46 protein-coding genes are annotated in these 52,511 nt (G+C 37.4%); 21 read left to right on the forward strand and 25 right to left on the reverse strand.

Features of this window, described 5'->3' with window-relative positions; translation table 11 throughout:
• Positions 1-363 precede the first annotated feature (363 nt).
• On the reverse strand, positions 364-999 hold the full coding sequence (locus ACOH2D_RS14225) for a Crp/Fnr family transcriptional regulator (RefSeq protein WP_348035444.1): 636 nt from the start codon (positions 997-999) through the stop codon (positions 364-366).
• A gap of 144 nt (positions 1,000-1,143) precedes the next feature.
• On the opposite strand from ACOH2D_RS14225, the gene ACOH2D_RS14230 reads away from it, so the two are divergent.
• From ACOH2D_RS14230 to ACOH2D_RS14285, 12 genes are all read left to right on the forward strand, one after another.
• On the forward strand, positions 1,144-3,519 hold the full coding sequence (locus ACOH2D_RS14230) for a heavy metal translocating P-type ATPase (RefSeq protein ID WP_449535619.1): 2,376 nt from the start codon (positions 1,144-1,146) through the stop codon (positions 3,517-3,519).
• A gap of 128 nt (positions 3,520-3,647) precedes the next feature.
• The gene (ccoS, locus tag ACOH2D_RS14235) at positions 3,648-3,842 is read left to right on the forward strand and encodes a cbb3-type cytochrome oxidase assembly protein CcoS (RefSeq protein WP_348035446.1); all 195 of its coding nucleotides are present in this window, start codon (positions 3,648-3,650) and stop codon (positions 3,840-3,842) included.
• Positions 3,843-3,852: 10 nt separating this feature from the next.
• Entirely contained in the window at positions 3,853-6,036 is a 2,184-nt protein-coding gene (gene ccoN, locus ACOH2D_RS14240) for a cytochrome-c oxidase, cbb3-type subunit I (RefSeq protein ID WP_449535620.1), read from the forward strand.
• A gap of 5 nt (positions 6,037-6,041) precedes the next feature.
• Complete coding sequence (locus ACOH2D_RS14245; RefSeq protein ID WP_348035448.1) at positions 6,042-6,227, forward strand: CcoQ/FixQ family Cbb3-type cytochrome c oxidase assembly chaperone; 186 nt, start codon at positions 6,042-6,044, stop codon at positions 6,225-6,227.
• Positions 6,224-7,114, forward strand: a complete 891-nt coding sequence (locus tag ACOH2D_RS14250) for a cbb3-type cytochrome c oxidase N-terminal domain-containing protein (protein ID WP_449535621.1) — start codon at positions 6,224-6,226, stop codon at positions 7,112-7,114. The genes ACOH2D_RS14245 and ACOH2D_RS14250 overlap by 4 nt, the downstream gene beginning before the upstream one ends.
• A gap of 131 nt (positions 7,115-7,245) precedes the next feature.
• Entirely contained in the window at positions 7,246-8,670 is a 1,425-nt protein-coding gene (ccoG, locus tag ACOH2D_RS14255; RefSeq protein WP_449535622.1) for a cytochrome c oxidase accessory protein CcoG, read from the forward strand.
• A gap of 341 nt (positions 8,671-9,011) precedes the next feature.
• Positions 9,012-9,458, forward strand: coding sequence for a FixH family protein (locus tag ACOH2D_RS14260; RefSeq protein ID WP_449535623.1), 447 nt, complete (start codon positions 9,012-9,014; stop codon positions 9,456-9,458).
• A complete protein-coding gene (locus ACOH2D_RS14265; protein WP_449535624.1) occupies positions 9,459-10,160 on the forward strand; it encodes a sulfite exporter TauE/SafE family protein in 702 nt (233 codons plus the stop codon).
• A gap of 98 nt (positions 10,161-10,258) precedes the next feature.
• Complete coding sequence (locus ACOH2D_RS14270) at positions 10,259-10,693, forward strand: RrF2 family transcriptional regulator (RefSeq protein WP_449535625.1); 435 nt, start codon at positions 10,259-10,261, stop codon at positions 10,691-10,693.
• A 100-nt stretch (positions 10,694-10,793) separates the two neighbouring features.
• Positions 10,794-11,531, forward strand: a complete 738-nt coding sequence (gene ric, locus ACOH2D_RS14275; RefSeq protein ID WP_449535626.1) for an iron-sulfur cluster repair di-iron protein — start codon at positions 10,794-10,796, stop codon at positions 11,529-11,531.
• A 295-nt stretch (positions 11,532-11,826) separates the two neighbouring features.
• Complete coding sequence (locus ACOH2D_RS14280; protein WP_449535627.1) at positions 11,827-13,053, forward strand: hypothetical protein; 1,227 nt, start codon at positions 11,827-11,829, stop codon at positions 13,051-13,053.
• A complete protein-coding gene (locus ACOH2D_RS14285) occupies positions 13,025-13,486 on the forward strand; it encodes a hemerythrin domain-containing protein (RefSeq protein WP_348037238.1) in 462 nt (153 codons plus the stop codon). Before ACOH2D_RS14280 ends, ACOH2D_RS14285 begins: the two co-directional genes overlap by 29 nt.
• Before the next feature lie 327 nt (positions 13,487-13,813).
• Here the strand turns inward: ACOH2D_RS14285 and ACOH2D_RS14290 are convergent, their stop codons facing one another.
• The 17 genes from ACOH2D_RS14290 to hemN all read right to left on the reverse strand — a co-directional run bounded on the left by ACOH2D_RS14290 (position 13,814) and on the right by hemN (position 32,624).
• Positions 13,814-15,814 carry a TonB-dependent receptor plug domain-containing protein gene (locus ACOH2D_RS14290; protein ID WP_449535628.1) on the reverse strand — a complete coding sequence of 667 codons (2,001 nt, stop codon included), beginning with the start codon at positions 15,812-15,814 and terminating at the stop codon, positions 13,814-13,816.
• A gap of 149 nt (positions 15,815-15,963) precedes the next feature.
• Entirely contained in the window at positions 15,964-16,809 is an 846-nt protein-coding gene (locus ACOH2D_RS14295; protein WP_449535629.1) for a hypothetical protein, read from the reverse strand.
• A 105-nt stretch (positions 16,810-16,914) separates the two neighbouring features.
• Entirely contained in the window at positions 16,915-17,310 is a 396-nt protein-coding gene (locus tag ACOH2D_RS14300) for a hypothetical protein (protein ID WP_449535630.1), read from the reverse strand.
• A gap of 313 nt (positions 17,311-17,623) precedes the next feature.
• Positions 17,624-18,406: an ABC transporter permease gene (locus ACOH2D_RS14305; RefSeq protein WP_449535631.1), complete on the reverse strand. Its 783-nt coding sequence runs from the start codon at positions 18,404-18,406 to the stop codon at positions 17,624-17,626.
• A complete protein-coding gene (locus ACOH2D_RS14310; protein WP_348038365.1) occupies positions 18,399-19,106 on the reverse strand; it encodes an ABC transporter ATP-binding protein in 708 nt (235 codons plus the stop codon). Before ACOH2D_RS14310 ends, ACOH2D_RS14305 begins: the two co-directional genes overlap by 8 nt.
• Positions 19,103-20,308 (reverse strand): nitrous oxide reductase family maturation protein NosD, encoded by a 1,206-nt coding sequence (locus ACOH2D_RS14315; protein ID WP_449535649.1) that lies wholly within the window; start codon positions 20,306-20,308, stop codon positions 19,103-19,105. The genes ACOH2D_RS14310 and ACOH2D_RS14315 overlap by 4 nt, the downstream gene beginning before the upstream one ends.
• Positions 20,309-20,561: 253 nt before the next feature.
• Entirely contained in the window at positions 20,562-20,996 is a 435-nt protein-coding gene (locus ACOH2D_RS14320) for a nitrous oxide reductase accessory protein NosL (protein ID WP_348038367.1), read from the reverse strand.
• Positions 20,997-21,174: 178 nt separating this feature from the next.
• The gene (locus ACOH2D_RS14325; RefSeq protein ID WP_348038369.1) at positions 21,175-21,789 is read right to left on the reverse strand and encodes a hypothetical protein; all 615 of its coding nucleotides are present in this window, start codon (positions 21,787-21,789) and stop codon (positions 21,175-21,177) included.
• 266 nt (positions 21,790-22,055) lie between these two features.
• Positions 22,056-24,026, reverse strand: coding sequence for a Sec-dependent nitrous-oxide reductase (gene nosZ / locus ACOH2D_RS14330; RefSeq protein ID WP_348038371.1), 1,971 nt, complete (start codon positions 24,024-24,026; stop codon positions 22,056-22,058).
• 31 nt (positions 24,027-24,057) lie between these two features.
• Positions 24,058-24,630: a fasciclin domain-containing protein gene (locus ACOH2D_RS14335; RefSeq protein ID WP_348038373.1), complete on the reverse strand. Its 573-nt coding sequence runs from the start codon at positions 24,628-24,630 to the stop codon at positions 24,058-24,060.
• A 45-nt stretch (positions 24,631-24,675) separates the two neighbouring features.
• The gene (locus tag ACOH2D_RS14340; protein ID WP_348038375.1) at positions 24,676-25,164 is read right to left on the reverse strand and encodes a c-type cytochrome; all 489 of its coding nucleotides are present in this window, start codon (positions 25,162-25,164) and stop codon (positions 24,676-24,678) included.
• 440 nt (positions 25,165-25,604) lie between these two features.
• Positions 25,605-26,864, reverse strand: a complete 1,260-nt coding sequence (locus tag ACOH2D_RS14345) for an alginate export family protein (RefSeq protein ID WP_348035517.1) — start codon at positions 26,862-26,864, stop codon at positions 25,605-25,607.
• Between the two features lie 78 nt (positions 26,865-26,942).
• Positions 26,943-27,659 (reverse strand): SCO family protein, encoded by a 717-nt coding sequence (locus ACOH2D_RS14350; RefSeq protein WP_449535632.1) that lies wholly within the window; start codon positions 27,657-27,659, stop codon positions 26,943-26,945.
• A gap of 118 nt (positions 27,660-27,777) precedes the next feature.
• Positions 27,778-28,554, reverse strand: coding sequence for a formylglycine-generating enzyme family protein (locus tag ACOH2D_RS14355; RefSeq protein ID WP_348035514.1), 777 nt, complete (start codon positions 28,552-28,554; stop codon positions 27,778-27,780).
• A 161-nt stretch (positions 28,555-28,715) separates the two neighbouring features.
• Positions 28,716-30,161: a copper-containing nitrite reductase gene (gene nirK, locus ACOH2D_RS14360; RefSeq protein WP_449535633.1), complete on the reverse strand. Its 1,446-nt coding sequence runs from the start codon at positions 30,159-30,161 to the stop codon at positions 28,716-28,718.
• 183 nt (positions 30,162-30,344) lie between these two features.
• Positions 30,345-31,175 carry a universal stress protein gene (locus tag ACOH2D_RS14365; RefSeq protein WP_449535634.1) on the reverse strand — a complete coding sequence of 277 codons (831 nt, stop codon included), beginning with the start codon at positions 31,173-31,175 and terminating at the stop codon, positions 30,345-30,347.
• 84 nt (positions 31,176-31,259) lie between these two features.
• Positions 31,260-32,624: an oxygen-independent coproporphyrinogen III oxidase gene (gene hemN, locus ACOH2D_RS14370; RefSeq protein ID WP_449535635.1), complete on the reverse strand. Its 1,365-nt coding sequence runs from the start codon at positions 32,622-32,624 to the stop codon at positions 31,260-31,262.
• Positions 32,625-32,831: 207 nt separating this feature from the next.
• Between hemN and ACOH2D_RS14375 the strand changes: the two genes are divergently transcribed.
• On the forward strand, positions 32,832-33,416 hold the full coding sequence (locus tag ACOH2D_RS14375; protein WP_449535636.1) for a superoxide dismutase family protein: 585 nt from the start codon (positions 32,832-32,834) through the stop codon (positions 33,414-33,416).
• 637 nt (positions 33,417-34,053) lie between these two features.
• Here the strand turns inward: ACOH2D_RS14375 and ACOH2D_RS14380 are convergent.
• From ACOH2D_RS14380 to ACOH2D_RS14395, 4 genes are all read right to left on the reverse strand, one after another.
• Positions 34,054-35,610: a serine hydrolase gene (locus ACOH2D_RS14380; RefSeq protein WP_449535637.1), complete on the reverse strand. Its 1,557-nt coding sequence runs from the start codon at positions 35,608-35,610 to the stop codon at positions 34,054-34,056.
• Between the two features lie 300 nt (positions 35,611-35,910).
• A complete protein-coding gene (locus ACOH2D_RS14385) occupies positions 35,911-37,173 on the reverse strand; it encodes a DUF4374 domain-containing protein (RefSeq protein WP_449535638.1) in 1,263 nt (420 codons plus the stop codon).
• Between the two features lie 70 nt (positions 37,174-37,243).
• A complete protein-coding gene (locus ACOH2D_RS14390) occupies positions 37,244-39,634 on the reverse strand; it encodes a TonB-dependent receptor (protein ID WP_449535639.1) in 2,391 nt (796 codons plus the stop codon).
• 148 nt (positions 39,635-39,782) lie between these two features.
• A complete protein-coding gene (locus tag ACOH2D_RS14395; protein ID WP_348035504.1) occupies positions 39,783-40,325 on the reverse strand; it encodes a hypothetical protein in 543 nt (180 codons plus the stop codon).
• Positions 40,326-40,665: 340 nt separating this feature from the next.
• Between ACOH2D_RS14395 and ACOH2D_RS14400 the strand changes: the two genes are divergently transcribed.
• The 8 genes from ACOH2D_RS14400 (at position 40,666) to ACOH2D_RS14435 (ending at position 50,700) form a co-directional block, all read left to right on the forward strand.
• Positions 40,666-42,144, forward strand: a complete 1,479-nt coding sequence (locus ACOH2D_RS14400) for a catalase (protein ID WP_449535640.1) — start codon at positions 40,666-40,668, stop codon at positions 42,142-42,144.
• A gap of 60 nt (positions 42,145-42,204) precedes the next feature.
• On the forward strand, positions 42,205-43,824 hold the full coding sequence (locus ACOH2D_RS14405; protein WP_449535641.1) for an FAD-binding protein: 1,620 nt from the start codon (positions 42,205-42,207) through the stop codon (positions 43,822-43,824).
• Positions 43,825-44,010: 186 nt separating this feature from the next.
• A complete protein-coding gene (locus tag ACOH2D_RS14410; RefSeq protein ID WP_449535642.1) occupies positions 44,011-45,738 on the forward strand; it encodes a thiamine pyrophosphate-binding protein in 1,728 nt (575 codons plus the stop codon).
• A 246-nt stretch (positions 45,739-45,984) separates the two neighbouring features.
• Complete coding sequence (locus ACOH2D_RS14415) at positions 45,985-46,239, forward strand: hexameric tyrosine-coordinated heme protein (protein ID WP_348035498.1); 255 nt, start codon at positions 45,985-45,987, stop codon at positions 46,237-46,239.
• Positions 46,240-46,685: 446 nt separating this feature from the next.
• On the forward strand, positions 46,686-48,164 hold the full coding sequence (locus ACOH2D_RS14420) for a potassium/proton antiporter (RefSeq protein WP_449535643.1): 1,479 nt from the start codon (positions 46,686-46,688) through the stop codon (positions 48,162-48,164).
• A 204-nt stretch (positions 48,165-48,368) separates the two neighbouring features.
• A complete protein-coding gene (locus ACOH2D_RS14425) occupies positions 48,369-48,785 on the forward strand; it encodes a hypothetical protein (protein ID WP_449535644.1) in 417 nt (138 codons plus the stop codon).
• Positions 48,786-48,848: 63 nt separating this feature from the next.
• Positions 48,849-49,220 (forward strand): bleomycin resistance protein, encoded by a 372-nt coding sequence (locus tag ACOH2D_RS14430; RefSeq protein ID WP_449535645.1) that lies wholly within the window; start codon positions 48,849-48,851, stop codon positions 49,218-49,220.
• A gap of 307 nt (positions 49,221-49,527) precedes the next feature.
• On the forward strand, positions 49,528-50,700 hold the full coding sequence (locus ACOH2D_RS14435) for an LETM1-related biofilm-associated protein (protein WP_449535646.1): 1,173 nt from the start codon (positions 49,528-49,530) through the stop codon (positions 50,698-50,700).
• Here ACOH2D_RS14435 and ACOH2D_RS14440 read toward each other — a convergent pair whose 3' ends face one another.
• From ACOH2D_RS14440 to ACOH2D_RS14450, 3 genes are all read right to left on the reverse strand, one after another.
• Positions 50,701-51,456 (reverse strand): LytR/AlgR family response regulator transcription factor, encoded by a 756-nt coding sequence (locus ACOH2D_RS14440; RefSeq protein ID WP_348034882.1) that lies wholly within the window; start codon positions 51,454-51,456, stop codon positions 50,701-50,703.
• A gap of 37 nt (positions 51,457-51,493) precedes the next feature.
• On the reverse strand, positions 51,494-51,808 hold the full coding sequence (locus ACOH2D_RS14445; protein WP_449535647.1) for a 2TM domain-containing protein: 315 nt from the start codon (positions 51,806-51,808) through the stop codon (positions 51,494-51,496).
• On the reverse strand, positions 51,808-52,511 hold a 704-nt coding region (locus ACOH2D_RS14450), incomplete at its 5' end, for a 2TM domain-containing protein (RefSeq protein WP_449535648.1). The genes ACOH2D_RS14450 and ACOH2D_RS14445, both read right to left, overlap by 1 nt.

Consider the following 52,511-nt stretch of genomic DNA (forward strand, 5'->3'; position numbering starts at 1 on the left):
GTTCAAAAAATACAGCCATTAAGGAATTGAGCACATTAAGGACTTAGTTAATAACGACACAACTTAATCTTCTTAATACCTTAATGATCTTAATGGTTCAAAAAATACAGCCATTAAGGAATTGAGCACATTAAGGACTTAGTTAATAACAACACAATTAATCTTCTTAATACCTTAATGATCTTAATGGTTCAAAAAACTACAGCCATTAAGGAATTGAGGACATTAAGTACTTAGTTAACAACAACACAACTTAATCTTCTTAATACCTTAATGATTCAAAAAAAACTGAATAAAAACTAAAAAACCCTAAGTTATTAAATAGCTTAAGGGTTTTATAGTTTTACAATTTGATACGTTCTTTCACTCGACGCGCTCCAAATCGATTTTATTTTCAATTTTTATCTTTTTGCCTTTAGTAGAAATTAAACCTTCTTTTTTAAACTGAGATAAAATCCTAATCGCCGATTCCGTTGCCGTACCAACAATACTCGCGTAATCTTCACGGGATAGACTGACGCTTAAATAGCCGTCTTCATTTTCTCCAAAAGTATTACCCACATAAATTAAGGTTTCAGCGACGCGTTGCCTTACGGTCTTTTGCGCCATATTGATCAACCCGTCTTCAGCTTCTCGTAAATCCTGGGCCAAATTCTGCAACACATTAAATGAAAACTCTTGATTGGATTTGATATTGCTCAAAATTTGTTCTTTAGGTACAAAGCACATTTCTATGTCATTTAATGCAATCGCACTCAAATGTGTACGTTCGCCACTAATAATTGAGCGCTGGCCAATCAATTGGCCTTTACCCATTAATTTGACCGTATGATCTTTTCCGTTGGAACTCAGTTTCGTCATTTTACAAATTCCTTCTCGGATACAATACACTCCGTTAAGCAATTCATTCTCATTAAAAATAATATCTCCTTTCTTATAGAATCGGTTTGTCTTGCATGCCGTAACTTGTTTAAGTTCCTCTTTAGTTAAAGTTTTCATTGAATTTAACTGACGTGCAATACATTGTTCGCATCTACTCATACCTTATATATTGAGCCGCAAAAGTACGGAAAACATGACAATTATCATAGTTTAACGCGCAATCATTGAGTACGTTTGCGCCAGGTATAAAAGAGCATAATTATGAGATCATCAACTTGTTTCCACTGCGGAGATCCATCTGGTTCATCCGCAATATTTTATGATGACAAATCATTTTGTTGTCAAGGCTGTCAGACGGTTTATGAAATTTTTTCAGAAAACGATCTGACCTGTTACTATGATCTCCAATCTGCCCCAGGAATTACGCCAAAAGACATTCAAGGCAAGTACGACTTCCTCTCGCAACAGAAAATTATTGATAAATTAGTAGAGTTTGATGACGGCAAATCACAAATAGCCACACTTTACATTCCGCAAATACATTGCAGTTCATGCATCTGGCTCCTTGAGAACTTGAATAAGCTCAATAGCCACATTTCGGCATCACAAGTCAATTTTGGCAAGAAAACCGTCCGGATTCAATTCAATTCTCAAAAATACAGCTTAAAGGAAGCGGTTATTCTCCTCAGCTCCATCGGCTATGAACCTTATATTAGTTTAGAAGATTTTTCCACAGGAAAAAATCATGTTAACCGTTCCTTAATCTATAAACTTGCCATTGCTGGATTTGCTTTTGGAAACGTCATGTTTCTCTCCTTTCCGGAATATTTTGAAGTTGGAGAATTTTGGTTGGAACAGTACAAACATTTTTTCAGATGGCTGATGTTCGCCTTTTCGCTGCCGGTAGTTTTTTATTCCTCTCAGGACTATTTCACCTCTGCCTACAAAGGATTACGTGCCAAAACATTGAATATTGACGTGCCCATCGCTTTGGGAATCATCGTCTTGTTTTTACGAAGCACCGTGGATATCATGTTTGATTACGGCTCAGGATTTTTTGACAGTTTAACCGGATTGTTGTTTTTCCTATTGTTGGGGAAATTTTTTCAGCAAAAAACCTATTCCTTTTTATCTTTCGAACGTGACTATAAATCCTATTTCCCTATTGCCATTACCAAAATATCGAAAGATGGCTGCGAGGAACCGATTCAGGTTTATGATATTAAAAAGGGCGACCGATTACTCATCAGAAATGAGGAATTAATTCCCGTAGATGGTATCCTCATTAAAGGAAAAGCCAGAATTGACTATAGCTTTGTCACTGGAGAATCGGACGCGGTCAGCAAAAAATCTGGAGACAAACTTTTTGCAGGCGGCAAACAATCTTCCGGCAGTATTGAAATGGAAGCCTTAAAAAGTGTGGAACAAAGCTATTTGACGCAATTGTGGAGTAACGATGTCTTCAATAAAGTTAAAGAAGATGGCTTTACCACATTGACCAACTTGATCAGTAAACGGTTTACCATTATTGTGTTGAGCATTGCATTTATATCAACCACGTTTTGGTTGTTTGCTGATTCCAGTAAAGCCTTAAACGTCTTTACCTCAGTCTTGATTATTGCCTGTCCATGTGCTATCGCATTAGCAGCGCCATTCACACTTGGCAATATCCTTCGCATTTTTGGCAGACAGAAATTTTACCTGAAAAACGCCACAGTTATTGAACAATTGGCTGCCATCGACACCATCATCTTTGATAAAACCGGAACGATCACTTCCAACAAAGAAAGCACCGCCACTTACGAAGGCAACGCGCTGTCGTCGGCCGAAGAGGTTTTATTGAAAAACACCTTAAGAGGCTCCAATCATCCGCTGAGCCGAACGCTTTATGCACTCTTGGATGAAAATGATATCATTACGCTCGACGAATTTGAAGAGCATTTGGGACAAGGCATTGAGGGCGTGCACCAACAAGATAGCATTAAAATTGGCTCTGCAAACTTTGTAGGAAAGACTAAAACCACAGCGGTTTTGAACACTTCTGTCCATATTAGTACCAACAATGCCTACAAAGGAAAATTCACCTTTTATAATACCTACCGAACCGGATTGTCTCAGTTGTTCAATAAACTGAAAAAAAATTATGCCCTCGCCATTCTTTCTGGAGATAATGAAGGCGAAATGGAGAATCTGAAAAAACTACTTCCTGCGCGAACAAAATTGCTTTTTAATCAAAAGCCTGATGATAAATTGGAGTATATCAAACACCATCAAACGGAAGGCGCAAAAGTATTGATGATTGGCGACGGATTAAATGATGCTGGTGCGTTGGCACAAAGTAATGTGGGAATTGCACTATCAGAGAATGTAAATGTATTTTCCCCAGCTTGTGATGCGATTTTAGATGCAGAAAAACTAAACAACTTAAGTGATTTCATGAGTTTATCCAAATCGGCCATTAAAATCGTAAAATGGAGTTTTGTGTTATCCTTTATGTATAATGTGGTGGGTGTTTCTTTTGCAGTTACCGGACGACTAGAACCTGTTGTTGCGGCCATATTAATGCCATTGAGCTCCATTAGCATCGTTGTTTTTACAACAATTGCCACAAATTGGACCGCGCGAAAATTGAAATAAAAATAATAACATGGATTTTCATCTGTTTAGAACCGTTTTAGATAGCAGGGAAAAACATGAAAACATGATAAATGTCATAAAATAATAAATGTACCAAATGTACTTTTGGGCCATAACTTCTAATAGGTATGAGTGTTATATATTTACTACTGAGTCTCAGCATTTTAGTTGCTGTCGTATTTTTTGTTGCCTTCATTATGGCGGTAAGAAACGGACAATATGATGACAGCTATACACCTTCTGTTCGTATGCTTTTTGAAGACGAATTAATATCAGAAAAACCAAAAAAAGAAAAATCATCAAAACTAACTAATCAAGAATAATTTTTTTACTATGGAAATGCAACAATTTTATTACGATAACAAGATCGTCAAAAAATTCGTTTACGCCACCTTGTTTTGGGGCGTAATAGGCATGGTTGTAGGGCTGTTACTAGCCTTTCTGTTTCTTTTCCCTAACCTTACCGATGGCATTTCATGGTTGAGTTTTGGACGATTGAGACCTTTACACACCAATGCCGTTATTTTTGCTTTTGTGGGTAACGCCATCTTTGCGGGTGTTTATTACTCCACACAGCGTTTATTAAAAGCCAGGATGTCCAGTGATATTTTGAGTAACATCAACTTCTGGGGATGGCAATTAATTATTGTTGCAGCGGCAATTACGCTTCCTTTAGGGTTTACATCATCCAAGGAATATGCTGAATTAGAGTGGCCAATTGATATCGCAATTGCGGTTGTTTGGGTTGTTTTTGGTTGGAACCTTATTGCTACCATATTAAAAAGAAGACAGCGTCATTTATATGTAGCCATCTGGTTTTACATTGCCACTTTTGTTACGGTAGCCGTCCTTCATATTTTCAATAGTTTAGCACTTCCTGTCAGCGCTTTTAAAAGCTACTCGGTTTATGCAGGGGTTCAGGATGCCTTGGTGCAATGGTGGTATGGCCATAACGCCGTAGCGTTTTTCTTGACCACACCGTTCTTAGGTTTGATGTATTACTTTGTACCTAAAGCAGCGAACCGACCTGTTTATTCTTACAGACTTTCTATTGTTCACTTTTGGTCCCTGATCTTTATTTATATCTGGGCAGGACCACACCACTTATTATATACCGCATTACCAGAATGGGCACAAAATTTAGGGGTCGCCTTCTCCATCATGTTATTGATGCCTTCTTGGGGAGGGATGATCAACGGATTGTTAACACTTCGTGGTGCTTGGGATAAAGTAAGAACTGACCCTGTTTTAAAATTCATGGTTGTTGCGATTACAGGTTATGGTATGGCAACGTTTGAAGGTCCAATGTTATCGTTGAAAAACGTAAATGCTATTGCACACTTTACCGACTGGATTATTGCACACGTACACGTTGCAGCGTTGGCCTGGAACGGGTTCTTAGCCTTTGGTATGATCTATTGGTTAATCCCGCGATTGACCAAATCAAAACTTTATTCTGTAGGTTTGGCCAATCTTCATTTTTGGATCGGAACCTTAGGAATCATTATGTATGCATTGCCATTGTACGTTGCTGGTTTTACCCAGGCGAGTATGTGGAAACAATTCAATCCTGACGGCACCTTGGTATATGGTAACTTTTTAGAAACCGTTACCGAAATTATGCCAATGTATTGGATGAGAGCTATTGGTGGTACTTTATTCATCACAGGTACGCTGGTCATGGTTTATAACATTATCCAAACCGTAAGAAAAGGTAGCGAAGTTACTGACGAACTAGCAGAAGCTCCTGCATTAGAACGTGTTTCTAAAAGACGTGTTGCTGGAGAGCACTGGCACAGCTGGTTGGAGCGTAGACCTGTACAATTAACTATTGGGGCAACTATTGCTATCCTTATTGGTGGTATCGTTCAAATTATACCTACCATCATGGTAAAATCAAACATCCCAACCATTACAAGCGTAAAACCCTATACGCCTTTGGAACTTGAAGGTAGAGATTTATATATTCGTGAAGGTTGCGTCGGCTGTCACTCTCAAATGGTAAGACCATTTAGAGATGAAGTAGAGCGTTACGGTGAATTTTCAAAAGCTGGAGAATTTGTTTACGACCACCCATTCCTTTGGGGAAGTAAACGTACGGGACCAGACTTGCATAGAATTGGTGGAAAATATTCGGACAGCTGGCACTTTAACCACATGTATGATCCTCAAAGTACGTCATCTGGATCCATTATGCCTGCTTACAAATGGCTAATTACGGATGAATTGGACAAATCCAATACGGAAACCAAATTAAGAACAATGGTCACGTTGGGTGTTCCTTATACTGAGGAAGACATTGCCAATGCACAACAAAGCATGGCCGAACAAGGTGCTAAAATTGAACAGAATCTTTATTCTGATCCAGACTTTGTAAGATCTTACGAAGCCGATAAACAAAGCGGTGGCGCTAACTTCGTAGAAATGCGAAATCGTGAAATCGTAGCAATTATCGCCTATTTACAGCGTCTTGGAACGGATATTAAAGTTAAAGATTTAGAAACCACACAAAACTAACCATCATGCTGAAATTTGTAAAAAACCATATGGAAAGTATCGCGGGTATAGAAATATACCCGATAATTTCCTTGCTTATATTTTTCCTCTTTTTCGCAGGCCTTTTTTACTGGGTATTAACTGCAAAAAAAGAATATATAGATAGAATGAGTGATATTCCTTTAGATAACGAAAACGAAACATTATTATGAGAAATTTAATTCCTTCATACGTAAGGGTACCATTGATATTCTTCATCATCTGGGGTCTTATTGAGCTATTTGTGGGCAAGCCTCATGAACCAGCGTTTATGAACCATCCCATGATCATAGTGTTTTTGGTCTTGGTATTGCTCTTGATCGTCGCTATTGAAGCGATTGTTGTGGCCTTGGAAAATGTGATGTTCCAAAGTTTGGACGAAACTGCCAAAGCCAAATACCTCGCTCAAAAAACAGCGACGCCAAAAATTGTGGAATGGGTTAAGAAAACCTATATAAAAATGTTAGGTGCCAAGCCTATTGAAAAAGAAGGCGAAATTATTTTGGACCATGAATATGATGGCATTAGAGAATTGGACAATGATCTTCCACCATGGTGGCGCTATGGCTTTTACGCCTCTATTGTTTTCGCTGCGGTTTATTTGATACGTTTTCATGTATTTAATGGCGAAAATCAATATGAAGAACTACAGTCTACTTTAGAACTCGCTAAAGTGGAATTGGAAGAATATAAAAAGACGGCCAAAGATTTAGTTGACTTTGACTCGGTAACGCTTTTAACCGATCCTGCTGATTTAGCAACCGGAAAAGCTATTTATGACGCCAACTGTGTGGCCTGTCATATGCCCGATGGTGGCGGTGGTATTGGTCCTAACCTAACCGATGATCATTGGATTTTGGGTGGTGGTATCAAAAACGTCTTCCATACCGTTAGTGAAGGTGGCCGTAGTGGTAAGGGTATGATTGCTTGGAAAACAATGTTAAAACCAGTTGAAATAGCTCAGGTATCAAGCTATCTATTGACTTTTCAAGGCACAACACCAGCAAACCCAAAGGAAGCTGAAGGTGATGTTTGGGTAGATAAAGATGCAGCACAATAACAGCTGTAACAGCAATCATTGAAAGCCAAAAAACTTCAATGATTGCTGTTAAAAATAACAGCTTGCAAAATTTAAATTTCTCTTTTTTTTAAAGAGCTTATCCGCAGGATAAAACATTAAAATTAAACATCGTGGAAACACCAGATAACGAAAGCTTTAGAGATTCCATAGGAACACTTACCGAAGACGGTGCGCGCAAATGGGTATTTCCAAAGAAACCTAGTGGAAAATATTGGGATTACCGTAAGTTAGTGAGCTATGTGCTTTTGGCTTTTTTACTGTTGGCGCCTTTTGTAAAAATAAACGGCAACCAGTTTTTAATGTTCAACATTTTAGAACGTCGTTTTAATATTTTTGGCTTTCCTTTTTGGCCTCAGGATTTTTACCTTTTTGTGCTTTCAATGTTGATTGGCGTTATTTTTATCGCCCTATTTACGGTTGCCTTCGGTCGTATTTTCTGCGGATGGATTTGTCCTCAGACTATTTTTATGGAGATGGTTTTCAGACGTGTTGAATTTTGGATAGATGGCGATAGAGGCGCTCAAATGCGTTTGGACCGACAGGAATGGAATGCTGAAAAAATCAGGAAACGCGTCACGAAATGGTTTATATTTTTAGTCATTTCATTCATAATTGCCAATGTGTTTTTGGCTTATTTGATTGGTTCGGACAAAGTGATTCAGTACATCATGGAAGGTCCTTTTGAGCACATAAGTACTTTGATTTCCTTATTGATTTTTACGGCAGTATTTTACTTTGTATTTGCTTGGTTTAGAGAGCAAGTATGTATTATTGCTTGTCCTTATGGCCGACTTCAAGGCGTATTGCTCGACAATAAATCGATCGTAGTCGCTTATGACCATAAACGTGGAGAAGGCGAAAATGGCCGTAAAAAATTCCGCAAGAACGAAGATCGCGAAGCCCTCGGCTTTGGAGATTGTATTGATTGCTTCCAATGTGTCAATGTATGCCCTACAGGTATCGACATCAGAAACGGTACACAATTGGAATGTGTCAATTGTACGGCTTGTATTGATGAATGCGACCATATCATGGAAAGCATCAATTTACCGAAAGGTTTGATTCGCTATGCCAGTGAGGAAAACATTGAATTGAAGAAGAAATTTGAGTTCACACCACGACTTAAAGGCTATAGTGCCGTATTATTGATTCTTGTTGGCGTTCTAATAGGAATGCTATTATTGAGAAACGATGTGGAAGCGCGCGTTTTAAGATTGCCAGGTCAGTTATATGAGCACAAGGATAACAACATTATTAGTAATGTGTTTACTTATAAACTGATCAATAAAACGACAAAGGATATTGAAAATGTGAGTTTCAAGCTCCGAAAGAAAGTGGGCGAGATAAAAATGGTGTCCTCTGAAAAAACCTTTGTTGTTCCAGCTCAAGGCATGGCAGAAGGGACATTGTTTATTGAATTGCCGCAAAGCGAATTGAGTGGCGACAAGAATAGTTTAATGATTGAGGTGTATAGTGGAGAGAATTTGATTGAAACAACGTCGGTCAACTTTTTAGGACCGCGGAGTTATAAATAGGTTGAAAATCAAGTTGAAGTTCAAGTTGAAATTCAAGTTGAATCAGAATGTTACTGAAAAAATTTGAAAAACAATAAGTATTGACTGAAAAACATATTCCTGCCTTCGCAGGAATCTGAGCGACTAACCTGCAAGGTTTTCAAAACCTGGCTGGTTTGAAAAGAATTTCTCATTAAAAAAAGACTTTCTTCAAAGTTGTCTACCCGTCCGTAGCTTTAGTGAAGGCGGGAAATTGAAGTTGAGGTTTAGAGAAAAGAAGTATTACTGAAAATAGAGATTCCTGCCTTTGCAGGAATGAATAAGATTTCCTCCTTCGAGGGAATGACAAAATAAATTTTGCAATGAAAATCAATTGGGGAACAGGAATCGTATTGGCATTTATCGGCTTTATAAGCTTTATAATGTATTTCGTCATAGCCATGAGCACCAATAAAAAGATTGAATCTGACTTGGTCACAGAAAACTACTATGGTCAGGAATTGGAGTTTGAAAACGATCTTACCAAACAAAAAAACGCTCAAAAATTAAAAGAAAATATTACATGGCAACATGCTCAGGACGGATTGATTCTAACCTTTCCAACGGACATGAATCCATCAGAAATAACAGGAAAAGTGTTCCTATATAGACCATCTAATAAACAATTAGACTTTGAAAGTTCCATTTCATTGTCTGAACATAATTTGCTCATACCTGACAAACGTTTGTTAGATGGTCGTTGGAACATTAAAGTAGATTGGCAATATAAAGGAAATTCCTATGTCTACAAAAAAGAAATCGTGTATTAGATGCTTTGGTCAGCGGTCATATTTGGAATATTAGGAAGTTTTCATTGCGTGGGCATGTGCGGACCGATTGCATTTATGTTACCTGTTGACCGCACCAATTCCACCAAAAAGGTATTCCAAATTTTCACCTATCACTTCGGAAGGATTTTAGCTTACAGTATCATCGGTCTTGTTTTTGGCTTGGTCGGGAAAAGTCTTTATATTTTCGGTTTACAACAACAACTCTCCATTGGTATTGGGATTTTGATGATTGTGGTGGTGCTGACTCCTACCAAAATATTCAACAAATACAATTTTTCAAAACCTATTTACAAGCTCATTTCTAAAGTAAAATCAGCTTTGGGACAAGCGTTTAAGAAAAAAACGGCTGACACTTTTTTAACCATCGGCTTTCTTAACGGATTCTTGCCGTGTGGTCTGGTATATATGGCCGTTTTTGCATCTTTAGCTATGGAAGGCGCGCTCAAAGGTAGTTTATACATGGCTTTGTTTGGGATAGGCACCATTCCATTAATGACCTCAGCCATCTATCTCGGCAAATTTTTGAACGCCACCATAAAACAACGCATTCAAAAAGCCATTCCGATATTTGTAGTGATCATCGGCCTATTATTTATTGTCAGAGGCTTAGGCCTTGGCATTCCTTACCTCTCTCCTGCTCCAGTTACGGATATGGTCAATGGCGTCATCGATTGTGACTAAATCCTCAATTTTAACAAAATCATAAGAAATTTTAATACGGATAACTTTGTCCTAATTGAAAGTTATACTTATATTTGTCCAAACCAAATAACCCTCTTATGTTTTCAAAAGCTTGCGAATACGGTATCAAAGCATCTATTTATGTAGCCCTAAACTCATATGATGGACAACGCGTAAGTCTTAAAGAGATTGCCAAGGAAATTAATTCGCCAGAAGCATTTACGGCCAAGATTCTTCAGGATTTAGTGCGCAACAAAATCATAAACTCCGTAAAAGGCGCTTATGGTGGCTTTGAAATCGAGAAAGAAAATATCAGCTCTATCAAACTCGCTCAAATTGTAAATGCCATTGATGGCGATAGTATTTACCATGGCTGTGGATTAGGTTTGGACGTGTGCGATGCTAACCATCCGTGCCCTGTGCATGATCAATTTATTGCGATTCGCAACGAACTAAAACATATGTTAGAAACCACTAATCTTGAGCAATTGGCAATAGACATCAAGTCTGGCGCCTCATTCTTAAAAATATAAAAAAATTTGAATTTAAATAGGACAAAAGTGTCCGCAATAATAATTGTCTAATTAATTAAAGACCCGAAAAAACCCTCTTTTTAGAGGATGGGATAAATTTATGGAAACATTACATAAAGATTCACAAAAACACATCGGTCAATTTGTGGCTGAAGATTTTAGAACCGCTGCTGTATTCTCTAGCTATGGCATTGACTTTTGTTGTAAAGGCGAAAGATCAGTGGAAGAAGTTTGCAAAAAAAATAATATTGAAGTCGATGAATTATTGGATAAACTTCATGCTGTTGTATCCTCTACTAGTCAACAATCCATTGACTATAAATCATGGCCACTTGATTTATTGGCAGAATATATTGAGAAAAAACACCACCGTTATGTTGAAGAGAAAACGCCGGTAATACGTCAGTTTTTAGATAAATTATGTAAAGTTCATGGACAAAGACATCCTGAACTTTTAGAAATCACAGCGCTTTTCATTGGTTGTGCAAAAGATATGGCATCGCATATGAAAAAAGAAGAGCTGATCCTCTTCCCTTTCATCAAACGAATGGTCAAAGCACAATTAGAAGGGACCAGTATTGAGTCGCCACAATTTGCAACGGTTGAAAATCCAATTGAAATGATGAAACACGATCATGAAGCCGAAGGCGATCGTTTCAGAAAAATTGTGGAGCTGACCAACAATTACACGCCTCCTGCCGATGCTTGTAACACCTACAAAGTAACCTTTGCCATGTTAGACGAATTTGAGAAAGATTTACATCTCCATATTCATTTAGAAAATAATATCTTGTTTCCAGAAGCGATAAAATTAGAAAAAACGCTTAGTAAAAAATAGTTTTGATTGTTGAAGTTACACTTCCCATGTGTTACTTAAACTACTGTTGCACCCTTATCCTACTTTGAGGAATAACCAAGCATCAGTGGGATAAGATACTTTGGGAAGTGTTCTTTTTTTGATTATAAGACAACACAAAGAGAAAATTCGCTAAACAAAACCCATATTTAAATTCCGGTTTTATAAAATAAATCACGTGGGATATTATCTTTGTAGGAATACATTAAATGTATCAATCCTTATTATTCACTAGTAATATCTTTAAGTTTGTCCTTAGGTCAGTAAAACTTCTTAAATGCAGAAAAAACTTGTTATTGTATGTCTGATCAACTTTTTGGTCGCGGCCTTAATGGGTTTGATGTTACGGTATGGTTTTGTGCTCCCGCTTCATGAGTTTATAAAACCGCTTCCATTTCAATTCAGAAACCTCATGCATGCCCATTCACATGGTGCCATGTTGGGTTGGGTTTACCTGATGTTGTATGTCCTAATTATCCATCATTTTATTCCAGAGAAAAAATCTGTTTATAACCGTTTGTTTTGGCTGACGGAAATCGCCGTTATAGGCATGATGGTCAGTTTTCCATTGCAAGGTTATGCCGCTATTTCCATTAGCTTTTCAACCTTACACATCATTTGCAGCTATCTTTTTATCAGATTGGTCTGGAAACATCAAAAAGTAGCGTCCAAACCGATCCGATTATTACTGAAAGCCTCCTTAATTTTTATGTTCGTTTCTACCATTGGTATTTGGTGCTTAGGTCCAGCCGCTGCAATATTGGGCATAGATTCTGCATTTTTTCAAATCGCCATTCAGTTTTTCTTGCATTTTCAGTTTAATGGTTGGTTTTTGTTTGCCGTTTTGGCGGTGTTCTTACACCGATTTCCAATTGAAAACACCCCACAATTTCAAATGTTTTTTAAAACACTTATTGGTGGTACCATCTTAACCTTCGCCTTACCTGTAAGCTGGTTTGCATTTCATCCCCTATTGCTTTGGATAAATGGTTTTGGCGTTTTATTACAGCTTTGGGCAGGCTATTGTTTTATAGTGTTGCTCCGTCCGCATTGGGCAGAATTTTGGAGCAAAACCTTAACCTTAGCCAAATGGATGTATGGCTTAGCGCTCTTCTCTTTCGGATTGAAAATAGCGCTGCAAACAAGCTCTATACTCCCTGAAGTGTCCGCGATGGCGTATCAGTATCATAATTTTGTGATCGGTTTCATCCACTTGATGATGTTGGGTGTGATTTCAGGTTTTCTATTTGCTTTTCTATTAGAATCATCATTAGTATTTTTAAAGAGCAAGATCTTAAAATTAGGGGTCTATAGTTTTATTGTTGGCTTCATTGCTACCGAATTTATATTGCTCCTTCAAGGTCTTTTTTACTATTTTGCCCTAGGGATGATCCCAAACTACTATTTAGTATTATTCCTATTTAGTATTCTCTTGCCTTTGGGCCTTTTATTCATTTTTATAAACATTTTAAATCATGGAACCAAAACCGTTAAAACGACATAAAGCCCTTCAACCCTTCAGCAGAGAACATCATCATGGCCTCCTGCTTTCATGGAAGATCAGAAGTGGGTTCAGCAAAAACATTGAATTGGAGCGCATCAAAACCTATGCAGATTGGTTTTTTGAAAATCATTTGATTCCGCATTTTGAACTTGAAGAAGCGCATATATTTCCGCTTTTAGAGGCCGATAATGAGTTAGTAAAACGCGCTTTGGCCGATCATATAAGTTTAAAACGCTTATTTAATGACTCCAAAGACCTTGAGAAATCCTTGCACCAAATAGAAAAAGAATTAGAGGAACACATCCGCTTTGAAGAACGGATCCTTTTTCCTGAAATTCAAAAAAACGCTACGGAAGAACAATTAGCACTCATTGCAGATATTCATGATGAAGAAGGCTTTGAGGATAATGTGGAAGATCAATTCTGGAAATAAATACAGGTTTTATCAATACGAGCCTAAGTGGTTAACCTTCCAATTTGAGACACGAATTTCACTAATTAGCACGAATAAATGGGGCTAGATCTTTTATGTTCACGAATTTTCAAACATTTTAAATTTTGAATAACCTCCAGCTTTAGCTGGAGGTATAATAAAACAAAAATGAAAGGGCTTTAGCCCAAACTTACCTCTCAAGGTGTTTGGGCTAAAGCCCTTTCGCTCTTCTTACCTCCTAACCCCGAGCTAAAGCTCGGGGCTATTCAGAGGCGTTTCAACGTAAGTTCTTATTACCAAAACGAAGCTAAAGGACTGACATTCAAATCAATATAAAACATAAGACGCATTTACATAAAAATTTCGTCCTTTTCTTGGAATGTTTCTCCAATCGGCATAGCTTGAATAATTGGAGTCGAGAATGTTCTCAATACCATATTTCAAGACAAATATATGATTATCCACATTGAATTGATTTCCAAGATTAAGGTTTAAAACGGCATAGGACGGCGTTTCATCTTCGCCATAAAAGCTACTATACTGACTTTGGTTGCCATTTCCTTCTAACTGAATGGCGGCGTTAAATTTAGGTCTTGAATAGTTGACTTCGGCTAAATAAGATAATGGTTTTATTAAAGGTAAATTCTCATTATTGCTGCCTTTACCGTAGTTGTAACCAAGCGTTCCATTGATTGAAAAGGAATTTGAAAGCTTGTAGGAGGAGTTCACGTACACATCAAAAATGGTCGCATGTGAGAGTGTACTGTACAAACGCACTCCATTGGCACCAATGGTCATTGGACTCAGCGTTTGATCAATGGTGCCAATAATATAATCCATAATATGGAAATAGGAAGTTTCCAGTCCAACGTGGAAATTGCCACTATGATAATTGGCTTGTAAATTGACTTCAAATGCCTTTTCATTGTTTAAGGTCGGATTTCCGATATAATCGTAATTGTCAAAACTATTGAACAGGAAAAAGCCGTAGCCTTCACTTACTGAAGGTGCTCTTTCGCCATATCCTCCACCAATAGTCATATCAAAATGGTTCTTTTTAAATTGATAATCGGCCGTAAAACTAGATAAGAATCTGTTTTTTGTGGCGCCGATTTCTGGATGGAAAATTTGCAAACTCTCCAATCCCGTTAGAAGAGCAATTTCGTTCTGATGAAATCCAAATCTAGCGGAAGCAGAAAGCGTTTCATTTTCATTAAAGGCATACACATCCTTCCCATAAATCCCAGAATATAAGGTCCTGATATCTGGCCACGTGTACATAAACATATCGGTTTCATTAGGATCGTTTGGGTACATGGTCATCTCTGCCAACGACCGATTATAAAATCCGTTGACATTCACTAAAAATTGATGTTTGTCTGCTGTCATCAAAGCTTTGCTATAAAAGCCATAAGTATCACTCCAACCCGGCATATCCATGCGGATGGGCACAATTGGACGCTTTGTATCATCCATAACGTGTGTAATCGTGTTGAAATACAGTTTAGATTCTAACGACTTTATAAAAGTGGAATCATTGGTATAATGATGCGTTACGGAGGTAATCAATGCTTCGGCAAGTGATACATCCATCGTTAATCCTGGATAACCCACATCCGTAGCTTTGTCATAAATAATATTAGCATCAAAGGAATGCTGATCGTTGAGTTTATAACCGCCTTGTAGGGAAACGTTATATTTCTGAAATTGTGAGTACAACACCTCTTTACTATCTCCAGCATCATAATTGTCTGACTTTCGATAAATTCCATCGGCTTTAATATAAAATTTACTGCCAGAATATTCAAGGTCCAAACCACCGACTCTGTAGTTGCCATTGGTTTCGTATCCTAAATCGACACTGGTTTTTAAACCCGATTGGAAATATTTAGAGTTGGGCAATTTTAAATCGATGCCACCACCAATGGTATGTCCGTTTTCTGATCCTGATTGTCCTGAACCTACACTTACTTTTTGCAAGTTGGACACATCTACATACGACGTTATCGGATCCATCTTATCTGTACAGGCACCAAAAATCTGCATCCCATCAATGGTCACATTCAATCGTTCACTATTCATATTGTTCATTGAGGGTTCCCAAGCGTAATTTCCACGTTTGATCATGGTAATTTTATTGGACTTTTCTAAATAATCATCAATGCTAGACAAGGTTTTCTCCTGTCGGTAATTACTTAATTTTCGTCGGCCAACCACCGTGATTTCGTCTAATTTGGTCGTGTCCTTTTCAATTTTACTTCCTTCTTCCTGGGAATACACCATTCCACTTATAAAAAAGCAAAATATACCTATAATGAATTGTTTCATTGATGATGTTATTGGATCTGTCAACTTGAGTGTAGTCGCTATTATATACCTTTTAGGTCAGAATAATTTCGCCTGCCTGTCCGCAGACAGACGAAATTCTGAACCTTCAAAAGTGACAGAATGTTAGAATTTTTGACTAAAAGGTTGGATTAGAAATCAAGTTCTAAGTAGAGCGAGCTTTTTGTATGGTCTTCAGTAATAGCTTCTCCTTTTAGGATGTCGCCAGCACTATTCAACAATTTTAGATTGAGCACCCAATAGCCACTCATGGTTAAAGATAAGTCGCCATTATACGTTTTGTCGGCAGCATTATAAGTCAAATCCTTATTGTTTGGCGAACTGTGATTCCCCATTCCTGGCATGCGTGGATCCAAGGTGATTTTATAGTCTGGAACACTAGGAAAAGACATCATGGTTTGCATTTTAAACAAGCCGACTTTCATTTTATTGACCGCTATTTTAGGCATCTTCGGCTCTATCAAAGCCAACACATATTTCGTACCATCTTCACCCATAAAACTGGTTACGTTTTGGTTATTGTTTTGTGTTACGACAATATCTGAACTTGCAGAATAAGCGACGCCATTAATAGAATAATCAATTTTTAAAGACCATCCTGAGCCATCCAAATTGGCCATTTGATAAATGATAAATCCATCATAAACAGTGGTTTTACCAACCGCTTTTGAAATTTCTGATTTTGGACAGGAATGATCCATCGTTGCCATTTTCATCATGGGCATCCATGATAAGGATGCATTCTCTACAAAATCGTTTGTTGTATTATCTTTTATTCTAATGCTGATACTATTATAACCCGTTTTGAAATTCCCCGTTGCATTAAATAATTCGAGAGTATGAGTGGCATTAGTCAGGTCTTGAATTTTTTTAAGCCCTTCGACTTCGTTTAAGACTTCATCTGAATCGTCATTGGTTGAACATGATAATGTAAATAAAGAGATAAACAGAATTGGAATGATATATTTTAGTTTCATTTTTAGTTGTTTTTGAGTTTGAAATACGTGCAAACACCTTTCGCTCACTTAATTAAATAAGCCAGGAAAAAAAAGGAAAAACCATGAGGTTTATTGTTCGAAAAACTAACTAAAATTGGGAGGAGGCGTATCGATGTCTTGATACTGAATAATAACACGTTGTAAGTATCCAAAAGAGTTGTTTTGGATGGTAGCGACACTATTATTTGGAGTTTCTACTACCTCAATATCAAACAGACAAAAAACATCTAAAGACATACGTCTGGTCTCTTGCGCTGGTACATCGGTATTTGATTCTGGCGTACTCTGCTTCAACTGTTTGGTCAACTGGCATTTTCCGTTACAGCCTTGTTGATTATCTTTTTGAATACAAAAGTTTTTTGCTATGACCGCTTGATTCGCCACAAAATCACCAATAATAACAAGAGTATTGATATTATGTGCGAATAATATTAATACCAATATAAAGGCAGTGATTTTATGTGCAAGGGTTGCGATCATACTACAAATTTACGCATACTATTCATCATTATAGTTGATAATTATCAGAATTCATTTTTAATCTAAATCATTGTTGTCCGATTAAAGTTGCGTTGATCTTCAAAGAATACTGATCAATAAAGTTCTTTCAACGTTTTTAATCCTAACCTCCTTCATTTCTCGGTTTTTGGAAACTATCTCTGAAACATCATAATCCATTCTAATTATGAATTTTACAGCCCATATTTTCAATTAATTACGTGCTTAGTCTTTGTTCTTGGTTCTATCAGCGGAGCGGTCTTAATTCTTTTCCGGACAATAGTGAATCTAAATATTAAAAATCTTTTTTCTTTGCCTTAGAAGTGATTCTTAACACTGGCAAAATTACCCATAAAGTCAAGGCCACAAAAGATACGATCAATCCTAAATTGGTGCCAAAAAACTGTTTGAAGACGGCGCCGGTATAACCAAGCAATGCCGAAATGTCGAGCTTTAGTAAAATAAGGGTTCGCGACAAATCGATAGGGTTCAACATAGTGCCCACCAAAGACAATTTATCCAAAGGATAATCTGAGAAAATGATCAGCGACATTAAAAAGACCCCGTCGTAAATAATGGCTAAAAATAACCATAGTAAAATGGCATAACCAAAACCTTTTATTCTGTTTTCGTTTGATAATGCGATATTAAAAGCCAAGGCTGTAAAAATGAACGTTAAAAAAGTTCCTGTGATTAGCAATAAGGAAAAATCCCAAATGGCATTAGACATAAACAGACCGTAAAAAACAAACGGAATGCCCAATCCTAAAATCAAACTCATGGACAGTGAAATAGCCACGCCCAGATACTGGCCTAAGAAAATGGACGATCGTTTTAAAGGCTGTGCCAATAAGAGCTCGGTAAACTCTTTGGAATTATAATAATACATGACCCCAAAAATGGTTCCGATCAGTGGTACCAAAACAATAATTACATTCATTAAAGTGATGACCGCTTTGGACAGGTCATTGTTTAAGAACAACAACACAACACCAAGCAATAAGTAGAATGCAAAATAGACGTAGCTCCAACGGCTACGCATGAGATCGTAAAAACTGTATTTTAATATTTTAAGCATGATTGTCGGTTAAAATGGATGCGATGGCATGTTCGAAATCCGGTTGATTGGTTTTGTCTTTGAGTTCGGTAATCGTTCCTTTAAAGTAGATTTTACCCTCCAAAAGAAATACGATTTCGTCTGAAATCTCTTCCACGAAACTCATAATATGTGAAGTAATCAAAATGGTTTTACCTTTGGCTTTTTCGGCTTGGATCAATTTTTTTAAGCGTAATAGGGAAATGGGATCCAGACCTGATGTTGGTTCGTCCAAAATGACCAAAGGACTATCAAACATAAAGGTTAATACCAAATTGACCTTTTGCTTGGTTCCGCCAGAAAGATTGCCCAGTTTTTTATCTAAAAAAGGTTCTAATTTAAACAGCGTGATTAATTCTTCATCCAAGTCCACATTCCCACGGAGATCCTTAATCATCGTAATGAGTTCCTTTACTTTTAAATTGTTTGGAAAGTTCGCTATTTGAGGCAGATAATCGATTTTATGTCGGTAATCAGAGCCGCTTTTTATATTCTCGCCCAATACCGTAATGGTCCCTTTATTAGGAATAACCATGCCCAAAATAGACTTTATAAGCGTTGTTTTTCCTGAACCATTGGGACCCAGCACGGCAAAAATACCGCCTTCTCCAATTTCTAAATTGAGGCCACTTAAGACCTCGTTTTTTCCAAATTTTTTATATAAATCTTTAATTTCTATCATGGTCTATCATGGTTGATACGTTTCATTCTTGGATTTTCGTCCATCAAATCATCTGGGGTAAATACTGGGGAAACTTTTTCAGAAAAATCTATCAGGTCTATAAACAGACTTCGCAATAGAATTATCGTTTCCGGGGTTCTATTCACAATATAGGAGAAGAGCTTTACGGGTCGGTATGGGACATCGCCTATGCCGTTTTTATCCAAATCGTAGCCGGTGTAATTGCTCCAAAAATTGTTATCAAATTTGTTGTCGTTAATTTTTCCATTATAGGAAATATCGAAGGAGTTGTAGAGAAAGTTATTTTCAATAATTTGATTATCATAACAAGCGCCTTTCACTCTAATGGCATACCCATTACTTATAAAATCATTGTTGCTGTACAACAGACGATTACTTCCTTCAACCGTAATGCCTACTGTATTTTCGATAAATTTGTTGTTGATAAGATTAACGTCGTTGACTTCCTTCAGGAGTAACCCATAAGCTGCGGTTCCCCAGTTTTTGGTAATGACATTTTTTTTGACTTCCATGAATTTTGAAAACATCAAGGCAATTCCAGCACCATTGGTTTCAAACACATTATTAATAACCTTGTTATTATTACTGAACATAAAATGAAGCCCATAGCGCACGTTGTTCTTACTAAAATTATCAGTGATGGTTATATTATCAGAAAATTCAAGATAAATACCATCGCGAACATTCCGAACATCATTGCCGCGTACTTCGACATTTTTACAATACCATAAGTGAATGGCATTTCCTGAGTTAAACTCCGTAACCGCCTCTCCGCGAACCTTGTTATTTATGACTTTGCCATTATTTGATTTTTGAAGATAAATTCCGAAGAAAAGTTTTTCCAAGTCTAAATTTTGAATGGTGAAGCCTTCACTCTTTATGAGTCTTACGGCAGCATAATCGGTGGTGTAACTCACGCCGACGTTGATAATCTTAAAACCATCGAGCGTCACATTATCGGCGCCAATGGTAATGATTTCGCCTTTTGCTTCGCCATCTATCGTGGGAAGACCTTCGCCAATTAGCGTAATGCTTTTATCGATTTTCAAATTGGACTCCTTGTAAATTCCCTTTTTAACCAAAATGGTATCGCCTTCTGCAGCTTGTTGTATCGCTTCATGGATGGTTTTGACGGCACAAGAAGAACAAACCGTTATGGTTTTTGACCATACGCTGGTCATGGATAACAATGCCGTTAAAAAGAAGACTATATAGTGTTTATTTTTCAAAATAAAATTAAATTTTATCAATACGAAGTTATTCTCTTGCGAGATAATAAAAAAAGTTGAACAAACAGATTTTAATAATGTTTCATAAATCGAATTTCTTGAAAATGAACACTTAAAAACCCGTGCAATTTCGAAATTTATAAAAAAACCTCAGCACTTGTTGATGGCTTTTAGTCTTTCAGAAACTGCTGAAGCCATTTTTATGTTATAATCTCAGATGATCCTGAATTTCTTTCCAGGTATAAGTTTTGCCTGTAAATTTTTCTTGGGCTTTCTTTCCGGCTTCTGCATTTAAAAAAGCGGAAAGATTCGCTCCCATTGGGCTTTGCAGATTTTCACTAATCAAGTAAGAAGCTTTTGTAGCATCAATCAATTCGCCCGGTTGATTTAAATCTGCCACCAAATAGTGCGCCATTTCGGTAGTTGCAAACTCATCCTGTAACGAGTGCACCATGCACTCAATGGCATCATATTTATAGGCTTTTCCCTTTGAAGTCACTAATTGCGAAGCATGTTGTTTATCCACAATAGTCATTTCGCAATAATGGCAAGCATCAGAACCATAATTTATAGGTTGCGGCTCAGCACTGCATGACGCCAATAAAAGGCTTATAATACCAAGAAAAATAAACTGTTTCATCTATTTGTAGTTTTATTTATAATTAATTAAAAATGTATAAAAAAGAATCAAGACACTTCGACAAGCTCAGTGAGCGCCGCTTCGCTTTTAGAATCAAGAACAAAGACTTAGTTCGTAAACTATTGCAAGTACGAGCGTTAAAGTTCGAGAAACAATTAATCCATCATTTTTTCTGATTTTAATTTACTTTTTTAGAGGCACTTTTTCCAACAAAGAAGGCTACTACGGTAAGCATCATGCCGATGAAGATCATATAAGCTCCAGCAGCTGGCCAAGAATCCACATCAAAGTTAAGCATCTTTTGATAACCAATTAGTGGCGGTTTATACGTCATTGGCGTACCATCCAGGTTTTCAAGTTTCATGATCGCTTTCGGATCTAAATCAGTTCCGTATTGTGTGAGCCACAGGTTGAAATCGTACATTCCCATGACGCCAAGGATTGACATCAGTATGAACCAGCCTAGAAACCATTTGTAACTCACTTTTCCAAAGAAACCCAGCAAACCGATGATCACTCCAAGTCCTACCATAATCCCTATAACCATAGGAAATACTTCAAACTCCCACATTTCTTCAACTTTGGGAATGGTTTTCATCCCGATGTAGTGGTTAAGACCGTCAATATTTTTAATATCAAATTCTTCAACACCTTCTATACCTTGAATATAAATATTCATCCCAAGCGGGTCTGGGTACTGAGGAGCGCCGAGCATAATATTCCACAATGGGAACTTAAACAGCCCTAATAACAACAGGGATCCTATTATCATTATTATACCAGCTTTTTTCATAATATTACTTCCCGTGAAACAGGAATCGTTTTTTAATTAATACTCAATTCCGTTTTGATAATCATCATTATAACAGTTGCATTCTACATGCTTATAGGATGAATTATCCCGTTTTATTTGAGATTCCTGCCTTTACATCGACATGCTCAGCAACCACGCAGGAATAGAAAGGCGAGAGCGATAAATCAACTCTCGCCTTGTGAGTATGGAAATAAACACTAAAACAAAATTTCCCTACCCTTATACTATTGGTAATCTATTTCAATTTAATCCTCACCTAAACTCCAGGACAATTCAATATTTGAATCTGCTGGACTCACACGAACATAACCTTGCATTTCTTGGTGAAGTGCAGAACAGAAGTCTGTACAATAGAACGGCCAAACTCCCACTTGTTTTGGTTCCCATACCAAGGTTTCAGTCGCTCCTGGAAGCACAAGCAATTCAGCATTATTAGCTCCAATTATAGCGAACCCATGAGGTACGTCAAAATCTTGTTCAAGGTTCGTCACGTGGAAGAAAACCTTGTCTCCTACTTTAATACCTTCGATATTGTCAGGGTTAAAGTGGCTACGAATTAAATTCATATACACGTGCACATCTTTTCCTTGACGCACAACTTTAGTGTCAGCATCAGAAAGCGCAGCATAAGGGTGCTTGTTTTCAGAAAGCTTATAGATTTTTCTAGAATTTTTTGCAATCAACTCCGCAGGAATAGCAGCGGCATAGTGAGGTTCACCAATGGTTGGGAAATCTAGTAAAAGCTCCATTTTATCTCCACTAATATCAAATAACTGAGCAGACTGTGTAAGCTCTGGGCCCGTTGGCAGGTATCTGTCTTTTGTAATCTTGTTTAAGGCTACAAAGTATTTACCAAACGGCTTACGTGAGTTACCTCCAGGAATCATTCCGTGTCCTACAGAGTAGAATACTGGCTGACGGTCTAAAACTTCCCAAGTTCCTACTCTCCATTTTACAACTTCCGAAGAGATAAAGAAGGTAGTATAAGCGTTTCCTTTACCATCAAATTCTGTATGCAATGGTCCTAATCCTGGTTGTTTAACTACACCAGCTAAAATATCTTCAAAGTTTAAGATTGGAATACCATACGCTTCACCATCAAATTTCTTGTTTTTAATAGCATCCAACATTTTGGTAAAACTATGAACTGTTAAGTCTGCAGAAAGCTTTCCGTTACCAATAATGTACTCACCTGATGGATCAACGTCACATCCGTGTGGCGATTTTGGAGTTGGTAAGAAATATACAGCTCCAGGAACATCCAATGGATTTACAGTAAGAACTTCTTTCATCATTGTAGAAGTTGCAGTATGCGTGTTTTCATCCATTATGTTATGTGCATAGTTGGCAGGAACTTTTGTACCTCCACCATTATTCACATACTCTTCAATTACTTTCCAGTTAACCGCAGCGATAAAATCTTTATCATTTTGGGAAGCGTTCACTTCTAATAAAGAATGCGCTTCTTCAGTGTTATAAGTGGTAAAGAAGAACCAACCGTGACTCTTATCTCGACCTGGGTGAGAAAGATCATAGTTAAATCCAGGCATCATCAATTGGAATTTAATTCCCATACGTCCCGTTTCTTGATCAACGCTAATAAAAGTTAGAGAACCTTTAAAGTTTCCTTTGTAATCTTTTATAGGCATATCTTTCTGTGGAATTGGCACAGAGAAACGTGTTCCCGCTACCACATACTCGGTATTCTCAGTAATGAATGATGAACTATGGTTCCCAGCACTGTTTGGAATCTCAATGATTTCTTCGGTTGCAAAGTTTTTCAAATCGATACGCGCAATTCGCGGCGTGTTGTTTCCATTGATAAAAATCCAACGGCCATCCAATTCACCTTTTGTTTGTGAAATATCAGGGTGATGCGAATCATCCCAAGGCACAAACCCGTATGATGTATTTAACATTGGCTTGGTCTCCTCACTATAACCATATCCATTTTCAGGATTTTGTGAGAATACTGGAAGAACCTTTAGCAAACGTCCTGATGGCAATCCATAAACACTTAGCTGGCCACTAAAACCTCCAGACATAAATGCGTAGTATTCATCATGCTCACCTGGAGCCACATACACTCTTTCTGCAGCATTAGATGCGAGACCACCTTGGCCTCCCTTGTGACCTTTTTTGTCATTCCCATTATTACAGCTAACCAATCCGGCAGCTATAACCAGGTAAAATAAAATATTAATTGATTTTTTCATTGTCCTATTGTTTGATTAAATTGTTTTAAAATTAGTTTGCTGGCAAGATTACTTTATCCACGACGTGAATAATTCCATTACCTGCGGGAATACTTGCTAAAATTTTAGCACCGCCCACATACACATCATCACCTTTAACTTCCACAGCGACACTTTCACCACTGGCCTGTCCAACTTTTTTGAATTTTTTCAAAAAATCTTTCGAATAATTCCCAGGAGTCACGTGGTTTTTCAAAATATAAGCTAGCTTTTCTTTGTTTTCAGGCTTTATTAACTCTTCAACTGTTCCTGCTGGCAAAGCATCAAAAGCTGCATTGGTTGGTGCAAAAACCATTAAAGGTCCAGCGTTAACCAGAGCGTTTTCCAATCCTGCTGCTTGCACAGCCGCCACTAATGTGGTGTGGTCTGGCGAACCGATGGCAATTTGGAGAATGTTTGGTGCTGATTCATCATTTTCAATAAAAGCCTGTCCTTGGTTTTTGGTTTGGACATCGCTTTTGGCGGAACCTTCGGTGGTTCCCGATCCGGTGGTTGTTTCATTTTTACAAGCTGCAAACACGAGTAATGCGCACGAAACAAAAATCATTTTAAGGATTGATTTCATATGAGTTTAGCTTTTGGTTTGTGAAAGGTTATTTAAGTATATCTATTATAGAGTTCTAAAATATTCCAAAATCTGTCTTGTTTGTTCTTCAGACATGTGTTGGTTGGCCATTGGTGAACCATTAAATTCGACTAACAAATCTTTAGCTAATGGATCTTTTTGGGTCATTTCGTCAGGATTCATGATCATGTTCATTACCCATTCTGGAGTTCTTCTTTCCAAAATTCCTTTTGGAGCTGGACCAATGAATTTTTTGTCTGCTTTATGACAGGCCGTACAGTTCATTTTGAAAACGCCCTCTCCTTTTTCAGCCATTTCTTTATCGATTTCTGGCGACAAGGTTACCGATTTAATTGGACCGATACCTTTGTTGGTCAAATCGACTCTTACCGAAGCAGGAGTAGCATCAACCGCTTTAGCTTCAGTTTTTTGTTCCGTTTTACCGTATGGAGAAGCCTCTTTCTTTTCCCCATTACCACACCCAGTAAGTATTGTTAATCCCAATACTGCAAAAATCATTAGTGTTTTTTTCATTTTGTGTTAGTTTTAGTTCTCAATTGAATTTTTTATTTATTGTTTTTAAACTACGAAGTCAGAATATGTCATTTTGATTTCCGATACCAAATTTAAACGCATTAAATAAAAGAATACATGATAAAAATCATATTTAGGATAATTTTGTCCTGTTTTAAAATTATTTTATAAAACCTTAATTACCAACACAAAAAAAACCTCGATTGCTAAGACTTGGAAAATATTTTTTGAGTGGAGAAATCAGAAAAAGATTCTCATAAAAGTGAAGTAAATCTGTGGTAAAACCTTTTTATTTCAGGTTTTTGTGCACGGCAGATTATAAATGAGAAGTTTGAATTTCTCTAGAGGAAGGTAAAAAAATCCCGAAGTATCTCTCGTCCGAACTTAAAGCTCATTTGGGATATACTTCGGGGAAATTATAAATGCTATTCTAGGGTATTCTATTGTTTATTAGTATAGGTAAACAACTTTGGTTTAAACACAAACATGGCCCAAGCCCAATTGTTGGTATTTTTGTGGTTACCACCTTTTAGGACTTGCATGGTTTCTGTGGCAAACATGTGCGAGTATCCCAATTGAAAATCGATATTATCGGCGATTTTATAACCAAAGGAAAAATCTATCTCAGTTCCTAAATAGTTGTCTTTTTTATGGCCCAAATTGTCAAATACATTCGCCGCAGATGAAAATAGATGGGGTACCAATTGCAAAGTCACTTTTTCCTTTTGATATTTTAAAGGCACACTGATGTCTAATAAACCCACAGAATTGATATGGTTGGCTACATAAAAATAGTCCATCCACCCGTTGAATTTATGATTGGTTCCAAATAAAGGGTTGAAAGAATTGAGCTTGTCTGAAGTCGTATCCATATCGGTACCAGATAGGATTTCAGCACCAACACCTACGGTAAACTCTGAAGCTACCTGATAATATAAGTTTCCTGCCATATTATATGCGCTTAAACTGCGATCAGCAATCTTTCCGGTTTGGAAATAAATAGACGCATCTGCCTTAAATTGTTTTTTTCCAAAAGAAGCAAAAGCACCTAATGTTTGATTGTAATCCACTTCCTGTTTTCCATTAGCTTCATAGGTAAAACCTGTGTTCAAAGCTAATAAGCTTAAATTCATATTATCCAAACTAGTATGGTACCATGCATATTGGAATGCCTTGTAGTTGTTGACATCATAATCTTTTTGAAACAATGTTTCATCCTGTTCATTCATTGCCAAACCAACATCCAAACGGTTTTTGGCATTAGGTTGGTAAGTGGCGATAAAAGCATCATGACTTCTACCCGCTTGTGCCCAATCCACATTTCCGAAAATTCGAGCGTCGTCATAAATAATTTCCTGACGTCCCATTTTGAATGAAAATTCAGAATCTAATTTGAAAGATGCCCAAGCTTCATGGATCGCTGTTCCGTTGACATCATTAACAGATAAAGTATTGACATCGCCCCAAACTCGGACGTTTTGCAATGAAATATACGCTTTCAGTTTTTCACTGCCATATTTGAAATTCAGTCTTGATCGCTGCGACACAAAAGTAGCCGCGTCAACGCCATCAGGAATTAAGGTTTTAAAACCATGTCGGTACTCAACACGAGGTCTCAATTGCAAATCCATACCAAATTCTTGGGCAAAAATGGTGTGACTCAACATGCCTATGCATGCGAAAAGAATTACTTTTTTCATAAGGTATTTATTAAAAACCCTTCATGTTTTTTTTGGATGAAGGGCTGGCTATCGGCAAGAACTATTAAGATTGGGAGATTACATTATGGCAGCGACTGCCTTTTCAATATTTTGAATCGTAGCATCGGAATTAACTCCTAAGCCTTCTTGTTGAAATACCATTTCGCCTTGATCATTAAACACCGTAATGATGTTGGAATGTGAAAAATCAATTGGAGAAATTTTCTTGTAATTCACAGCGACTACAGCGGCAAACTCCCTGGTATTATCCTCAGATGATCTCAGAAATAACCATGGCGCTTTATCCATAACATTTTCTTCAGCAAATGCTTTCAAACGCTCAGGCGTATCTGTATTCGGATCAATGCTAACCATAACCATTTTCACGCGTTGTTTTGTTTTTTTAGAAAGTCGCTCCTCAATATTTCGCATATCTGCCACCAATCGTGGGCAAGCTGCTTTACAGGAGGTATAAATCATGACCGCAACCAATACATCACCTTTTAAATCTTCAAATTGAAGATCTTCTCCATTTTGATTGGTCCAAGTCGAGGTAAGATTAAAAATAGAAAGGTCTGAAATTTCATCAGAAGCCACTTTTTTTTCAACCGCAACTTCTTTTAAATCCATCTTACAAACCGGACAAGATCCTGGTTCGTCGTAAGTTTTATCGCCTTCACATTTCATCGGACATTGAAAGACTACTGTTTCATCCGATGCTTTATTAGGTTCATTTTTACAAGCAGTAAATCCTATAAAAAGAATACTACACAGTATAAAAAAGGTTTTTTTCATGTGTTTAAATTTATTATTTTTCAACCGTCATACTTCGACTTCGCTCAGTACAAGCTTGCTTTTCGCTATCACTCATTTTCATGGGGATTATATTTTTAGCATGCTCGTTTCATGAGTATTATTGGGTTTCAATATCTTTGGCGCATCTAAATCCGAGATTCTTTATCGCGTAATTGGCCTTGATGCTGCCTCTAAAGGCGTAGCGCATAAATGCAGCATAATTCATTAAATCTGTAGCGCCTAAGGAAGCACTTCCACAGAACAGGTTATTGTCTTTTTCGTTATCTTTTCTTGACTCGCCAGAAAGTAACACCGAATTAAAATCGGAAGTCCATTCCCAAACTAGACCATGCAAATCATAAACACCCCAGAAGTTTTTTGGGTTTTGTCCAATTTGATTTTCGTTTGATCGTGGCGCTTCATACCAAGACAAGATTTGCTCATTGTAGGACTTTTTGATGCGGGCATCCTTAACGGTTTCGTCAGCCATCGCTGCATATTCCCATTCGTCCATGGTTGGTAAACGTTTGCCCTGACAGTCGCAATAGGCCTTGGCCGCAAACCAACTAATATAGGTGGCTGGACTATTCAGCTTTTCACCATCTTTGAGTTCAAAATCGTTTTTCCAATTTCGCAAATACATCCCATCGGCAAATATTTTTTTAGCATTTGATTTTTGCCATTGTGGAAATTTCTGTACAAACTTGATGTACTCTTCATTCGTAACAGGATAAACATCCAAATCAAAATCCTTGACCTCAACAACGGTGGAATCCCGTCCGTACAAAGGAATGTAGCGTGCACCTTTAATACGCGCCATATCTTCAGATTGCCCATAACTAAACATATGGAATAAGATCAAAACAAAGGACAATCTGAAGAATTTGGTACGCATTTTTTAGGTATTAGGTTTGAGGTATTAGTATTGGTTTGAGGTATGAGGCATGAGCTTTTAGGTCACATTAAACTCCAATTTCAAACGGTTTATAAAGCTCCTCAAAATATTAATATCATTTCAAGTATAAGTTCATTTTCAAGTTGAAGTTCAATTTCAACTTATTTTTTATTTTTTACTTTCTTGACCATTTCTGGAGTCACTACCGTTTTATTATTGCCCCAACTGTTGTACACATAGGTCAATACGTTGGCAACTTCTTCTTGTGAAATCATTTGTTTGGTCATGATACTGTTGTATTTCAACCCATTTACGGTAATCTCTCCACTTAATCCGTGAAGTACAGCATCAATAGCGCGATCAACATTTGCGTTCAAGAAATCTGATTTTGCCAACGGAGGGAATGCATTTGCAATACCTTGTCCTTCTGCTTGGTGACAGGCGATACAGGTTTGACCATAAATCTGTTTTCCGAATTTCATTTGTTCTTCAAATGATTTTGCAGGAATATCAGACTCTTTAATCTCATTGGTGGTAGGCATTTTTTGGATCCCTGGACCTTCTGGAAGATAAATATTATCCATAAGCTCACCAGAGTAGATTTTCTTATTCGCTTCTCCGGTTACATTCAACATGCCTAAAGCACCTTTGTTGAACGCTCTAAAAATAGAATGGTCCACTAAAATATAGGATCCTGGAACATCCACCTTAAACTCAATCATGGCTGCACCACCGGCAGGAATCAGCGTGGTCTGAACATTCTCATTGACCAGACTTCCGCCCTCAACAAACACCTTATCAAATATTTCTCCAATGATATGGAACGACGACACTAAGCCAGGACCTCCGTTACCCATAAATAGTCTAACGGTCTCTCCTACTTTAGCAGTCAACGCATTGTCGCCAGTTAAGGCTCCAACTTTACCATTAAACACTACATAATCAGCTTTTTCGTCAACCGCTTTTTGCATGTCAAAAGGTTGCAAGCCACGTTCACCGTTAGAACCTGCTGTATAAAAATCACCTTGCATCACATAGTATTCTTTATCCACTGGAGGTAATCCGCCTTCTGGCTCGATCAAAATAAGACCATACATTCCGTTTGCAATGTGCATCCCTACTGGTGCTGTAGCACAATGGTAAACATACAATCCAGGAGATAATACTTTAAAAGAGAATACTTTTTCGTGCCCTGGAGCAACAAAAGAAGATTCTGCACCTCCACCTGGACCATTCACAGCATGTAAGTCAATGTTGTGAGGGAGTTTGTTATCGGGATGGTTTTGTAAATGGAATTCAATCTCGTCGCCTACTCGGGCTCTGATAAAACTTCCTGGAACTGATCCGCCAAAAGTCCAATAAACATAACGTACGCCATCGGTAATTTCGCCCTCTGCTTCAAGGATTTCCATTTTGACGATGAGTTTTTTTGCTTTTCGATTTCCAACAGGCGCTGGCACGTGTGGTGGCGCGGTCAATTCCGCAAGCATCTCTCGGCTAACTGGAATATCTTCAGTTGCAGCATATTCCGTTTTTTTTTCTTTAAAACAGCTAAAGAGCAAAAGCACGGAGGCACATAGTACGGTAATTTTTAGTTTTGATTTCATAAGTATAATAGTTGTTTTAGTGTTTGATATATCAAAGATGAAAATTTAAAATAAAGTGAAATATGACAAAAATCATATTTCGGATAATTTCATCTGATTTAAAACATATAACACTTTAACCCCTTAAACCACCGTAACTACATGCTATAAATTAAAAGTCATCAACCGCTTATATTTTACCTACTATATTTTAAAAGTCATGACTGGCAGATTAGCACGGTTGGCCATATCTTCAGAAATACTACCTTCAAAAAAATGTGCCAATCCTTTTCTACCATGTGTTGGCATGACGATCAAATCGGCTCCAAAAACATTTGAAAAATTAATGATGCCTTTTTGTATCGTATAGTCCGACACATAATGCACCTTATTCAAATTGTTCAGATTCCCTTCGGCCTTCATTAAAAAGTTGGCCACGTCCTGTTCCATCTCGGCAGTACTTTTAAAATTTTCGCCTGGAACGTTCACATACAGTAAATTCACCGTTGAATCGGAACCCAAGGTATTTAACGCACGCTTATAGACATCGACACTTTCCTCAGAAAAATCAGAAGCATACACAACATTTTCGAAAGTAAGATTGCCAGGTTTTTGCTTAACAACCAAAACTGGCAGTTTGGAGTGGCGCACCACTTTTTCAGTATTTGAACCTACAAAAACTTCTGTAAACCCACTAACACCATGAGATCCCATTACAATCAAATCAGCACCATGCTCTTCAGCAACCTCGCTTACCTCACTAAAAACCTTGAAGTTTTTGACAATTGGAGTGACTTTGACACCTTCCAAAAAATCTCTTTTTAAGAATTCCTGAAATTTTTGTTCCGCCAGTCTTAAAAAAAACAACATTTTAGGCTGTTGGCTCTCTCCTGTAGCTGTGAATACGGCATTGGACATTTCTAACATGTGCAATGCGAAAATTTCAGCATTATTCTTTTTTGCCAAAATAGCAGCAGCCTCAAGAGCATATTCTGAATATTCTGAAAAGTCTATAGGTACAATTATCTTCTTCATAATTATTTTGTATTAATCTTATTAAAAGGTACGGTTATTTTTTAATAACACTAAGGTATTGAAAGATTCTATAAGTCGTATTACTTATATGGTCATTGAAAACACTTGTGTTTCTGGTTTTTTCCGTTTCAAAAGCACATCAAAAGCCATACAGACATTTCTTACAAATGGCCTACCCTTCTCGGTTACTTGCAATTGACCTTCACTGCGGACTAACAAACCATCGTGTTCCATTTCTTCCAAATGCTCTAAAATCTTAGGTAATTCTTCAAAATAAAGTTCCTTTTCGATCCAAGAAGTTTCAAAATGGCACATCAAATTTAGAATATGTTTTCTTACAATCAAGTCTTCCGCACTCAAAATGTGTCCTTTTACCACGGGAATTATATTTTCCTCTATCAAGTGATAATAATCCTCAAGATTTTTAACATTTTGCGCAAACCCGTACCAGCTATCGCTGATGGATGAAACTCCCAAGCCAATCATTGCCTTGGTTTTTGAAGCCGTATAGCCCATAAAATTGCGATGAAGCTGGTCATTCATCATCGATTGATAAAGCGAGTCAGACTCTAAAGCAAAGTGATCCATCCCAATTTCGTGGTAGCCCGCTTCTGAAAGTTGTGCTTTGCCTATTTCATATTGCTGTCGTTTTGCTTCTCCTGACGGTAAATTGCTTTCATCAAATCCACGCTGGCCATTACCTTTAATCCACGGCACATGCGCATAACTGTAAAATGCAATGCGGTCGGGTTTCAATAGTTTTGTTTTGGCTATGGTTTCTTTAACATGCTCCTCGGTTTGAAAAGGCAATCCAAAAATAAGGTCATGCCCCACCGAAGTGTAACCAATGGCTTTCGCTTGTTCAGTAACCCGTTTGACATTTTCAAAAGGTTGCAGGCGATGAATGGCTTTTTGAACCGTTTCATTATAATCCTGAACACCAAAACTGACCCGTCTAAAGCCGAGGTCATAAAAAGTTTTTAAATGTTCCTCTGTCGTATTATTTGGATGTCCTTCAAAGCTAAACTCATAGTTTTCAGACAGTGTGGCACGATGTAAAATACTATTGATAAGCAAACTCAAGTGCACTGGCGAAAAGAATGTTGGCGTACCACCACCAAAATGCATTTCCTTTATTTTGGGTTTTGACGGCAGCAAATCGCAATATAAATTCCACTCTTTCACTAAAGCCGTGATATAAGGAATTTCAACACTATGCTGCTTTGTGATGCGCTTGTGGCAGCCGCAAAAAGTACATAAACTCTCGCAAAATGGCAGATGGATGTAAAGACTTATCCCTTCTTCTGCATTGCTTTCAGTAAAAGCTTTTAAAAGTGAATCCTTCCATCCCTGCATATTAAAAGTTTGCTCGTCCCAATAAGGAACAGTCGGGTAACTGGTATATCTTGGACCAGCAACGTTGTATTTATCAATTAAAGACCTATTCATTCTTATTTGATTAAATTTGATTCAAAATTATCGTGAACACGCTATTAAAACTATGATATAAGTCATGTGAACTCTTCAATTAAAAGTAATTTTATCAGCATTTAAAAACGAAAAACGCTTAATGGTCGGACCCTATCCTATAATTCAAGTAGGAGTATTCATATAAAAAACCGTAATTTTATTAATTAAACACTAAAACCACTACCCATGAAAAGATTATCACTAATGCTCATTGCCGTTTTTGCTTTGACTTTGACTAACTCTTGTAAAAACGATAAAAAAGAGATTACAGTAGAAGAAACAAAGAAAGAAATGCCAATGGTCACCAAAGCTCCTGAAGTTAAAAAACTTGAAATTGCATTAGAACCTAAAAGCGATAGTAAAGTAAAAGGCAGCGCTGTTTTCACTGAACAAGATGGTGTTGTCACTATGGTTACAGTCCTTAGCGGAATGACGCCAGGCGAACATGCTATCCACCTTCACGAAAAAGCAGATTGCTCAGCAGCCGATGGCACCTCAACTGGAGGCCACTGGAATCCAACCAAGCAACCTCACGGCAAATGGGGAAGCGCTGAAGGTTACCACAAAGGCGATATTGGAAACCTTACCGCTGACGCCAATGGTAACGGAACCATTACTTTTAGCACTGACGAATGGTGTATTGGCTGTGACGACGTTAACAAAAACATCATAGGAAAAGCAGTGATCGTCCATCAGGATGTTGATGACTTTAAAACCCAACCTACAGGTAATGCTGGAGGGCGCGTAAGTTGCGGAGGTATTATTCAATAATTCAAGAATACAAAACGATAACGAATTGAGCCACTTTAAAAAAAGTGGCTTTTTTATTTCCAATTATCATCCGCTTTATGATCCTCTAAAAAAACGATATGCAACTAGAAGTAGTGATTATAAAATTTAAGCAAAAAGACGAGAAAGCAGTTGAAGAGTAGTACCGGATGTATGGCAATAGAATGCAAGGCGTCTCTATAATATTGTGAGAGATCATGATATTGCAGAAAAAGTCATTCTGGACATTTTTATAAACATGCCGAACATACTAAACTAACCATACCAGCCAGACATGCATTCTGGCGTTTTTTTTTAAACGGACAGAAAGTCTTTTGCATTGGTGAAATTTATGATAATTAATTTATGCCAGTATTCTCCAAGGATGAGTAAATCCGTGAAAATTCGTGAAATTCGTGTCAAAATATTTAGAAGCTAAAGCAAGATGCACTAAGGTACAAACCAGCCCGACGAACGTTCTGACGGGGTTTTAACTTAATTTGAGACCAATAAAAATTCAGCAACCTGATTAGAGTGCTGAATTTTTATTTTAGTATCTGAACAAAGAATTTCTAAATAATTTTAAACATCGCGGCGGAAAGCGATCTCCTCCTTAATAAAGTCAATTCCTTAAAGACTCCTACTGTTTTATAAACTTTTCTGAATGGGTGTAGTTCGACGGGTAAGCTCCTACTTGCAAGGATAAAGGTCTCAGGACAAATTCAAAGTCCAAAGATTCCACCTTACCATCTTTGCCCAAATGGAATTGCATAAACTCTTCACGTTGCGCAGGATTTTTCCAAACTGCTCTAAAAGTGTCATAATGCCAATGCTCAAGCTTAGCTTCCAAGTCTTTAGAATCCCAAAAGCGCAACACCAAATCCTTTCCATCACGTTTAACTTCTACTTTTCCGTAACCTGGAGACTTATATATCCCTAGATAATCATCTCTATCCAAACTAGATTTTGAACTCTTTGCTCTGGCTTTATGGATTTTCTCGCGTGCTAACAAGGCGCGTTCATAAGAGATCAAATAGCTTTGTAAATAGCGGTCATTCCAGTCCACCTTGCTTTCTCCCAAATAGGCATCCATGACCTGAAAGGCAACGGCATTTCCCAAGGAATTGAAATTATTACCCACCACGATAATTCCCAAATCCAACTCTGGCATCAAATACATCGCCGTATTAAAACCGTCGGTCGCACCACCATGAGTCAGCACACGCTTTCCTTTATAATCGCTGATATTCCATCCAAAACCATAACTTCCTTGCCCTGACAACGCATTTGCTGGTCGCTGTACCATTTGAGGTTTGTGGATTTCGTTCATCTCCTGCGCACTGACAATGGCTTTTCCATTATAGGTCCCTGAATCGCCCAATTGCATCAGCATCCATTTATTCAAATCATTTATTGTAGAATTCACACCGCCTGCTGGACCAGCATTATCCCAGTTTCGTCTTTTAATCGGCACTACTTTGCCATCGATCTCCTGATGTGGATACGCCAGATTATCAGTGCTTTTTAATTGCGTGATACTGGTTGTGCTTGAATGCATTTCAAGGGGCTCAAAAAGTCGTTCTTTCAAAAAGGCATCCCAAGTGCGGCCATCCACATGTTCAATGATCTGTCCTGCCAATGAATACATGACGTTGTTGTACACAAATTCCGTACGGAAAGGTTTTTCCAATTCCATATAGCGCATCTGATAGAGCACGCTATCCCTTGAACTATTGGTCATAAACTGCAGTCGGTTGCCTAATATCCGTCCCAAGCCCACTTGGTGCGTCAGTGCATCACGAATGGTAATTTCCTGAGTGACCCACGGATCCTTTAACTGAAACCAAGGGATGTGTTTGGTGATTTTATCATCCCATTTTATTTTTCCTTCGTCCACTAAAATACCAAGAGCAGCGGCCGTAATATTTTTACTGACCGAGGCAATACTAAAAATGGTATTGGCATCCACCTTCTCCCCACTTCCCAATCGTTTTTCTCCAAAGCCTTTGGCATACACCACTTCGCCATTTTTTACAATGCCCACGGCCATCCCAGGTATTCTCCAATCTTTTCTCCCCGATTCTATCCAAGCATCAAAGTTCTCTGGGAGAGATTCTTGAGCAAAAAGATTGAAAGAAAAGAAACTTAGAAATACAAAGAGCGCAAAGGTATAGCAGCTGAAATAATTTTTGGTCATGGCAATAGGTTTTGCGCTAATATAGTTACAAGTTTGGACAATTGTAATTGGATGATGAGCTTCCTGATTTTCAATATACTTTCTAGCTGTACTCTAAAAAAACATATCAAGAGGAATATGATGAGTTTATGGAGACTTATAAGTTTGAGAGATTTGAGGACTGAGGAGGTTGGACTAAAGCCCACGTCACGTCTTTCGTCTTACCCCCAGCTGAAGCTGGGGTTATTCCAACGCTATTAATATCCATAATACCGAATAATCCCAAGGCTTTAGCTCATAGTTATAAAACGGAAACCAATTCTAGTTCCCCAACTTATAAAATCGCGTAGGACGATATTTATTCTCAATCTGCAGCTCCTTTTTAAGCGTTCCCTTTCTATCCAGAGAATACAGACCGCTAAAGTTACCCGGAATCGCGTTAGGCACAACTATAAAAAGTTTATCGTCTATGATATTAAAAATATTCATACGCGCCGACGGATTGGAGGTGGGAATATCCAATCTGGTAAAATTTTGTGGATTGTCGGTGTCAAATTCGTAATACGACAGTTCTAAACCATTTCTGGTGGATACATCTTCACTGGAAGTGAATAAATAAGGATCTTTAGATATATGAAGGTATAATTTATTATTATAGGATGTAATGGACTGGGCAATTCTACCCTCGCCAAAATGTGATTCAATATCGATCTCCCAATCTCTATCAAAGTCGGTCTCACCGGCCTTGATTCGAAAAACCTTGGAAGGATCATGTTTGCTAAATTGATTCCAACCCCAGGAGCAGAAATAAAGATTTCCATCTTCGTCTTTGGTTGTGGGATTATTTTCAGAGACATAAAACCCCACCGTTTTAACACCTGCATAGGAGATGATTTTCTCAAAACTAAAACTCGGAATATCAATGACGGCCAAATAAAAATTGTTATCAGTTTCTGGAATGATATTAAAACTGGCCTCTTTCAAGAAAACAACACTCACATAAAGTTTATCGTCTTGATAATCCATGACCAGAGATCCTGTCCGTATTAAATTATTACCATACTCATCCTCAAATTCTGCATCCGGCCGAAATGCTTTGATATTATCGCGCAGATTTAAGGATTCGCCTAATTGCATAGTTAGCGGATTGAACGATTGGATGGTCTGACCGCCAGTATCTTCATTAAAATAAAAACCGAGATTTTCATTGTACAGCACTAATTTGCGCGAAGGAAATAGATTGTCCTTTCCAATAAATATTTCGCTTTCGATGAAAATTTGCTCAGAACTGTTCAAACTTAATCGAAACAAACCAGGTGTAGAAGAGAACCCTCGTTTATCCTTGGCCATACTAAAGATATAATTCTTAAAGAATTGGTGCCCCGACGACGTTGAGGGATCGGAATTGATAAATTTTTGATTCTCCTGAATCAAATCATACGTTTTATTAGGATCTACATCATCTAAAGTGAAACTAAAAAACCGTGTAATATTAGCAGTGGATGCATCTTCTGTAGCTAACACATAATTAAAACTAGAATAATCACTTTTTGGAATTTTATTCGCGTCGTCAAGATTGTTCACTTCACATGAGATGAATCCCAACAATAGGAAACAAAAAAAGGCTTTATAAAATATTTTAAACTTCATCATATTAGAAACTGTAAGTTATTTTCGCTCTAAAATGTCGCCCCGGGCTTTGCATTTTAAATTCGTTATAAACATCTTCATTAAAGACATTTTTTAATTCTGCGCTAAAAGAAATACTCTGTTTTGAGAAATCTCGCACATAAATAAATCCGAAATTATGCGTTTGTTGATTCGGAATGATGCGGCTGGTATTAATTTTTGAATTACCGAACAATCCTAGAAAACCGTTAGGCTCAAATTGTTTTTCAATATAATCAAGATAATATTGATGCACATAGGAATAATCCCAGAAAAAAGAGAGATCGGTAGACAAATTCAACACTTCTTTAACATTATAGGATGCGCTAAAATTTCCGTAGTAAAAAGGCATATTAGCAATTCGCGCGTTTTTAAAATGCTCCTTGTTTTCATAACTATCATTAGACGATTGTAAGCGAAAGTCATTCCAAGTTAAATTTCCTGATAAACGCAAATTATCTAAGGGCTCATAATGGGCCTGAAGTTCCACGCCAAATCCTTTGACATTATCCAAATTGAGAAAAGTAGCTTGATATTGGTTGATGTCTTTAAGGCGAATCAAATTTTTGGTATCGCGATAATACGTGTTTATTTCAAAACCATAAGTTTCGGCGGCAAAGGTATATCCCAAATTCATGTTCCTACTTTCCTCAGGAGTCAGTTCGTAATTAGCGATAATAAAGTTATTATCTCCAAACAATTCTTGTTGTTCGGGCAATCGGAAGGTGTTTTCGTAAGATAATCGGACGTAGCTTTTAGCGTTGACATTGTATTTTAAAGCTTGTGAAAAGCTCAAGCCGGTATTGACCACATCTTTATTTATGATATTTTCTTCCAATGGATTTTCGGACGCATTATACTGCCCGACAAAATTTCCTAAGAGGAATTTAAATTGGGTATTCGATTCCAATTTACGATCGAAAAATTGTGAATTTAAAGCAAAATTGGTAATCAACTTATTGTAGTTGGTGCCATTCAGATTAAGGTCACCAACGTTTGACTTTCGGTTGTAATGGCTAAAAACCGTATTATTTTCTATTTGAAAATATTCATTGATTAAGTAGTTAAGGTTGGTACGTGAGGTAAATTGTTTAAAGTTGTTTTCTAGATAGCCCTTATCCAAAAGCATATTTCCCATTTCTGATCCAGAATTAGTAGGATGAGCAACGCCTTTCCAATCATAATACACATTTTTTGCCAAATCAAAGATCTCAAAATAGATCTGACTAAACACCAAAAACTGATTGACACTTAATCTGTTTTCAAAGAAATGATTCTTGTATTTAACAGAAGGAATAAAGTTCCCACGCTCTCGACGGTATACTTCTCCGAAAGGGCGTGCTCGCGAAAAGGGATCGTTTTGAATTTCCTTTTTCAAACCATAAGAATTGACTTTAAACTCAATGGATTCTGCCCACGATAACTTATAGGCTTGTAATGAGAACTCTAAAGAATGCTGGTTAAAAGCATTGTGAAACAAGCGCTCTCTTATATAAGCCACCTTACCACTATTGGGATCTTTGTAAGGTAGATCATCCACCTTATAATTGTTTTTTGAATAATTGTAAAAACTATTCACTCCAAAATACAAGTGCTCATTTAATTTAATACTGGCGTTGGCAGTGGCAATATGGGTGTCAAAAGATCCGGTTTCATAGGATACCGTACCAGAAGTTTTATTAATGTTTTTAGGCACAATGTTGATCGCACTGCCTAAGGCATCTACCCCTATTTTTGTAGGCAATACCCCTTTATAAATTTCCACGCGACTGATGGCATTAGTCGGCACTTTGGTTAATCCATAGTTGGATCCTAGATAATCTATCGGAATATCATCGTAAAGGAACTTTACGGCATTGCCTTGAAAGCCACCCACAATAACATTGCTTGTAGATCCCAAGCCGCCTATATTTCTGATTTTAACCCCCGGACTTTTATCCACCAAATCTTCTACAGAATTGGCACGTCGGGTATTAGTTTCTACAGAAATAATATCCGATTTGATGGCGCTGTTTTTCAATTTCTCACTTAAACTTAAAGTTTTAAGCCTGACTTCATCCAAATCGTAAGTCATCATTTCAATGTGAAGGATCACATTCTGTACTTCGCCAGACTTAATTTGTATGGTTTCAATGCCGAATTGAAAACCGTCGTAAATGGGATAGATATTATAATTTCCAGGAGGAAGGTTTTTAAAAATAAATCTGCCTTCCTTGTTGGTCAGCGTTTTACCATTGGTTTCAACCAACCGTATTTCAACATTTTCCACTTGATCATCAAGGGCATTTATAAGTTTCCCTTGGATTACTCCGGTACTTTGTGAAAGGACTAAGAGAGGAAAAAGTATTAAAAGTAAACATGTAAAATTCCTAAACATAAATGGTGGAAAGATTTTTATAACGCTGCTTATTTTATCTGAATTGGGCACATTCCATAGTATCTTAAATTAAAAGATACCTTTGAAAATGCGCCCGGTCAGATTAGTAAAGCCCTTTGTGGGGCTTTCTACACTTTAATAGGACTGCTTATTTATTATCAAAAAACCCGCAATAATAAGATGAACCATCAGGATTCGTTAACACGGGAGATTTACTTCTATCAATCTTCTGTTTTACCAAAGTGAATTTGGCTTTAGATCCATTACCCAATTCTCCATTGAAAGTAATTACTGATTTGCCTTCCACTTCCTTTACTACAATATTTTCAGGTGATAACCCAAAGTGATATCCAGGTCTTTTTTTATTTGTTTGAATGATTGCAAAATCTTCCATATTACCTTCCCACGTCCAAAATTCAGCGGCGTAAGGATCGAACAATTGATATTCACCATCCGTTAATATGAAATAAAACTTGGAATCTGCACGAAATTCATAACCCGTAATGAGTTCTACGATACAACCATCGCTTGCAGGAATCCCCCCTTCAGTCATGGTTATAAAATCAACATTGGTCAATTGCCAATCGCCGACTAAGTTCACTTCTTCTTTAGTAGCATTATCATCATCACTAGAACAGGAATAAAATACCATTCCAAAAACGACAGCACTCAATAAAACTAATTTTTTCATGAAATTTGATTTTTTTTAATGTGGTGCAAATTTAAGGCTTATTTAGACTAGGACTAAATGGAATGGGCGGTTTTTATAATGCTCGCGGAATAAAAGTATCGAAATAAGGTTTTAAAATATTTCCTAAATCACAACACGAAATTTAACACCATAACTGGAACTTTCAAAAACAACAAAAGACCATCATCTTAACAAAATAATTACTATTTTTAAGCGTCATCAAAGTTTGCCGTTGTTTAGTTAAATCCGAGTTGTCTCAGAGAACTTATACTAAAACCGGCCTTTCTTTAAACCGAAATGCAAAAAAAACAATTGTATTTAAATTATAATATCTAATAATATGAGCGACGAAAAGAAAAAACTAACCTCGGTATCCGGCAGGCCGATTGCAGAAAATCAAAATGTAAAAACTGCAGGCAGAAGAGGTCCGATGCTTCTGGAGGATTTTTGGTTCTTAGAAAAGCTGGCGCATTTTGACAGAGAGGTTATTCCTGAAAGAAGAATGCACGCCAAAGGTTCTGGTGCCTTCGGAACATTTACCGTAACTCACGACATCACGAAATATACGAAAGCCAAGATATTTTCAGAAATAGGCAAAAAGACAGATATGTTTGCGCGCTTTTCAACCGTTGCTGGAGAACGAGGTGCCGCTGATGCCGAACGAGATATCAGAGGTTTTGCATTGAAATTTTACACAGAAGAAGGCAATTGGGACTTAGCAGGAAATAATACGCCTGTGTTCTTTATGAGAGATCCATATAAATTTCCTGACCTTAATAAAGCAGTCAAACGCGACCCGAAAACAAACTTAAGAAGTGCTAATCATAATTGGGATTTTTGGACACTTTTACCAGAAGCATTGCATCAAGTCACTATTTTAATGAGTGACAGAGGTATTCCAAAATCATACCGACATATGCACGGTTTTGGCAGTCACACCTTTAGTTTTTTAAATGCTGCTAACGAACGTAGCTGGGTAAAATTCCATTTTGTAACCGCACAGGGCATTCAAAATTTAACCGATGAAGAAGCCATGCATATCGTCGGAAAAGATAGAGAAAGTAACCAACGTGATTTGTTTGACGCAATTGAAAAAGGAAATTTTCCGAAATGGCATTTGAAAGTGCAAATTATGCCCGAAGCAGATAAAGACTACCGTTTCAATCCGTTTGACCTGACTAAAGTTTGGCCACACGCTGATTATCCACTGATTGATGTTGGTGTCATGGAACTCAACAGAAATCCTGAAAATTACTTTGCAGATGTGGAGCAAGCAGCGTTTAATCCTGCAAACGTGGTTCCAGGAATTGGATTTTCTCCAGATAGAATGTTGCAAGGCCGTTTATTCTCTTATGGTGATGCGCAACGTTACCGATTAGGTGTGAATCACTACCAAATTCCTGTCAATAAACCACAATGTCCGTTTCACAATCCACATCGTGATGGCGCCATGCGCGTAGACGGCAATGAAGGATCAACGCTTCATTACGAACCAAACAGCTATGGCCAATGGGCAGAGAGTAAACAATTTGCTGAACCTGCCCTACATTTAGAAGGCGATGCTTTTCATTACGACCATAGAAAGGATGATGATTATTACACCCAACCTGGCAATTTATTCCGACTAATGACGCCTGCACAACAGCAAGTATTGTTTGAAAATACAGCGCGACAAGTTGGTGGTGCCGAGAAATTCATTCAGGAACGGCATATTGGGAATTGCTATAAGGCCGATCCAGCATACGGAATAGGCGTTGCAAAGGCGTTAGGCATGAATATAACCGATATCGATTTTAACATCAACAATGTCGAATATTAGTAACTAAAGTGCATTAAAAAATATGGTCATGAGATTTTTGATTCTTTTAGTACATACTTAATGAATATTCACGAATACGATAACATCATCGTTGGCGGTGGATTGGCAGGCATATCAGCAGCCATCGAACTTCTGGATAATCATAAAAAAGTTCTTATAATTGAAAGGGATATCAAAGAGAACTTCGGAGGATTGGCAAAAAAATCCTTCGGAGGCATTCTATTTTCTGGTACACCTCTCCAAAAAAGAGCGGGAATTAAAGATTCTCCCACCTTACTTTTTGAAGATTGGATGCGTTACGGCGCATTCACTGAAACAAACAGTTTAGGCGCACAATGGGCTAAATTTTATTCAGAACATTCAGTTTCTATTATTTATGACTGGCTCATTGCTAAAAAAGTCGATTTTCTTCCTGTGGTCAACTGGCCAGAACGCGGGATGGATGTCAAAGGAAATTCAGTCCCCAGGTGGCATATCACCTGGGGAACTGGATATGACTTGTCCAATAAAGTTGTAAAACACTTGTTGAATCATCCCAATAAAGGAAATCTGGAAATTAAATTTCAACACAAAGTGACCTCTATTCTTATAGAAAACAAAAAGACCATTGGAATTGAAGTTCTCGATGAAACGACACAAGAGAACTTAATCCTAAAATCTAAAAATGTAATCATTGCCTCAGGCGGAATTACAGGTGGCGATTTAAAATTGGTCAAAAATAATTGGCTTCCCGAATATGGGACACCGCCAGACACCCTATTAAATGGTTCTCATAAATACGCAGATGGCACCATTCATCTAAATTTAGAACAACAAGGCATACCTTCCACCAACTTAAACAGACAGTGGCACTACGCCGCTGGGATTCCCACACCACATCCTGAACAAGGAAAATTCAGAGATGGCTTGAGCTTGGTGCCTCCCCGATCGGCTATTTGGGTTGACGCCATAGGAAAACGATTTGATCCGCCCCTTGTGCCATATACGGATACGTCGTATTTTGTAGAACATATTCTAAAAACAAAGGAGCAGTATTCATGGAGTATTATGAACCGAAAAATTGCCCTTAAAGAATTGGCAGTTTCAGGTTCGGAATATATGACGGCTTTCAGAAACAGGAACAAATTACAGATGATCAAAGAGGTTTTATTTGGAAACAAAGCCTTAATAAACCGATTGATTGAAGAATCAGATCACTTTGTAGTTGCCGATACGCTTGAGGAGTTAGTTAAAAAAATGAACCAACAACCGGTCACGAATGCGGTAGATATAGAAATTCTGAAAAAGGATCTGCAAAGTTATGATGACGAGATTGATCGTGGAAAATCCTATTTTAATGACGAACAATTGCGACGCTTAGTCAATTTCAGACTGTACCGCGGCGATAAAATCCGAATTTCTAAATTTCAAAAAATTCTCGATCCAAAAGCAGGACCATTAATTGCAGTGAAGCAATATATTTTGAGTCGAAAAAGCTTGGGCGGCATCCCTACCAATTTAAATTCACAAGTCATTGATAAGGATGGCGAAATCATCTCAGGATTATATGCTGTGGGAGAAGCTGCCGGATTTGGCGGCGGTGGCATTCATGGCGCACGTTCGTTAGAAGGCACTTTTTTAGGATCATGTATTTTAACAGGTCGCGTTGCAGGAGCAAACATCTCGGGAATAAAACTTTAAAATTAAAATTGAATATGAAATGAGCGTGTTGAAAATTTTAATACCCATGAAACAGCTCCTTAACAAACAGATTTTTAGCATTAAATAAAATAAACACATGAATCGAGCATGCTAAAAGTTTTCCCCCTTTGGGAATTATTAATTGCGAATAGCATGTTACCATTGAAAAACAATAAAAATTATAACATGAAAAAAACAGGTGCATGGTTAGTCGTTAAAGCATTAGAGCAACTCCCTATTTCGCATACATTTGGTGTTCCTGGAGTTCATAACACAGAGATTTATGACGAATTAAACAAGTCTGAAAAAATCAAACCAATTTTGGTTACCCATGAAGGCGGTGGCGCGTTTATGGCCGATGCCATCAGTCGTACATCAGATAGCATTGGAACTTTAGTCATTGTTCCTGCAGCTGGAGTGACGCATGCCTTAAGTGGCATTGGCGAAGCTTTTTTAGATGGCATTCCTATGCTGATCATCTCGGGCGGGATTCGTACCGATGTTAAAAAAAGTTATCAACTTCATGAATGGGACATGCACTCGGTTTTGAGCGGCATTACTAAAAAGACCTATAAACTAACGAAGCATGAAGACATTATGTCTAGCGTTTTTGAGGCTTATAATATTGCAACTTCCGGATGTCCTGGCCCTGTTTTTATAGAAATACCAACCAATGTTCAATTGTTTAAAGGCGAAGTTTCAGAAATATTAACTTATAAAAAACAAGACAACACACCAACCGTACTCGCGTCTCAAATAGACGAAGCCATTCGAATTATTTCAGGATCTAAAAAAGTGGGACTGTTTTTAGGTTGGGGTGCTAAAGAAGCCACTGCTACAAGCATCCAAATTGCCGAACGACTAAACGCTCCAGTATCCACAACACTACAAGGCTATAGCGTATTTCCAGGCGATCACGAATTATTTACAGGCATGGGTTTTGGTCCTGCATCGGTACCCGCTTCAGAAAACGCCTTTAAAGATATTGATTGCTTAATTGCCGTAGGCACACGGTTTGCCGAAATCCCAACAGGAAGCTATGGCGCCACAGTTCCAGAGAACTTGATTCATATTGATATCGACAAAAATGTTTTCGATAAAAACTACAAGAGCAAACTCGCCATTGAAGGCGATGCAAAACAGGTTTTAGAAAGCTTATTGACAGAACTAAAAAATAAGAATATCACAAAAAACAATTCTAATTTAATTAGTTCCATTGCAAAAGATAAACAAGCGTATTACAAGGAATGGTCTGATTATAAATTTGATAGGGTAAATCCGTATCTCTTTTTCAAGAGTTTAAGAAGCCATTTGGATGACGACGCGATTACAGTTGTGGACGACGGTAATCACACCTTCCTGACCGTTGAGTTATTTCAGAATTTAAAAAGTAAACATTTAATCAGCCCGACCGATTTCAATTGCATGGGTTACTGTGTTCCTGCAGCCATCGGCGCTAAATTTGCCAATCCAAACAAACAGGTTATTGGAATCGTTGGTGACGGTGCATTTCTGATGACTGGATTGGAGTTGTTAACTGCAAAACGGAATAATTTAGGAATCGTGATTTTCGTATTTCATGATGGTGAGTTGTCTCAAATCTCACAAGGCCAAGAAATCCCTTATAACCGAAAAACCTCCACCGTTTTGGGCGATTTCAACATCGATGGCATTGCGCACGCCGTTGGTGCGGAATATTTGCTCATTGAAAACGATGCTCAGACCGATCAAATTATTAGTACGGCACTTAAATCTGCTCAATCAAATAAAACGGTGTTGGTGGATATTCATATCGATTATAAAAAGCGCACCCGATTTACGAAAGGTGTCGTGAAAACTATTTTAGGGAATTTTCTCTTAAAGGATAAAGTTCGGTTTATTGGCAGGGCAATGACACGAAAGATTTTGGGGTAGGTGTAAAATGAACCAAGATACTTCGACAAAATCAGCAACCGCCGCTGCGCTGTTAGAATTAAGAACATAGACTTGCATCGTTAAGGGTTCCAATGATAACATTTGAATTTCACAATCAAACATAATTATATGAGACGACCAATTCTTAAGAAATTGATTATTTTAGTTCCTAGTTAAAAATAAATACTAAATTTTCATAATTTGCTGTAAACGTTACAGCATTTATAATCATAAAAAACAATAAAAATGGCAGATCAATTTGACTTAATACCCGGCAATTCATTAATCACAAAAACTCCAGAAGAAGGACGACAATTAGCTGTAAAAATGGCACGACTTATCATAAAAGTTACGCAACCAGACGCAGCGGTTAGAGAGAAACTACGCCCTGTATATGCAGACGATGCGGCCATGCTAATCGCCATTGGTCAAACTGTGGCCACCGAATTTGCAACCATTGCTGCGGCAAATAATTACTGGAGAATCGGGAAAAAACTGTGACCTTAAAAAAGCACACACTCATAAAAAAAAGAGTTGGGTGGCAGTTTTCATAGTTCTTAAATTAATAAGGCAAGGCTTAAATATCAATGATTCAATAGTGGATTCATCCTTACATACTTTTTTAGCGTAGAGGGTTTTATGAGATTCTACAATTCGACTGTTTCCACAAAAAAGTAAAATGCCAGTTTACTTGATAAAGTAAATCGAAAAAAGGAAAAACAATACTTTAGCAATAAGAGAAGATTACCATGAAAACATAAACACTTATTGAATTCGCCTAAAATTAAAACAATCCAAACTTGACAATTAATCAACACAAAAAAAATCAACTTTCAGACCACCAAAATCAGTTTATTCAACATAAAAAAGAAGGTAACACAAATTCCTTTTATCAATAAAAATAAAAACAAGTATCTTTACACCGATTGATTTAAGATAAGGAACGCATGATTCTAACCAGTGAAAACATCCTATTAGTTGGCTCTATATTACTTTTTATAAGCATTATTGTAGGGAAAACTTCTTACAAATTTGGAGTCCCAACATTAATACTGTTTTTAGCCATAGGCATGCTGGCTGGTTCCGATGGTATTGGCGGCATCAGTTTTGACAACCCAAAAACCGCACAGCTCATTGGTGTTGTTGCCCTTAACTTCATTCTATTTTCTGGTGGTCTCGACACCAATTTTAAATCCATAAAACCCATTCTTAGAGAAGGACTTGTACTATCCACCATCGGTGTTTTGCTCACGGCAGTTTCACTAGGAACATTTGTGTATTACGTTACCGACCTAACCATCTATGAAAGCATGCTATTGGGTTCTATCGTTTCATCAACAGACGCAGCCGCCGTTTTCTCTATTTTACGTTCGAAAAGTCTCGCGCTAAAAAAGAACCTCAGACCTACACTGGAGTTGGAAAGCGGGAGTAACGACCCCATGGCCTATGTACTGACTATTGCGTTTTTAACCTTAGTCATTAACCAAGACATGAGTTTAGCATCCATTGTTCCCATGTTTTTTCAGCAAATGATTTTGGGTGCCGGTGCAGGTTTTGGCTTTGGAATAGCGAGTAAATTCATCATCAACAGAATCAGGCTCGACTTTGAAGGCCTCTACCCTGTTTTGGTTATCGCTTTAATGTTCATCACATTTTCAGCAACAGATTTTGTAGGTGGTAACGGCTTCCTCGCCATATACATTTGTGCGCTGTACTTAGGAAATCAAGATCTCATCCATAAGAAAACCATATTAAAAATGTACGATGGTTTGGCTTGGCTGATGCAAATTGTCTTGTTCCTTACTTTAGGACTTTTGGTTTTCCCTTCTGAAATCGTGCCTTATATTGGCATTGGACTGCTTATTTCCTTATTCTTGATCATCGTTGCGCGACCATTGGCCGTATTTATCAGTTTGATGTTTTTCAAAATGAAATTAAGAAGACGCTTTTATATCTCATGGGTCGGCTTGCGTGGCGCCGTACCGATTGTATTTGCAACATATCCATTGTTGGCAGGCATTGAAAAAGCAGATATGATGTTCAATATCGTATTCTTTATATCCGTAACGTCTATTCTAATTCAAGGGACAACATTATCCATTGTGGCAAAATGGCTCAAAGTAGGTCTCCCTGAAAAAGCGAAAAAGATTTCAGAAATAGACCAACTCATTTTAGATCTCCCCAAATCTTCAATGCAAGAATTTGAGATTTTACCCGACTATTTCGCAGTTAACAAACGTATTGTAGATGTAAATTTTCCTGCATCGGCATTTATTGTCATGATAAAGCGCGATAAACAATACATCCGTCCGGGTGGTTCTACTGTAATTAAGGCACATGACGTATTAATGGTGCTCGCCGATACGCCTAAGGATTATATCAAAGTTCAGGAATCCCTTGAAATCCCTCATTACTCATTGATTTAAATCACATCCACCAATCGTGGCAGATTTAAAACCATCGCAAAAAATCGAAATCCTTTTATAGAATTCAATTAACTTTTCTCTCCGAGGCTGGGACTTTTCTTTATGTTGAAATGGACTAAAATATATGTTTGGGATTAAATATGTTTTATTCTATCTTTAGTCTATACCCATTCTGAAAAATAATTCCTAAAAGAGAGTTCAATTATGAAAATACGCTATCCTAAAAAACGTTTAAAAGTCAACTTGATTCTTGGAATTGTATGGTTGGTATTCGGCATTTTAGCATTTACATTTGATGGAACCAACCTCTTTAACCTGGGCTACCTAGCTTTTGGCTTGATTTATCTTGGCCTGTATCTCTTTGAAAACAGTAAACAATATTTGACCATTGAAAATGGCGTGATCACCAAAAACACCCTCCATCCAAAAAGCATCAAACTCAACGAAATCAATCACATCAACGACTTTGCAGGAGATTATGTGCTCAAAACTGAACATGAGGAATTATCAATTAACAAGTCATATATAGAAAAGAATTCTCTTTTGGCATTGGAGACCATTTTGGAGGGTTTGAATTTAGACGTGAAGGAAACAATTAATGTCCAATCAAATCTCTCATAAATCAACTGGTTTTAAGATGGTTTGATTTATTGATGGGTAAATTATCACAATAATTAATACCACATGCTCACAGAAATCCACCCAAAACTCCCCATGCGAAATAAAAGCGTGACCAAGGCCTTCTATTTTGACTTAGGCTTTAAAAACTATGGAAACGCCGATTATGACGGCTATTTGATGCTATATAAAGATAAGGTTCAAATTCATTTTTTCGAGTTTAAAAACCTCGACATTAATGAAAATTACGGTCAAATTTATATCAGAACCGATGCCATTGAAATACTTTACCAATCCTTCTTAAAGAAAAATATAAAAATCCATCCAAATGGTCCTTTAGAAATAAAACCGTGGGGACAAAAAGAATTTTCAATAGTAGATCCTGATAATAATTTATTGACGTTTGGAGAATCCATTACAAATCAGATCTTTGAATAAAAGCAAAATCATCGGACTCATATTATGGTTTTCATGAACCATACTTTATTTCTTTTTAAGAAATGATGTGGCTGAAATAAAACAAACACATGTATTTGCAAAGCATTTTTGAAGTTAATAGCTCCCGATAAAATATTTTCAAGGTAAACAGCATCAAATTTATTTTTGTTTGGTTCACAAAAATGGCTTTTCTACGATCTCTAAATGGGATAACATTTATATAAAGAAACCAACCAATAGATCCCAAAAAAACATCCGCTACAGGACCATAAATTAGGTATCTTTACAGCCTAAATGATTGATGACTATGAATCCCTCTGCTTCTGGCTGGATAAAAAAATTATTAAAAGAAGTTTCGGTTGATGAAACATTTTTCAATAAGCCTCTTGAAACCTTTTATCAAGATCTCAAACATTGTGGCTTCATTTATGGCAGCAATGTCGGAATTGTGAGCAATGCCCTTCCAAAAAACGACCTTACCGACGAAGAATTGTGCAAGGCAAATTTAATTTTGACCTTCTACTATTTTTATAAAAATAATCCATCCGAAGAAAAATTCATTGATACCGTCATCAGCTTTTATAGTGCCATAACCGTTAGCAAAGCCTCTATTTTTGACGCTATTTTAGGGAAAAAGAAATCAGCAGCGCTTTTGGAAGACCTTATCGAAAAGCGCATTCATATTGACGATAATATCTTTACCAAAAACTTTAATTATTTTATTACCAATGCACTTTTATTTGTTGACGTCATTGCTTATGAGAAATTCTTAAAGACCAATAGTGTTTCAGATCAGCATTTGTTGAGATTTGAAACCGCCATAGAAACCATAGTCATTGAGGTTTTCGAATCCAAACTTCAAAAAAGCAAGTATGATGATAGCTTAGCGAAGTTATTTAAAGACTCCAGACGCTACCATAACAATGAGCCTATGGATTATGGCGATGCGATTACTGCCCTTGAAACCGATTTAGAAAAACAGTACACCATTGATATTGCGAGCATGGCTTCCTGGACCGATAGTAAGGTTGACCAAAGTGAAAATAAGTTCTTGACTCAGTTTTGCAGTCATTTAAATGTGGATAGAACAGTTTTGACCCAATCCATTTCAGACATTGACACTTTTTATTCTTCAAACAATAACCGTATTGCCACGCTAGGTTCCAAGAATTTTGTGCAAAGCTTTTATGACAATTCCAGCAAGATGGTCATCACACTGATCCGAAGAAACAGCAAGCGCTTGGTAAAGGAACTCAGGGAAAGTAAAGAATTGATGGTCCTATTGACAAAATCCACCCAACGCGAACTGACGGACCAAGAACATAAAAAAATTCAGGAGCAACTGTTGGATATTTTCAAATCCATCCCAAGTTTGGCCATCTTTATGTTGCCTGGAGGTGCCATCTTATTGCCGTTATTTATTAAGTTTATTCCCAAGTTGTTGCCATCGGCATTTGATGACAACCGAATTGACGATTAACTATTCCAGCCAATCCTTAAACTCTTTAACGCGTTCCCTTGCGACAATAACATCCTGTTCCTTATAAGTGTTCAGTTTAATTTGAAGACGCGAATTGGTATAACTAATCATATCCTTAATAGCATCGATATTCACATAAAACTTTCTGCTTATTCGAAAAAACTTATTGGGTTCTAAATCGGGCTCCAACTGTTCCAAAGTGACATCTAATAAATAGCTACGGCCATCAGAAGTATAAAGATAAGTGCCTTTGTTTTCGCTATAAAAACATTCAATATCTTCAATAGCAACCAACTTTAGATGTTGTCCCACCTTAACCGAAAATCGTTTTTTGTAATTCCTGTCCAACGGATTGACCAACATGCTTCTGATCTGATCAAAGTCAATAAGCGCTGGTTTTTGCGTTGGTATTCGAGATTTATATTTTGCAACGGCCTTTGCTAAATCATCGTCGTCAATGGGTTTCAATAAGTAATCAATACTGTTGAGTTTGAAAGCTTGCAATGCGTATTCATCATAAGCGGTCGTAAAAATAACAGCCGAATTAATCTCCAAAGCTTCAAAGATTTCAAAAGATAATCCATCGCTCAACTGAATATCTAAAAATATCAAATCGGGATGTGTGTTTTCTGAAAACCAAGCTATGGATTCTTCCACCGAATGCAACATGGTTTCGGCCTCAATTTCCAAGTTCGACAGCATGCGCTGCAAACGGCGCGCAGAGGGCTTTTCGTCTTCTATGATGATTACGTTCATTTGGTTTGTTTTATTTTAGAAGGAATACGCGTTGGCATTATTCCCATTTATTCTTCCGTTCTTTTTCCATCAATTCCCTGATCTTTCTTTCTTCCCAATCTTTTCCAAGGATGGCATAAGGTAAAAACACCGATAGTCCATGAGCGAAAAGTCCAATGCCCCAGAAAAAAAGGGTAAAGAAATTCCGCCATTGAAAATAGTTTTCATCGGGTCCCATCTGTTGGATATTTACAACAACGACCATTAAATTAACCACTATATAAACCAAGAGATGGATGTAAAATCCTCTAATTCTCTTAACGCGTTTCTTAGCTCTTTCGTAACGTTCCTGTTCAAAATAATTCGATTCCATTAATTCCATGTTTTAGTGTGTCGTTCTTTATCTAAAATTTCCTTAATTTTTCGTTCCTCCCAATCCTTTCCGTAGCCAAATACGCTAAAGGCCTGAATGACAAGTCCCATCCCCCAAGCCAACATTGGGAACCAAAACCATTGATAGTGCCAAGAAGTTTTATAATTAATGAATATTAAAAATGGGATGATAATACAATAAGACACTAAACTTCTAAAGAAAGCCTTGAGGTCTTCGACTCTTTTTTGAGCGCGATTATAGGCGTCTTGTTCACTATATTGATGTGTTGTTTCCATGATTGAAATTTGTTTGGTCAAGATGGGGATTTTTACTTTAAAGAAGTTTTCAAATTCTTCGATCAAAACCTTCCGTTTGGTCAAAATCCCATATCTGTTGACGATATTTTGAAGTCCCACGCCCTTTCTAGTTTGAAGGACTTCCTTTTTCTGTAAATTATTTTGTACTACCAAATAGTTACCCTCCACTGAAATTTTGATATGTAAAGGTTTTGATTCGCTTGCAATATTGTGCTTGATGGTATTTTCCAAAAGCAATTGCAAGGACAAAGGCACGACCTTGGCCTCTGGATCCATAAAATACTCAGGGATTTCAAAATTGATACTGTTTTCAAAGCGCATTTTCAATAAATTCATATAGGTTTTGGCAAACTCCAACTCCTCGGTTACCGTAACCAACTCCTTAT

It is taken from the genome of Gelidibacter sp., assembly GCF_053579655.1.

What these genes read in the sequence shown, in the direction of transcription:
- ACOH2D_RS14225 (WP_348035444.1), bottom strand. Translation starts at nt 999, where the DNA reads ATGAAAACTTTAACTAAAGAGGAACTTAAACAAGTTACGGCATGCAAG.
- ACOH2D_RS14230 (WP_449535619.1), top strand. Translation starts at nt 1,144, where the DNA reads ATGAGATCATCAACTTGTTTCCACTGCGGAGATCCATCTGGTTCATCC.
- ccoS (WP_348035446.1), top strand. Translation starts at nt 3,648, where the DNA reads ATGAGTGTTATATATTTACTACTGAGTCTCAGCATTTTAGTTGCTGTC.
- ccoN (WP_449535620.1), top strand. Translation starts at nt 3,853, where the DNA reads ATGGAAATGCAACAATTTTATTACGATAACAAGATCGTCAAAAAATTC.
- ACOH2D_RS14245 (WP_348035448.1), top strand. Translation starts at nt 6,042, where the DNA reads ATGCTGAAATTTGTAAAAAACCATATGGAAAGTATCGCGGGTATAGAA.
- ACOH2D_RS14250 (WP_449535621.1), top strand. Translation starts at nt 6,224, where the DNA reads ATGAGAAATTTAATTCCTTCATACGTAAGGGTACCATTGATATTCTTC.
- ACOH2D_RS14260 (WP_449535623.1), top strand. Translation starts at nt 9,012, where the DNA reads ATGAAAATCAATTGGGGAACAGGAATCGTATTGGCATTTATCGGCTTT.
- ACOH2D_RS14265 (WP_449535624.1), top strand. Translation starts at nt 9,459, where the DNA reads ATGCTTTGGTCAGCGGTCATATTTGGAATATTAGGAAGTTTTCATTGC.
- ACOH2D_RS14270 (WP_449535625.1), top strand. Translation starts at nt 10,259, where the DNA reads ATGTTTTCAAAAGCTTGCGAATACGGTATCAAAGCATCTATTTATGTA.
- ric (WP_449535626.1), top strand. Translation starts at nt 10,794, where the DNA reads ATGGAAACATTACATAAAGATTCACAAAAACACATCGGTCAATTTGTG.
- ACOH2D_RS14280 (WP_449535627.1), top strand. Translation starts at nt 11,827, where the DNA reads ATGCAGAAAAAACTTGTTATTGTATGTCTGATCAACTTTTTGGTCGCG.
- ACOH2D_RS14285 (WP_348037238.1), top strand. Translation starts at nt 13,025, where the DNA reads ATGGAACCAAAACCGTTAAAACGACATAAAGCCCTTCAACCCTTCAGC.
- ACOH2D_RS14290 (WP_449535628.1), bottom strand. Translation starts at nt 15,814, where the DNA reads ATGAAACAATTCATTATAGGTATATTTTGCTTTTTTATAAGTGGAATG.
- ACOH2D_RS14295 (WP_449535629.1), bottom strand. Translation starts at nt 16,809, where the DNA reads ATGAAACTAAAATATATCATTCCAATTCTGTTTATCTCTTTATTTACA.
- ACOH2D_RS14300 (WP_449535630.1), bottom strand. Translation starts at nt 17,310, where the DNA reads ATGATCGCAACCCTTGCACATAAAATCACTGCCTTTATATTGGTATTA.
- ACOH2D_RS14305 (WP_449535631.1), bottom strand. Translation starts at nt 18,406, where the DNA reads ATGCTTAAAATATTAAAATACAGTTTTTACGATCTCATGCGTAGCCGT.
- ACOH2D_RS14310 (WP_348038365.1), bottom strand. Translation starts at nt 19,106, where the DNA reads ATGATAGAAATTAAAGATTTATATAAAAAATTTGGAAAAAACGAGGTC.
- ACOH2D_RS14315 (WP_449535649.1), bottom strand. Translation starts at nt 20,308, where the DNA reads ATGACCAGCGTATGGTCAAAAACCATAACGGTTTGTTCTTCTTGTGCC.
- ACOH2D_RS14320 (WP_348038367.1), bottom strand. Translation starts at nt 20,996, where the DNA reads ATGAAACAGTTTATTTTTCTTGGTATTATAAGCCTTTTATTGGCGTCA.
- ACOH2D_RS14325 (WP_348038369.1), bottom strand. Translation starts at nt 21,789, where the DNA reads ATGAAAAAAGCTGGTATAATAATGATAATAGGATCCCTGTTGTTATTA.
- nosZ (WP_348038371.1), bottom strand. Translation starts at nt 24,026, where the DNA reads ATGAAAAAATCAATTAATATTTTATTTTACCTGGTTATAGCTGCCGGA.
- ACOH2D_RS14335 (WP_348038373.1), bottom strand. Translation starts at nt 24,630, where the DNA reads ATGAAATCAATCCTTAAAATGATTTTTGTTTCGTGCGCATTACTCGTG.
- ACOH2D_RS14340 (WP_348038375.1), bottom strand. Translation starts at nt 25,164, where the DNA reads ATGAAAAAAACACTAATGATTTTTGCAGTATTGGGATTAACAATACTT.
- ACOH2D_RS14345 (WP_348035517.1), bottom strand. Translation starts at nt 26,864, where the DNA reads ATGAAAAAAGTAATTCTTTTCGCATGCATAGGCATGTTGAGTCACACC.
- ACOH2D_RS14350 (WP_449535632.1), bottom strand. Translation starts at nt 27,659, where the DNA reads ATGAAAAAAACCTTTTTTATACTGTGTAGTATTCTTTTTATAGGATTT.
- ACOH2D_RS14355 (WP_348035514.1), bottom strand. Translation starts at nt 28,554, where the DNA reads ATGCGTACCAAATTCTTCAGATTGTCCTTTGTTTTGATCTTATTCCAT.
- nirK (WP_449535633.1), bottom strand. Translation starts at nt 30,161, where the DNA reads ATGAAATCAAAACTAAAAATTACCGTACTATGTGCCTCCGTGCTTTTG.
- ACOH2D_RS14365 (WP_449535634.1), bottom strand. Translation starts at nt 31,175, where the DNA reads ATGAAGAAGATAATTGTACCTATAGACTTTTCAGAATATTCAGAATAT.
- hemN (WP_449535635.1), bottom strand. Translation starts at nt 32,624, where the DNA reads ATGAATAGGTCTTTAATTGATAAATACAACGTTGCTGGTCCAAGATAT.
- ACOH2D_RS14375 (WP_449535636.1), top strand. Translation starts at nt 32,832, where the DNA reads ATGAAAAGATTATCACTAATGCTCATTGCCGTTTTTGCTTTGACTTTG.
- ACOH2D_RS14380 (WP_449535637.1), bottom strand. Translation starts at nt 35,610, where the DNA reads ATGACCAAAAATTATTTCAGCTGCTATACCTTTGCGCTCTTTGTATTT.
- ACOH2D_RS14390 (WP_449535639.1), bottom strand. Translation starts at nt 39,634, where the DNA reads ATGTTTAGGAATTTTACATGTTTACTTTTAATACTTTTTCCTCTCTTA.
- ACOH2D_RS14395 (WP_348035504.1), bottom strand. Translation starts at nt 40,325, where the DNA reads ATGAAAAAATTAGTTTTATTGAGTGCTGTCGTTTTTGGAATGGTATTT.
- ACOH2D_RS14400 (WP_449535640.1), top strand. Translation starts at nt 40,666, where the DNA reads ATGAGCGACGAAAAGAAAAAACTAACCTCGGTATCCGGCAGGCCGATT.
- ACOH2D_RS14405 (WP_449535641.1), top strand. Translation starts at nt 42,205, where the DNA reads ATGAATATTCACGAATACGATAACATCATCGTTGGCGGTGGATTGGCA.
- ACOH2D_RS14410 (WP_449535642.1), top strand. Translation starts at nt 44,011, where the DNA reads ATGAAAAAAACAGGTGCATGGTTAGTCGTTAAAGCATTAGAGCAACTC.
- ACOH2D_RS14415 (WP_348035498.1), top strand. Translation starts at nt 45,985, where the DNA reads ATGGCAGATCAATTTGACTTAATACCCGGCAATTCATTAATCACAAAA.
- ACOH2D_RS14420 (WP_449535643.1), top strand. Translation starts at nt 46,686, where the DNA reads ATGATTCTAACCAGTGAAAACATCCTATTAGTTGGCTCTATATTACTT.
- ACOH2D_RS14425 (WP_449535644.1), top strand. Translation starts at nt 48,369, where the DNA reads ATGAAAATACGCTATCCTAAAAAACGTTTAAAAGTCAACTTGATTCTT.
- ACOH2D_RS14430 (WP_449535645.1), top strand. Translation starts at nt 48,849, where the DNA reads ATGCTCACAGAAATCCACCCAAAACTCCCCATGCGAAATAAAAGCGTG.
- ACOH2D_RS14435 (WP_449535646.1), top strand. Translation starts at nt 49,528, where the DNA reads ATGAATCCCTCTGCTTCTGGCTGGATAAAAAAATTATTAAAAGAAGTT.
- ACOH2D_RS14440 (WP_348034882.1), bottom strand. Translation starts at nt 51,456, where the DNA reads ATGAACGTAATCATCATAGAAGACGAAAAGCCCTCTGCGCGCCGTTTG.
- ACOH2D_RS14445 (WP_449535647.1), bottom strand. Translation starts at nt 51,808, where the DNA reads ATGGAATCGAATTATTTTGAACAGGAACGTTACGAAAGAGCTAAGAAA.